At 50.5% G+C, this 57671-nt stretch carries 47 protein-coding genes, 3 tRNA genes and 2 pseudogenes (2 of these 52 cut by a window edge); 24 read left to right on the top strand and 28 right to left on the bottom strand.

Annotation, left to right across the window (positions count from 1 at the left end):
• The 6 genes in view from ACO0LC_RS04445 to cobA are tightly spaced (at most 17 nt apart) and all read left to right on the top strand, a layout consistent with a single transcriptional unit that may run on beyond the window.
• Window positions 1–1239: the 3' portion of a nitrite/sulfite reductase gene (locus tag ACO0LC_RS04445; RefSeq protein WP_423000985.1), read on the top strand. It extends 468 nt beyond the left edge of the window; 1239 of the gene's 1707 nt are visible here — the last part of the coding sequence; the start codon falls outside the window, past its left edge; the stop codon is at window positions 1237–1239.
• Window positions 1240–1256: 17 nt separating this feature from the next.
• Window positions 1257–1778 carry a DUF934 domain-containing protein gene (locus ACO0LC_RS04440; protein ID WP_423000983.1) on the top strand — a complete coding sequence of 174 codons (522 nt, stop codon included), beginning with the start codon at window positions 1257–1259 and terminating at the stop codon, window positions 1776–1778.
• Window positions 1775–2488 carry a phosphoadenylyl-sulfate reductase gene (locus tag ACO0LC_RS04435; RefSeq protein ID WP_423000981.1) on the top strand — a complete coding sequence of 238 codons (714 nt, stop codon included), beginning with the start codon at window positions 1775–1777 and terminating at the stop codon, window positions 2486–2488. The genes ACO0LC_RS04440 and ACO0LC_RS04435 overlap by 4 nt, the downstream gene beginning before the upstream one ends.
• A 12-nt stretch (window positions 2489–2500) precedes the next feature.
• Window positions 2501–3436, top strand: coding sequence for a sulfate adenylyltransferase subunit CysD (gene cysD, locus ACO0LC_RS04430; protein WP_162041759.1), 936 nt, complete (start codon window positions 2501–2503; stop codon window positions 3434–3436).
• Window positions 3436–4752 (top strand): sulfate adenylyltransferase subunit 1, encoded by a 1317-nt coding sequence (locus ACO0LC_RS04425; protein ID WP_423000979.1) that lies wholly within the window; start codon window positions 3436–3438, stop codon window positions 4750–4752. Before cysD ends, ACO0LC_RS04425 begins: the two co-directional genes overlap by 1 nt.
• 3 nt (window positions 4753–4755) lie before the next feature.
• Window positions 4756–5490, top strand: a complete 735-nt coding sequence (gene cobA, locus ACO0LC_RS04420; RefSeq protein WP_423000977.1) for a uroporphyrinogen-III C-methyltransferase — start codon at window positions 4756–4758, stop codon at window positions 5488–5490.
• Window positions 5491–5509: 19 nt separating this feature from the next.
• Here the strand turns inward: cobA and ACO0LC_RS04415 are convergent, their stop codons facing one another.
• The 4 genes from ACO0LC_RS04415 to lptF form a co-directional block, all read right to left on the bottom strand.
• Window positions 5510–6274 (bottom strand): substrate-binding periplasmic protein, encoded by a 765-nt coding sequence (locus tag ACO0LC_RS04415; RefSeq protein WP_423000975.1) that lies wholly within the window; start codon window positions 6272–6274, stop codon window positions 5510–5512.
• 77 nt (window positions 6275–6351) lie between these two features.
• A complete protein-coding gene (locus ACO0LC_RS04410) occupies window positions 6352–6723 on the bottom strand; it encodes a sirohydrochlorin chelatase (RefSeq protein ID WP_423000973.1) in 372 nt (123 codons plus the stop codon).
• Window positions 6723–7856 carry an LPS export ABC transporter permease LptG gene (gene lptG, locus ACO0LC_RS04405; RefSeq protein ID WP_423000971.1) on the bottom strand — a complete coding sequence of 378 codons (1134 nt, stop codon included), beginning with the start codon at window positions 7854–7856 and terminating at the stop codon, window positions 6723–6725. Before lptG ends, ACO0LC_RS04410 begins: the two co-directional genes overlap by 1 nt.
• A complete protein-coding gene (gene lptF, locus ACO0LC_RS04400) occupies window positions 7853–8986 on the bottom strand; it encodes an LPS export ABC transporter permease LptF (RefSeq protein WP_423000969.1) in 1134 nt (377 codons plus the stop codon). The genes lptG and lptF overlap by 4 nt, the downstream gene beginning before the upstream one ends.
• A gap of 50 nt (window positions 8987–9036) precedes the next feature.
• Here lptF and ACO0LC_RS04395 point away from each other — a divergent pair, with 50 nt between their 5' ends.
• Window positions 9037–10545 carry a leucyl aminopeptidase gene (locus ACO0LC_RS04395; RefSeq protein ID WP_423000967.1) on the top strand — a complete coding sequence of 503 codons (1509 nt, stop codon included), beginning with the start codon at window positions 9037–9039 and terminating at the stop codon, window positions 10543–10545.
• A 74-nt stretch (window positions 10546–10619) separates the two neighbouring features.
• Here the strand turns inward: ACO0LC_RS04395 and ACO0LC_RS04390 are convergent, their stop codons facing one another.
• Entirely contained in the window at window positions 10620–11480 is an 861-nt protein-coding gene (locus ACO0LC_RS04390) for a hypothetical protein (RefSeq protein WP_423000965.1), read from the bottom strand.
• Between the two features lie 261 nt (window positions 11481–11741).
• Between ACO0LC_RS04390 and xth the strand changes: the two genes are divergently transcribed.
• Window positions 11742–12512: an exodeoxyribonuclease III gene (xth, locus tag ACO0LC_RS04385; RefSeq protein WP_423000963.1), complete on the top strand. Its 771-nt coding sequence runs from the start codon at window positions 11742–11744 to the stop codon at window positions 12510–12512.
• On the opposite strand, the gene ACO0LC_RS04380 is transcribed toward xth, so the two are convergent.
• Window positions 12513–14396 (bottom strand): methyl-accepting chemotaxis protein, encoded by a 1884-nt coding sequence (locus ACO0LC_RS04380; RefSeq protein WP_423000961.1) that lies wholly within the window; start codon window positions 14394–14396, stop codon window positions 12513–12515.
• A gap of 353 nt (window positions 14397–14749) precedes the next feature.
• On the opposite strand from ACO0LC_RS04380, the gene ACO0LC_RS04375 reads away from it, so the two are divergent.
• Window positions 14750–15262: a GNAT family N-acetyltransferase gene (locus ACO0LC_RS04375; RefSeq protein ID WP_423000959.1), complete on the top strand. Its 513-nt coding sequence runs from the start codon at window positions 14750–14752 to the stop codon at window positions 15260–15262.
• 28 nt (window positions 15263–15290) lie between these two features.
• On the opposite strand, the gene ACO0LC_RS04370 is transcribed toward ACO0LC_RS04375, so the two are convergent.
• Together ACO0LC_RS04370 and ACO0LC_RS04365 are read right to left on the bottom strand one after the other, a co-directional pair.
• Window positions 15291–15761: a DUF1854 domain-containing protein gene (locus tag ACO0LC_RS04370; protein ID WP_423000957.1), complete on the bottom strand. Its 471-nt coding sequence runs from the start codon at window positions 15759–15761 to the stop codon at window positions 15291–15293.
• Window positions 15762–15766: 5 nt separating this feature from the next.
• Window positions 15767–18022 carry an ABC transporter ATP-binding protein gene (locus ACO0LC_RS04365; protein WP_423000955.1) on the bottom strand — a complete coding sequence of 752 codons (2256 nt, stop codon included), beginning with the start codon at window positions 18020–18022 and terminating at the stop codon, window positions 15767–15769.
• Between the two features lie 399 nt (window positions 18023–18421).
• On the opposite strand from ACO0LC_RS04365, the gene cphA (ACO0LC_RS04360) reads away from it, so the two are divergent.
• Window positions 18422–20599 carry a cyanophycin synthetase gene (gene cphA, locus ACO0LC_RS04360; RefSeq protein ID WP_423000953.1) on the top strand — a complete coding sequence of 726 codons (2178 nt, stop codon included), beginning with the start codon at window positions 18422–18424 and terminating at the stop codon, window positions 20597–20599.
• Window positions 20600–20775: 176 nt separating this feature from the next.
• Complete coding sequence (gene cphA / locus ACO0LC_RS04355; RefSeq protein WP_423000951.1) at window positions 20776–23346, top strand: cyanophycin synthetase; 2571 nt, start codon at window positions 20776–20778, stop codon at window positions 23344–23346.
• Window positions 23347–23430: 84 nt separating this feature from the next.
• On the opposite strand, the gene ACO0LC_RS04350 is transcribed toward cphA (ACO0LC_RS04355), so the two are convergent.
• The 5 genes from ACO0LC_RS04350 to ACO0LC_RS04330 form a co-directional block, all read right to left on the bottom strand.
• Window positions 23431–24207: an SDR family NAD(P)-dependent oxidoreductase gene (locus tag ACO0LC_RS04350; RefSeq protein ID WP_423000949.1), complete on the bottom strand. Its 777-nt coding sequence runs from the start codon at window positions 24205–24207 to the stop codon at window positions 23431–23433.
• Between the two features lie 63 nt (window positions 24208–24270).
• Window positions 24271–24828 (bottom strand): TetR/AcrR family transcriptional regulator, encoded by a 558-nt coding sequence (locus ACO0LC_RS04345; RefSeq protein ID WP_423000947.1) that lies wholly within the window; start codon window positions 24826–24828, stop codon window positions 24271–24273.
• Between the two features lie 207 nt (window positions 24829–25035).
• Window positions 25036–25704, bottom strand: coding sequence for a cupin domain-containing protein (locus ACO0LC_RS04340; RefSeq protein WP_423000945.1), 669 nt, complete (start codon window positions 25702–25704; stop codon window positions 25036–25038).
• Window positions 25705–25847: 143 nt separating this feature from the next.
• A complete protein-coding gene (locus tag ACO0LC_RS04335; protein WP_423000943.1) occupies window positions 25848–26192 on the bottom strand; it encodes a ribbon-helix-helix domain-containing protein in 345 nt (114 codons plus the stop codon).
• Window positions 26193–26276: 84 nt separating this feature from the next.
• Window positions 26277–26858: a DJ-1/PfpI family protein gene (locus tag ACO0LC_RS04330; protein WP_423000941.1), complete on the bottom strand. Its 582-nt coding sequence runs from the start codon at window positions 26856–26858 to the stop codon at window positions 26277–26279.
• 240 nt (window positions 26859–27098) lie between these two features.
• Here ACO0LC_RS04330 and ACO0LC_RS04325 point away from each other — a divergent pair, with 240 nt between their 5' ends.
• Window positions 27099–28412, top strand: a complete 1314-nt coding sequence (locus ACO0LC_RS04325) for a diguanylate cyclase (protein WP_423000939.1) — start codon at window positions 27099–27101, stop codon at window positions 28410–28412.
• 179 nt (window positions 28413–28591) lie between these two features.
• On the opposite strand, the gene ACO0LC_RS04320 is transcribed toward ACO0LC_RS04325, so the two are convergent.
• Together ACO0LC_RS04320 and uvrB are read right to left on the bottom strand one after the other, a co-directional pair.
• Window positions 28592–28828, bottom strand: coding sequence for a hypothetical protein (locus tag ACO0LC_RS04320; RefSeq protein ID WP_423000937.1), 237 nt, complete (start codon window positions 28826–28828; stop codon window positions 28592–28594).
• 189 nt (window positions 28829–29017) lie between these two features.
• Window positions 29018–31114, bottom strand: coding sequence for an excinuclease ABC subunit UvrB (uvrB, locus tag ACO0LC_RS04315; protein ID WP_423000935.1), 2097 nt, complete (start codon window positions 31112–31114; stop codon window positions 29018–29020).
• A gap of 98 nt (window positions 31115–31212) precedes the next feature.
• Between uvrB and ACO0LC_RS04310 the strand changes: the two genes are divergently transcribed.
• The 4 genes from ACO0LC_RS04310 (at window position 31213) to ACO0LC_RS04295 (ending at window position 32998) form a co-directional block, all read left to right on the top strand.
• Window positions 31213–32427 carry an aromatic amino acid transaminase gene (locus ACO0LC_RS04310; protein WP_423000933.1) on the top strand — a complete coding sequence of 405 codons (1215 nt, stop codon included), beginning with the start codon at window positions 31213–31215 and terminating at the stop codon, window positions 32425–32427.
• Between the two features lie 59 nt (window positions 32428–32486).
• A tRNA-Asn gene (locus ACO0LC_RS04305) sits at window positions 32487–32562 on the top strand.
• A 104-nt stretch (window positions 32563–32666) separates the two neighbouring features.
• A tRNA-Asn gene (locus ACO0LC_RS04300) sits at window positions 32667–32742 on the top strand.
• A gap of 180 nt (window positions 32743–32922) precedes the next feature.
• Window positions 32923–32998 (top strand) — tRNA-Asn (locus ACO0LC_RS04295).
• A 276-nt stretch (window positions 32999–33274) separates the two neighbouring features.
• Here the strand turns inward: ACO0LC_RS04295 and ACO0LC_RS04290 are convergent.
• The 5 genes from ACO0LC_RS04290 to ACO0LC_RS04270 form a co-directional block, all read right to left on the bottom strand.
• Complete coding sequence (locus tag ACO0LC_RS04290; RefSeq protein ID WP_423000931.1) at window positions 33275–33823, bottom strand: cytochrome b/b6 domain-containing protein; 549 nt, start codon at window positions 33821–33823, stop codon at window positions 33275–33277.
• Entirely contained in the window at window positions 33813–34094 is a 282-nt protein-coding gene (locus ACO0LC_RS04285; RefSeq protein WP_423000929.1) for a PepSY domain-containing protein, read from the bottom strand. The genes ACO0LC_RS04290 and ACO0LC_RS04285 overlap by 11 nt, the downstream gene beginning before the upstream one ends.
• Before the next feature lie 34 nt (window positions 34095–34128).
• Window positions 34129–34812 (bottom strand): Fe2+-dependent dioxygenase, encoded by a 684-nt coding sequence (locus ACO0LC_RS04280; RefSeq protein ID WP_423000927.1) that lies wholly within the window; start codon window positions 34810–34812, stop codon window positions 34129–34131.
• Window positions 34813–34840: 28 nt separating this feature from the next.
• The gene (locus ACO0LC_RS04275; protein ID WP_423000925.1) at window positions 34841–35944 is read right to left on the bottom strand and encodes an alpha-hydroxy acid oxidase; all 1104 of its coding nucleotides are present in this window, start codon (window positions 35942–35944) and stop codon (window positions 34841–34843) included.
• 92 nt (window positions 35945–36036) lie between these two features.
• Window positions 36037–38433, bottom strand: a complete 2397-nt coding sequence (locus ACO0LC_RS04270) for a TonB-dependent receptor (protein ID WP_423000923.1) — start codon at window positions 38431–38433, stop codon at window positions 36037–36039.
• A gap of 530 nt (window positions 38434–38963) precedes the next feature.
• On the opposite strand from ACO0LC_RS04270, the gene ACO0LC_RS04265 reads away from it, so the two are divergent.
• The 7 genes and pseudogenes from ACO0LC_RS04265 (at window position 38964) to ACO0LC_RS04235 (ending at window position 45239) form a co-directional block, all read left to right on the top strand.
• On the top strand, window positions 38964–39107 hold the full coding sequence (locus ACO0LC_RS04265; protein WP_423000921.1) for a hypothetical protein: 144 nt from the start codon (window positions 38964–38966) through the stop codon (window positions 39105–39107).
• A gap of 132 nt (window positions 39108–39239) precedes the next feature.
• A pseudogene (locus tag ACO0LC_RS04260) lies at window positions 39240–39961 on the top strand (ABC transporter ATP-binding protein).
• Window positions 39933–42395 carry an ABC transporter permease gene (locus tag ACO0LC_RS04255; protein WP_423000919.1) on the top strand — a complete coding sequence of 821 codons (2463 nt, stop codon included), beginning with the start codon at window positions 39933–39935 and terminating at the stop codon, window positions 42393–42395. The pseudogene ACO0LC_RS04260 and the gene ACO0LC_RS04255 overlap by 29 nt, the downstream one beginning before the upstream one ends.
• Window positions 42396–42446: 51 nt before the next feature.
• On the top strand, window positions 42447–43208 hold the full coding sequence (locus tag ACO0LC_RS04250) for a hypothetical protein (protein ID WP_423000917.1): 762 nt from the start codon (window positions 42447–42449) through the stop codon (window positions 43206–43208).
• Window positions 43209–43243: 35 nt separating this feature from the next.
• Window positions 43244–43911: pseudogene (locus tag ACO0LC_RS04245) on the top strand (winged helix-turn-helix domain-containing protein).
• Window positions 43883–44239, top strand: a complete 357-nt coding sequence (locus ACO0LC_RS04240; RefSeq protein WP_423000915.1) for a hypothetical protein — start codon at window positions 43883–43885, stop codon at window positions 44237–44239. Before ACO0LC_RS04245 ends, ACO0LC_RS04240 begins: the two are co-directional and overlap by 29 nt.
• Window positions 44232–45239, top strand: coding sequence for a sensor histidine kinase (locus ACO0LC_RS04235; RefSeq protein WP_423000913.1), 1008 nt, complete (start codon window positions 44232–44234; stop codon window positions 45237–45239). Before ACO0LC_RS04240 ends, ACO0LC_RS04235 begins: the two co-directional genes overlap by 8 nt.
• A gap of 112 nt (window positions 45240–45351) precedes the next feature.
• Here ACO0LC_RS04235 and ACO0LC_RS04230 read toward each other — a convergent pair whose 3' ends face one another.
• Genes ACO0LC_RS04230 through ACO0LC_RS04215 form a run of 4 tightly spaced genes read right to left on the bottom strand, consistent with a single transcriptional unit; the run spans window position 45352 to window position 51946 of the window.
• Complete coding sequence (locus ACO0LC_RS04230) at window positions 45352–48498, bottom strand: efflux RND transporter permease subunit (RefSeq protein WP_423000911.1); 3147 nt, start codon at window positions 48496–48498, stop codon at window positions 45352–45354.
• A gap of 9 nt (window positions 48499–48507) precedes the next feature.
• The gene (locus ACO0LC_RS04225; RefSeq protein WP_423000909.1) at window positions 48508–49731 is read right to left on the bottom strand and encodes an efflux RND transporter periplasmic adaptor subunit; all 1224 of its coding nucleotides are present in this window, start codon (window positions 49729–49731) and stop codon (window positions 48508–48510) included.
• Window positions 49732–49762: 31 nt separating this feature from the next.
• On the bottom strand, window positions 49763–51181 hold the full coding sequence (locus ACO0LC_RS04220) for an efflux transporter outer membrane subunit (protein ID WP_423000907.1): 1419 nt from the start codon (window positions 51179–51181) through the stop codon (window positions 49763–49765).
• 42 nt (window positions 51182–51223) lie between these two features.
• Window positions 51224–51946, bottom strand: coding sequence for a TetR/AcrR family transcriptional regulator (locus ACO0LC_RS04215; protein ID WP_423000905.1), 723 nt, complete (start codon window positions 51944–51946; stop codon window positions 51224–51226).
• 199 nt (window positions 51947–52145) lie between these two features.
• Between ACO0LC_RS04215 and ACO0LC_RS04210 the strand changes: the two genes are divergently transcribed.
• Window positions 52146–54134, top strand: a complete 1989-nt coding sequence (locus tag ACO0LC_RS04210; RefSeq protein WP_423000903.1) for a methyl-accepting chemotaxis protein — start codon at window positions 52146–52148, stop codon at window positions 54132–54134.
• Between the two features lie 82 nt (window positions 54135–54216).
• Here ACO0LC_RS04210 and ACO0LC_RS04205 read toward each other — a convergent pair whose 3' ends face one another.
• The 4 genes from ACO0LC_RS04205 to pheS all read right to left on the bottom strand — a co-directional run.
• On the bottom strand, window positions 54217–54591 hold the full coding sequence (locus tag ACO0LC_RS04205; protein ID WP_423000901.1) for a MerR family transcriptional regulator: 375 nt from the start codon (window positions 54589–54591) through the stop codon (window positions 54217–54219).
• Between the two features lie 8 nt (window positions 54592–54599).
• The gene (locus ACO0LC_RS04200; RefSeq protein ID WP_110253938.1) at window positions 54600–55013 is read right to left on the bottom strand and encodes an integration host factor subunit alpha; all 414 of its coding nucleotides are present in this window, start codon (window positions 55011–55013) and stop codon (window positions 54600–54602) included.
• A gap of 42 nt (window positions 55014–55055) precedes the next feature.
• The gene (gene pheT / locus ACO0LC_RS04195) at window positions 55056–57482 is read right to left on the bottom strand and encodes a phenylalanine--tRNA ligase subunit beta (RefSeq protein WP_423000899.1); all 2427 of its coding nucleotides are present in this window, start codon (window positions 57480–57482) and stop codon (window positions 55056–55058) included.
• A gap of 74 nt (window positions 57483–57556) precedes the next feature.
• Window positions 57557–57671, bottom strand: the final stretch of a protein-coding gene (gene pheS, locus ACO0LC_RS04190; protein WP_110253940.1) for a phenylalanine--tRNA ligase subunit alpha. Its footprint extends 902 nt past the window's final position; only the last 115 of its 1017 coding nucleotides appear in the window; its start codon lies off the right edge, out of view; it ends in the stop codon at window positions 57557–57559.

Raw genomic sequence — 57671 nt, 5'->3', positions numbered from 1 at the left:
CCAGAGTTTGCCTATCTGCCACGTAAATTCAAGATTGCCATCAATGGTGCCAAAGAAGATCGCGCCGCGATTGCCGTGCATGATATAGGCCTGACTGTCGTACACAATGAAGCTGGCGAAGTCGGCTTCAAGGTCATGGTTGGTGGTGGCATGGGCCGCACGCCTATTCTGGGTAGCGTGATACGTGATTTCCTGCCATGGAAACACGTCATGACTTATCTGGAAGCGATACTGCGCATCTACAATCAGTACGGTCGTCGCGACAATATCTATAAAGCCCGTATCAAGATTTTGGTGAAAGCCATAGGTGCTGAAGATTTTGCCCGTCAGGTAGAAGAAGAATGGCAAGACATCAAGGATGGTCCGGCCACCCTGACAGAAGAAGAATTGAAACGCGTGGCCAGCTATTTCACGACACCAGACTATGAAACCCTGTCTGCTCAAGATGCTGCCTACCAACAACATCTGCAAGACAATAAGTCCTTCGCCAACTGGGTCAAGCGCAATGTCAAACCACATAAAGTGGCTGGTTATGCTGCGGTGGTGCTGTCCCTGAAAAAACCTGGTGTACCACCGGGCGATGCCAGTTCCGAACAACTGGACTTTATTGCTGATCTGGCAGACCAATACAGCTTTGGTGAATTGCGTGTCACGCATGAGCAAAACCTGGTGCTGGCGGATGTTAAAGTCGCTGACTTGTTCACTGTATGGCAAGAAGCCAAGGCCCACGGCCTGGCGACGCCAAATATCGGTTTACTGACTGACATGATCTGCTGCCCTGGTGGTGATTTCTGCGCGCTGGCAAACGCCAAGTCCATCCCTATCGCGCTGGATATTACTGACCGCTTCAATGACCTTGATTACCTGCATGATATAGGCGACATAGAACTCAATATGTCTGGTTGTATCAATGCCTGCGGCCATCACCATGTCGGCAATATTGGCATTTTGGGTGTGGACAAAGATGGCAGCGAGTTTTATCAGGTATCCATCGGTGGTGCACAGGGCAATAGCGCCGCCATAGGCAAGATCATAGGCCCATCTTTTGCTGCAGGACAAATGCCTGAAGTGATAGACCGCATCATCCAGGTATATGTGCGTGACCGTCTCGAAAACGAGCGCTTCATCGATACAGCACAACGCCTGGGGATCACGCCATTCAAGGAATTTGTGTATGCAACACCGATACGTACCAATGAACATCATGGTGAAGACGCCGGTACTGCAGTCAGCTACTGAAATTAAGAAAGTGCATCATGCGAGAAATTATTAAAGACAAAGCCATCGTAGCCGACGACTGGACAGTACTGCGTCTGACCGAGAATGAGACACCAGATGCCATCAATGTACCGACAGGCAAGGTCATCATCCCTTTGAAAGTATGGTTGTTGCAACGCGAAAGCCTGTTAAACCGGACTGATATCGCCGTCTGGTTCAGCAGCGATGAACAGGCGAAAGAGTTGAAGGAAGATATCAGCCGCTTTAATCTGCTGGCGGTGGATTTTCCTAAATTTGCCGATGGCCGCGGTTATTCCATCGCCTATAACCTACGCTCACGCTTGAACTTCACTGGCGAACTGCGCGCCATCGGTGATGTCTTGCGCGACCAGTTGTTTTATATGCAGCGTGTGGGCTTCAATGCATTTGCCACACGAGAAGACAAAAATATCCATGATGCCATCAAGGGCCTGACTGATTTTTCTGAAAAATACCAGACTTCCTGGGATGAAAAAAATCCCCTGTTCCGTCGCGCCGAACGCACAGGAGCAGAGGCATGAGTGATTTTCAAGAGCGCCTTGCCGCAACACAGGCTATATTGGAAAGAATCGCTGATGAATTTGAGCCAGCTGTCTTTGCTTCCAGCCTGGCAGCAGAAGACATGGTATTGACTGACCTGATCTTGCGCAAGAAATTGAATATCACGATTTTCTCGCTGGAAACTGGTCGCCTGCATGCAGAAACCCTGGGCATGCTCGATAAAGTCAAGGAAACCTATGGCACAGAAATCAAGTTGTTCAAGCCTGATGCCGCCGCAGTAGAAAATTATGTCAGCCAGCATGGCCGCAATGCCTTTTACGACAGCGTGGAAATGCGCAAGGAATGCTGCCGCATACGCAAGGTAGAACCCCTGAAACGGGCCCTGGCAGGTAACAAAGCCTGGGTCACCGGCCAGCGCCGTGCGCAGTCTGCAACACGTACTGAGTTGGCGATACAGGAAGATGATGCAACACATGGCCTGCAAAAGTTTAATCCTTTGGCAGATTGGTCAGAAGATGATGTCTGGCACTATCTCAGGAGCAACAATGTGCCTTACAATCCTCTGCATGACAAAGGATATCCATCGATAGGCTGTGAACCCTGCACCCGTGCCATACAGCCGGGTGAAGATGTCAGGGCTGGTCGCTGGTGGTGGGAAAACCCGGATTCAAAAGAATGCGGCCTGCATGTAGTCGATGGCAAACTGATCCGAATTAAACAAGCTGTCTGAAGAAGAAAAATCATGAATACTGTCGTGGAAAACCATTTTATTGATGCTGCGAGCAATCGCCACCTGGATTGGCTGGAATCCGAAGCCATCCATATCATGCGTGAAGTCGCGGCCGAATGCAGCAACCCTGCCCTGCTGTTTTCCGGTGGCAAAGACTCCATCGTCTTGCTGCGCCTGGCAGAAAAGGCTTTCCGCCCGGGTAAATTCCCTTTCCCGCTGGTGCACATCGACACTGGCCATAATTTCCCTGAAGTCATCGCCTTTCGCGATAAGCGCGTGGCCCAGCTGGGTGAACGCCTGATCGTCGGTTCGGTAGAAGAATCGATACGCCGTGGTACGGTACGCCTGCGCAACCCGGCAACAGATTCACGCAATGCCGCACAAGCCGTCACCTTGCTTGAAACCATCGCCGAGCATAAGTTTGATGCCTGCATAGGTGGTGCCCGTCGCGATGAAGAAAAAGCCCGTGCCAAGGAGAGGATATTCTCTTTCCGTGATGAATTTGGTCAATGGAACCCGAAAGCACAACGCCCGGAATTATGGGATTTGTATAACACCCGCGTACACGCTGGTGAAAATATGCGCGTCTTCCCTATTTCCAACTGGACCGAGCTCGACGTATGGCAATACATTGCCCGCGAAAAGCTGGAATTGCCTCAGATTTATTTTGCGCATGAACGCCAGGTCATACCTCGCAATGGCTTGCTGGTACCACTGACAGACCTGACGCCACCACGTGATGGTGAAACGGTAGAAACCCAGGTCGTGCGCTTCCGTACTGTGGGTGATATCTCCTGCACCTGCCCGGTGTCTTCTGACGCCGCTACGGTCGAAGCCATCATCGCTGAGACAGCGATTACCCAGATTACAGAACGTGGCGCCACACGTATGGATGACCAGACATCAGAAGCATCGATGGAAAAACGTAAAAAAGAAGGATATTTCTAATGAACGCCGTAGAACAATTGACTGCCGCCGTTGGTAGAGAACGTGGCCTGTTGCGCTTCATCACGGCCGGTTCAGTGGATGATGGCAAAAGCACGCTGATCGGTCGCCTGCTGTTTGACAGCAAGGGTATTTTTGCTGACCAGCTTGATGCCATCTCACGCGCCAAGCACAAGCGCACTGTTGGTGACACGATAGACTTGTCCCTGCTGACAGATGGCCTGGAAGCAGAGCGCGAGCAAGGCATCACCATCGACGTCGCCTATCGCTATTTCGCCACACCAAAACGCAAGTTCATCATTGCCGACACTCCTGGCCATGAACAATACACACGCAATATGGTGACTGGTGCATCGACTGCCGATGCCGTCATCATTTTGATCGACGTCTCCAAGGTCAAGCTCAATGATGATGGCAGTGTCGATTTGCTGACGCAAACCAAGCGCCATTCCACAATTGCCCATCTGCTGCAGATTGAACATGTCATCGTCGCCGTCAACAAGATGGATCTGATCGACTATGACCAGACTGTGTATGAGCGCATCATCGGCGCCTATCAGGAATTTGCCGATCAACTGGGCTTGAAAGATATACGCCCTATCCCACTGTCTGCGCTGGCGGGTGACAATGTCGTCACTGCCAGCGAAAAACTGGCTTGGTACAAAGGCCCGACGCTGATAGAGTTGCTGGAGTCATTAAGCGTATATGACGCCTGCCATGACGAGCCTTTCCGCTTCCCGGTGCAACTGGTAGCGCGCCACAATGGCCATGAAGCAAATGACTTCCGTGGTTATATGGGGCGTATTGAAGCTGGCAAGGTCAGCAAGGGCGATAAACTGCTGGTGCAACCTGGTGGCCAGACAGCGACAGTCAAAGACATTTTGACGCTGGATACTTCACTGGATACTGCTGTCGTCGGTCAGTCAGTCACGATCTTGCTGGAAGAATATGTTGATATTTCACGCGGCGACATGCTGGTTGGTGCTGACCGCCCGGCGACACTCTTGAAAACCGTCAAGGCTGATTTGTGCTGGCTGTCAGAAGATGCGCTGGATATCCGTCGCAAGTACTGGCTCAAGCATACCACCAGGCAAGTCGCTGCCAGAGTCACTGGCATTGATACCCTGCTTGATATCAATACGCAAGAACGCCGCCCTGCTGACAGCCTGAAACTGAACGATATCGCCACCGTCACCTTGAACGTGGCCCAGGCGCTGGCAGTCGATGATTATCAGGACTTGCGCTCTACTGGTGCTTTCATCCTCATCGATGAAGTCACGCATCAGACAGTTGCTGCCGGCATGATACATCTGGCCTGAGTTATGTCACAGACTCAGGGCAAGGTTTATCTGATAGGTGCAGGCCCGGGTGCGGCGGACCTGATTACGGTACGTGGTGCCCGTCTGCTGGCACAGGCAGACGTGGTGTTATATGACGCCCTGGTCACGACAGAAATGCTGGGCCTTTGCCCACAGGCGGTCAAAATCTCGGTAGGCAAACGCAGCGGGCAACGTTCTGCTGCGCAAGAGCACATCAATCAGCAAATGCTGGAATGCGCGGCACAATATGCACTGGTGGTCCGTCTCAAGGGTGGAGACCCTATGCTGTTTGGCCGTGCTGATGAAGAACTGACTGCACTGGAATCGGCAGGCATAGACTATGAAATAGTACCTGGTATTACCACCGCGTTAGCCGCCGCCGCCAGTGTCAGGCAGCCACTGACCAAGCGTGGAGTAGCTCGCAGTGTTGCCTTGTTCACTTCAAGCACAGCTCCTGGCGAAAGCGCTGATACCCGCATACCTGAATGTGACACCCTGGTGCAGTATATGGGCGGCAGGGAAGCTACGCTGACGGCACAGCGCATGCTGGCCGCCAACTTCCCGGGCAATTTACCTGTAGTCATCATAGAAAATTGCAGTCGTCCCAATGAATGCAGTCAAACTTTGAGTCTGGATGAATTATCCAAAGGTCTGCCCCTCAGCACCGGACCAGTACTGGTTATGATGGGCGAAGCGATGCGTGCACGCACTGGCAAGCACACTGACAAATTATCATGAGCCTGCTGCACTGGTGGCGTTACGGGGGTAACCTTACCCCCAGCTTGCGGGCCATCAATTGCAAGACGCCACCATCCCGCAGTTGCTCGTACAACTCGTCATAGCGCAAGCGTAATTGCTCACAGCTTATACTCTTGCAATAAGCCAGATAACCATCTTGCATATCCATGAAGGGCTCTATCATCTGCATCTCATTGCTAATGCCCAGCGTCTTCATAGTCGCTTCTGTATTGCGCATATTGGTCGCCAGATAATCCACCCGCTTTGCCATCAACATATTCAAGCCATTGGTCAGGGTATTGGCGATCACTGGTTTGATGCCGGACCGCAGGCTTTCAAATTGTTGGCCGTATACCCAACCATTGATGACACCCAGGCGCGGGCCAGGCAAGCTGGAATAATTTCCATCCCAGCTTACATCTGAGCCCTTGCGTATATACAGCGCCATGACATCACGATAAAAAGCACGTTTGGCAAAACCGTATTTTGCTTCTCTCTCTGCAGTCTTGTAAGGGCCTATGAGTATGTGCGCCTGCTCATGCTCCACCATCCACTGCGCCCGTGCCCAAGGGTAGATTTCAAATTTGACTTCATCGCCATTTTGTTTGGCAAGCGCACGTATGATGTCCGCCCCCAGACCAGTGAATTCACCATTGGGGCTGCGCTCAAATACATTGGAGAATTCAGTACCAACTGCCAAGACCTGACCAGCATGAGCAAGCGTAGCCACGCATGTCGCCAGCATCAGCAAGACGAATGAAAATATCGTTTTCAATTGGGACATACTTTTTAGGTACTTTAAAACTGCAATATTGATGAGTGTAATCTCTAAATCACGCACCATCTGTACTCATATGAGTATTACAACAGTTTCAAACAATAATCACGTATCGCCTGCAAGACCGTCTCGTCTTCCCCCACGGCATTGGCTATCTTGAATTGCAAGCCAGGATGCCTTGTACGAATTTCTTCTGCCAGCACAGGCAAATCCCGTAAGACATGGCCGCCCTGCCCCAGGAACACTGGTGCCAGGCTGATACTGTCGCAACCATCGGCGACCAGTTGCGCTGCCAGTTCCGGCAAGGAAGGTGTCATGAATTCCAGAAAAGCCAGTGCGACGGTAACCTCGGGCAAGCTGGCTTGCGTCATTACCTGCAAGCGCTGAAAAGGCGCAGCCCAGCGTGGGTCACGGGCACCGTGGGCAAACAGGATCAAGGCAGATTTGTTTGCCATCAGTTTCTTTCTACATAGCGCAAGCCCAGCGAAGCAATAATCAGGAACAGGATACTAGGCACCAACGCCGTTACCAATGCCGGCCAGGTATTGAGCAAACCCAGGTGAGAAAACAAGGCATTGATCAGGTAAAAAGTCATCCCTAACATAATGCCGCTGAAAATCTTAAGGCTGACACCACCACTGCGTACATGCAGATAAGCGAAAGGCAAGGCCAATGCCATCATCACCAGCACGGCAAATGGGTAAGTGATTTTTTTCCAGAAGGCGATTTCATAGCGCTCGCCATCCTGTTTGTTGTCAGCTAAATGCTTGGTGAATGCTGCCAGGTCTGTTGCCGACATGCGGTCAGGATCGGCAAACAGGACCGACAAAATATCCGGTGTGACTTCTGATATTACTTCTCTGCTTGCCAGCTTTTGACTTTTGACAGCCGCAATATCTTCACTCGTCAAAGTCTTGGGGAAAGAAGTTTCTATGACATCCGACAGCCGCCAAGTGTTTTTAGCCACGTACTCGGCGTCTGTTGCAGTCATTTCTCTTGATAGATGAAAGTTCTTGTCAAATTCAAATATCTTGACGCCCTTCAAATGACGATTTGGCAAAATTTCTTTGACGTTCAAGAAACGCGAGCCTATGACATCGCCAGTCAAACCATTTTCACGTACCAGGTCCTTGGTCCACAAGCCAGTACGAAACTCTTGCGCCAGCGACTCGCCAATCGCGCTGAGCTTCATTTTCTCTGCCAGTTTGCTGGACACAGGGGAAATGATTTCGCCAAACAAAAAAGTAAAGACTACGAATACCATGCCTATCTTCAATAGTATTGTACCCGCCATCATGGTCGACATACTCGACGCCCGCATGATAGTGAATTCAGAATTGGAAGCAAATTGCGCCAATACGTAAATCGTCCCTATCAAGACCGCGATAGGCATGAATTCATAAATGTAACCAGGCCAGCCCAGCAACACATACAGCACGGCATGCTTGAGCTGATACCCCCCTTTGTTCACTGAGGACTGCAGTTCATTGACGAGGTCAAAGAAAGAGAACAGGGCCAGCAAAGCCAGCATGACGAACAAGACCGCGCGTAAGATTTCAACGCCAAAGTATTTTTGTAAAATTTTCATGCTGGACACTTTTCCTTGCCGCGGAAACCAGATTTGCAGCGCGACCACAAAATCAAGGGATGCCAGCGACTATTGACTTTCAAACGCCATAAAAACATGCTGAGGGTCATCAGGACGACAAACAGATGATGTGGCCACCATGCCATGCCAAAGCTGCTACGCCCCTGCACCACGAGCGCTTGCAAGATATTCGTAATCGATAAATAAACCACCACCAGGAGCAAGGCGACAATCAGATTGGCAGAGCGCCCTACACGCGGATTGACATAACCCAAAGGAATCGCCATCAGCAGCAGTACAGCACACATCACTGGCAGGGATATGCGCCATAACAACTCACCCAGTTTAGTATTGTCGAGACTTTCCAGCAAAGTCATCAAGGGCATGGATTTGGCGGATTTATCACCGGTTATGCTGGCATTCTGGCTGGAAACCAGCACACCATACTTCTCAAACTGCATCATCTGGAAATCGGGGGCTGTGGGCAAGCCGTCGTAACGCCGCCCCTTGCTCATGACCAGGAATTTATCGCCAGCCTTGTCAATTTCTATCATGCCTTCGCGGGCAACGACGATGCTGGAGCGCCCGTCTTTGTAGGTATTGATGAAAACATTTTGTACTTTACTGAGGTCGCCAGCCACCTCTTCCACAAAGAAAATGCGGTCAGATGAGGCAGATTCCTGGAACTTGCCCGGTGCGACCTTGGCAATATCCGAACGTTTTTCAAAACGCTCACGGAATTCCACATTCTGCTGATTGGCCCAGGGGGTGACGATAAAGCTCAACAAACCCGTCAAAATAATGAGAGGGCCACCGAAACGCAATACTGGCCCTATCCACTGTGTCAGACTCAGGCCAGAGGCAAACCAGACCACCATTTCAGAATCCTGGTAACTGCGGGTAACTACCAGCAAGACCGAAATAAAACCGGTCAGCAGCAGCAAGATATGCATATTCATCAAGGCAGTAAAGCCTATCAAGGCCACCACATCAGCAGACGCAACTTTGCCTCCTGCGGCATTTCCAAGGATCTTGATAAGCATCACCGAAATCGTGATGGTGAACAATGTAGTGAAGACTGCGCCTGCGGCACTGTTTAATTCACGTCGAAGCGCGCGCTGAAAAATCATGAGTAGGATTATAATGTCTGTTTTACGAGACTTACAAAGAGGAGTAATACGTGGACTTTAGCATAAAAACAATCGACGCAAAAAGTGCCTCGACTGCCCATAAAGCAATTAAGACAGGCTGTATCGTAGTTGGCGTCTATGAAAACAAGAAACTTTCCGCCGCTGCAGCAGGTCTGGACAAGTCCGGCGACATCGCTGCAGCCCTGAAATCTGGCGATATTACTGGTAAAACGGGCACATCCCTGCTGTTGCGCAAACTGGCTGATGTCGCTGCAGAGCGCGTATTGCTGGTAGGTTTGGGTGAAGAAGCCGCTGTAGTCAGCGAAAAAGCCTATAACCAGGCAGTACAGGCTGCTGCCCGTGTTTTGGCTGGCCTGGGTGCCAATGACGCCGTTGTCGCCTTGCCAGAAGTCAAAGACCGCGATCTGGGCTGGTCCATACGCAGCACCGTTGTAGCTTTCCGTGAAAGCATCTTCCGTGCTGATGGCTTGAAGAGCAAGAAAGACACATCAACCTCTGGCGTCAAAAAAGTCGCTATTGCTGTTGCCGCTGCAGATGCAACGGCTGCTAAAAATGCGTTGGCACAAAGCGTAGCTCTGGCCAATGGCATGGATTTGACCAAGGAACTGGGTAATCTGCCACCTAATTTCTGCACACCGACCCATTTGGCCAATACTGCCAAGAAAATCGCTACCGATTACAAAATGGTCGCAGAAGTACTGGACCGCAAACAGATACAAGCCCTCAAAATGGGTAGTTTCCTGTCTGTCACCAATGGCACAGTAGAACCACCAAAGTTCATCGTGCTCAAGCACAATGGCGGTAAAGTCAAAGACGCGCCTGTGGTTCTGGTCGGCAAAGGCATTACTTTTGACTCTGGTGGTATCTCGCTGAAGGCTGGCGCTGGTATGGATGAGATGAAATACGACATGGGTGGTGCAGCTTCTGTACTGGGTACCATGCGCGCCATCGGCGAAATGAAACTCAAGCTGAACGTCATCGCCGTTATCCCAACTTGCGAAAACATGCCTTCTGGCAGCGCCACTCGCCCTGGCGACATCGTCACTTCCATGTCTGGCCAAACCATCGAAATCCTGAATACGGATGCCGAAGGCCGCCTGATCCTGTGTGACGCCCTGACTTATGCAGAACGCTTCAAGCCTGCAGCCGTAGTAGACGTCGCAACACTGACCGGCGCTTGCGTGACTTCCCTGGGACATCATAACTCCGGCCTGTTCACCCGTCACGATGAAGCACATGACCAACTGGCAGCAGAATTGCTGGCAGCAGGCAAGCAAACAGGTGATACCGCATGGCGTATGCCTATAGAGGAAGCTTATAACGAGCAACTGAAATCCAATTTTGCTGATATGGCAAACATTGGCGGCCCAGCTGGTGGCAGTATCACGGCAGCTTGCTTCCTTGAGCGCTATACCAAGAAATATACCTGGGCCCATCTGGATATCGCTGGTACAGCCTGGAAATCTGGTGCAGCCAAAGGCTCCACTGGCCGTCCAGTACCTTTGCTGACGACTTTCCTGATCAATCGCGCAGGCTAAATCAAGCTTAAATAAGTAAACAGTAAGGCCGGAATCTGATTTCTTCAGATTCCGGCTTTATTTTTGTCTGGTCACTAAGGCTTGAACCAAAGTTCACTTCTGCCCAGTGGCATATTCGCCGGGTTCAGGAAGGGATTTTGCAACTCCAGCACGATTCTGTGTTTAAGCCCGGCTTTTTGTATTGAGCTTTGATGGTATTTCAGGAAGAGTTTTTCGAATTGACCATTGTGTATCAATATCTCCAGACCATTCGTCAGGTCTAATGCAAACTGAAGCTTGTTGGGGGCAACAAAGAAATAATAAGCCGCAGGATAATGCAGGGCAATATCCTGGCTGATGACGAGGTTTTTACCAGCATGTACCTCTTGTTCTTTCCAGATTTCCATGATGGACCTGGGAAAATAATCAAAACGCCCCGCTTCCAGCATGCTGAATAAGGCTTCATAGGAATTCGCCGTACTCACTTTGAGTCCATTGCTTTCCAGAATTTTGACATCTGGCCAATCCAGCTCTTGCCCGGCGGAGTAATTCTCCATATCGTGCAAGGTCCTGACGGTTTTGAACATTTGCCGGTTTTCACCAATCACGAATGGGATGCGCCAACCCAGTAAACCCTTGTCTATAGGGATTTTGATGGCAATCAGGCTTTTTTCTCTTTCATCAGTGGACATGCTCCACAAAAGATCGACTTCACCAGTGCCATTTTTCATTTCATGCACTGCCCTACCCTGCTGCATGGTAGCCTTGCTGGGTAACAGCTTATATTTATTAGGAGAAGCAGACAGGGCTTCAGTCAGCAATTCCTGGACATAATCAAAATGGCTGTCGGTCTTGGCTGCGGGTCGCGGATAACGTATGACCGTCGGCTCTGCATGCGCAAACTGGCTGCCAAAGGTGAACATGGCAATAATCAGAATAAAGAAATACTTGGGCATGGTGTGTCTGAAAAGAAAACCTGTCACTTTATTTTAATCTCTTTCCAGATAGGAATAAGTTGCAAACATACTTGAAAAGTCAATAATTGAAAAGCCTGTTCATCTCCATGAACCTGGATTGCTGCCTCGCCGAGACAGACTGATTTCCAAACTCGCAACATCGTATAATATGTGACGCATACACGCTCGCCCAGGTCAGCAGCACCATTTTTCAGATGCTTACAAAGCTTATCGTCATTTACCACCATCAAAAATATTCTCATGAAACTAGTTACCTGGAACGTCAACTCCCTGAAAGTCCGGCTCCCACAAGTCTTGCAGTGGCTGGAAACCAATCCTGTCGATGTCCTGTGCATACAGGAAACCAAGCTCACCGATGACAAGTTTCCACAAGCAGAGATAGAAGCGGCAGGCTACCATGTTGCCTTTACCGGACAAAAAACTTACAACGGTGTGGCGATTTTATCGAAACACGCGATGACGGATATTCAAAAGAATAATCCGCATTTTGAAGATGAACAGCAACGCCTGATTGCCGCGACCATCGCGGGCGTACGTATTATTTGCGCTTATGTGCCTAATGGCCAGGCACCAGACTCAGATAAATTCCAGTACAAATTGAAATGGTTTGCAGCACTGGAAAACTGGGTCAGGGAAGAAATGGCACGCCATGCCAAATTCGCCATCTTGGGTGACTACAATATCGCCCCGGAAGACAGGGATGTCCACGACCCTGCTGCCTGGGTGGGCATGAACCTGGTATCGCCAGAAGAAAGAGCCGCCCTGAAAAACCTGATCGCACTTGGGCTAAGCGACAGTTTCCGGCAGTTTGAACAGGCAGAAAAATCCTTTAGCTGGTGGGATTACCGTGCACTGGGCTTCCGTCTCAATAAGGGCGTGCGCATCGACCATATCCTGCTGTCAGCAGAATTGGCCAAACTATGCACTTCTTGCGTCATTGACCGCGTGCCTCGCAAGTGGGAGCAACCATCGGATCATGCTCCGGTGATTGCCACACTTGAGGGCATTTGATTATTCTTCGTCGTAACCCAGACTAGGAGCAGAAGCCTTATTCTTCGCCCAGCTTGATTTGGCCGGTGCTATGCGTGGGCCTGAGCCTGAGTCTTCCATGCGGAAGGCTGACATCGCAGTTTTCAGCAAATTCGCCTGTTCTTCCAACGAACCGGCAGCGGCAGCAGCTTCCTCTACCAAAGCTGCATTTTGCTGGGTTGCCTCATCCATGTGCGCCAATGCCACATTGACTTGCTGGATACCATCACTTTGCTCTACAGAGGCGGTGGTGATTTCATTGATAATCGCTGCCACTTGGTCTACCGCTGAGACGATGCGGGTCATAGCGGCCCCGGCCTTATCGACCAGTTCAGAACCTTCACTGACTTTGTTGACCGAGTCTTCAATCAGGTTCTTGATCTCTTGCGCAGCAGCAGCACTGCGCTGTGCCAGGGTACGTACTTCGCTGGCAACCACCGCAAAGCCGCGCCCCTGCTCACCTGCCCTGGCCGCTTCGACCGCTGCATTCAAGGCCAGGATATTGGTCTGGAAGGCAATACCTTCAATCACACTGATGATGTCGACAATCTTGCGTGAGCTGTCACTGATACCCTGCATGGTAGTAACCACCTTGCCTACCACTTCACCACCCTGAGTTGCCACATCAGATGCATTGACTGCCATCTTGTTGGCTTCGCGGGCATTGTCGGCATTATTGCGCACTGCCTCAGTCAATTCTTCCATGCTGGCCGCAGTCTCTTCCAATGAAGATGCCTGCTGCTCAGTACGGCCAGACAAATCCATATTGCCAGTAGCGATTTCCGTCGCCCCCACGGTAATCGAGTCAGTCGCCTTGCGCACATCCACCACCATGACGCGCAATTGTTCAAGAAAACGATTGAAAGCAGAAGCCGTCTGGGCGACTTCATCGTCACCCTCCACATCGATTTTACGGCTCAGGTCACCGCCACCGGCAGCAATATCGGACATGGCATCACGCACACGTTGCAAACCGGACAGCATGCGACCAACCAGCAAGGTCGTCAAAGGCATGATCACACCCAGTAAAATCAACAAGACAACCGCTGAAATGATGAGTAGTTGATCCAACGCCTCCAGGGCTTTTTTCTTGTCTATGACCAGAGCCAGGTAAATGTCTGAGCCAGTAATTTGCTGCAGGAGCATGAAGTGTGGTTTGCCACCAATTTCAGTCAAGATAGGATCTTTTTGCTTGGACAGGTTAGCCAGGTTATCCAGCGCCAGGTCAGGCGTGATTTCCTTGGCCATTTTCATGACCTTGGCCTGGTCTGCATGAGCCAGGACCTGGCCACTTTTATCCAGCAAGAAGGCATAGCCGCCGCCCGCCAGTTTGATAGTCAGAATTTGATCCACTATCTTGGTCAGGAACACGTCAGCACCAACCACACCACCCTCACCGCCTTTGACAGGCGCAGCAAAAGTAATCATCAATCCAGGGGGAGCAACACCCATATATGGCGAAGTGACGATGGATTTCTTGGCTTCCATGGCTGCTTTATACCAAGGGCGCACGGTGGGGTCGAAACCCGCTGGAGGAGGATCTGCCGGGATATTAGTGAATTGCTTGTCTGGTTGGCCCTGGTAGACACTAAGAAAGTTACCTCCAGCCCGCATCATAGTCAGGCTGGATTGCAAATCAGCGCCATTACCCAGGCCTTGTGCCAGACTCTCCATCATGGACAGATTGGTTTGTATCCAGTTACTCAATACGGCGTTATAACCGGCAGCAACACCCCGAATTTCATTATTCAGGTCATTTTCTATCTGGGATTTCATCCTCAGATAACTACCTACGGTCAATACGATGGTGCAAATAGCAACCAATAATCCAATAACAACGATGAGTCTGGCTTTGAGAGATTTCATAGCTTCCCCTGAGTACGAACATGGATAAGTAACAAGACTTGCCTAAGCCAATCAACAGTAAGCGCAAGACCGATGGTAATGTGGGCGGTACATATCAAAAGCTATCATCGTGAGCGAATACAAAGAAAAGCTTAATGCCATATAACAATATTACGCCGCAGACCATGGAATGTGAAAAAAAGTTTATTCAATTCACCACTTTGTATAACAAGTTAACAAGTCTGTCGGTTGGCAACATCAGTTTAGTTCAAAAACCTTGTCTTATTGTGCTGACAAGAATGCTTTGGACTAATAAAAACCGTTAGCATTTCTGGGGCAAGCAAATTAAACTGGATATTTCCCTGGAGACAAGAATGACTATCGTCATCACCACAGACAGACTGCAACTGCGCACCATCACTAGCGATGATGCTGCTTTTTACCTGGCACTAGTGAATGACCCTGCATTCATAGAAAACATCCGCGACAAGGGCATACGCACCCTGGAAGAGGCGCGCACTGACATTGTCAATGGCCCCGTGGCAAATCAGGAAAAGATAGGCTTCAGCCTGTATGTGGTAGAGCGCAAGGAAGACGGTCAGGCCATGGGTTTATGCGGACTGGTCAAGCGGGAAAGCTTGAAAAATATAGACCTGGGCTATGCGTTTTTACCGCAATTTCTGGGGCAAGGATATGCCAGGGAAGCAGCCAGGGCAACCCTGGCCTATGCCAACACGCATTTGTGCATCAGCAAACTGGCCGCTATTACATCCCCAAATAATCTCGCTTCCAATAAGTTATTGCAAGACTTGGGGTTTCAACTGGAAGCTGTCGTCGTGCTGGCAGGTGAAAGCAGAGATACTAATTTATATGGGTATGAATTTTAAATCGGTATCTACATCACTCATAAAAGATTTATAAGAAACGGTCGAGTATCCTGCGGCTATGCTTGTCTATCGCATACATATCACGTATCAGGAATTGTATGCCGTGATTATCGGTAATCAGTAACGATGCCTTACCTATGCGGCGTATATCTTCATCACCCTTGAGCACGAAATCAGTCTCGCCACGGTCTGTCGCCACCTTCCATGTACATGGCAAGGCAAAGCTGGTGACGCTGATGATGCTGCTGATTTCAGGCATGAATTCGCGCCCCTCCAGCTCCTCCATGACCAGTTCACGCACATCTGTCGCCAGATCATCGAGTTGATCTATCCATGCGACCTCGCGTCCGTCGGTCATGACCAGGGACATGCCCGCCAATGGTGACTGGATGGGGAATGCCCTCACCGGACTGACGCCTTCAAACACTTCTCCAGCCTCATTGCTGAGTATAAGTTTGCCGAAAGAATTGCGGCTCAGGGTAAATTTTGTTGTCGTCATCTTGTTTACTCCTCAACCAGTTCTGCATTACGGGCTTGAGCCTGGTACAGATTATAGTAAGCGCCTTCTTTGGCCATCAGTTCATCATGGCTGCCAACTTCAACAACCTGCCCTCTATCCAATACCACCAGACGATCAGCTTTGTGCAGGGTGGACAATCTATGCGCAATCGCAATCGTAGTACGGCCTTGCACCAGGTTATCCAGGGCTTTCTGGATTTCTTTCTCGGTTTGCGAGTCGACGGAAGACGTGGCTTCATCCATGATCAAAATACGTGGATCAATCAGCAAAGCACGGGCAATCGAAATACGCTGCCGTTCACCGCCAGACAAGCCTTGGCCACGCTCACCGACCATAGAGTCATAACCTTGCGGCAGGCGTAAAATAAACTCATGGGCATGGGCAGCACGCGCCGCCACGATGATTTCATCGCGCGTCGCGTCTGGCTTACCGTAAGCGATATTCTCTGCAATAGTGCCAAAAAACAGGAAAGGCTCTTGCAAGACCAGGCCGATATTGCGACGGTAATCAGATACGGCAAATGAGCGTATATCGACCCCGTCGAGCAAAATCGCGCCTTCTGAGACATCATAGAAGCGGCAGATCAGGTTTACCAGCGTACTCTTGCCTGAACCACTATGACCAACCAAACCTATCATTTCACCTTGTTTAATGCTGAGGTTGATGCCGCGGTTGACGGCGCGATTACCATATCGAAAACCCACTTCGCGCAACTCTATCTGCCCCTTGACGTCTTTAATCTTCACCGGATTTTGCGGATCAGGCACACTCGATACATGATCCAGAATGTCAAAAATACGCTTGGCAGCCGAGGCAGATTTCTGAGTCACGGACACGATGCGGCTCATGGAATCAATACGGCCATAGAAATTACTGATGAAAGCCACGGCAGCCACCAGAGAACCGACAGTAATATCACCCTTGGAAATCTGCCAGATACCAAAGCCCCAGACCACCAGAATACCGAGATCCGTCAGGAATGATACAGTAGGTGAAAACAGCGACCAGACCTTGTTGAGCTTGTCATTGACGGCAAGATTATGTTTATTGGCTTCACGGAAGCGCCCTGCCTCCCGCTTTTCCTGGGCAAAGGCCTTGACCACACGTATGCCGGGAATAGTATCAGCCAGGACATTGGTCACCTCACCCCATACCCTGTCTATCTTTTCAAAACCGGTACGCAATTTGTCACGCACCAGGTGGATCATCCAGGCAATGAATGGCAGTGGCAACAAGGTCACCAGGGCCAGCTTGGTATTGATTTGCAACAGAAAACCAGCTGTCATGATGAACATCAGCACGTCAGTCGCAAAATCCAGCAGATGCAGTGACAGGTAAACGCAAATGCGGTCACTTTCGCTACCTATGCGCGACATCAGGTCACCAGTGCGTTTGCCACCAAAATATTCGAGAGACAATTTCAACAGATGCTCATAGGTCGCAGTACGCAAATCCGCACCTATGCGTTCTGACACCAGGGCCAGGATATACGTCTTGCCCCAGCTCAACAGCCATGCAATCACCGCAGAACCAAGCAAACCACCGATGTAGAACACCACCAGTTTGGGATCGACATGGGCACCGTTTTGATAGGGAATCAGCACTTCATCCGTCAACGGCTTGGTCAGGTAGCGCGGGATCATGTGCGCAGCCGTACCCAGCAACATCAGCGTGAAACCGAGGAGCAATTGCAGGCGATAAGGGTGGGCAAATCGCCACAAGCGTAACAGTGTCCAGGTTGACGGCGGCGTATAGATGACCTTGGTGCAGACTGGGCATTCCTCCTGGTCCGGCTCAAGCACAGCTTTACAGCTGGGGCAGATATTTTGTTCTGCGCGGACCACTGGCTTACCAGTAATGTGGCTTTGTAATTGTTCCTTGAATTGGTCCAGCAAGCGTATCGCGTGCAAATTCTGACCCAGGGTAAAGCGCCAGCTCGCCTGCAAGCCCTGCTCATCCACAAGTTCCAGATGGCCAACACCGGCATGGTCATGATGACTTAATTGCAAACCCTGACGAAAACGCCACTCTTTCCAGTCAGCCTCACCTGGTGATTTGGCCAGCAAGCGCTGATCTGTCACCACCAGCAAGCCCTTGCGGAAGCGAAGTTTGTTGTCGAGGTCAACCTCCAGGGCAGTTAAAACGTTCTCGCCCTTGGCGATCTGACTGTTGAGGTCAGGTTGCCAGGATGCTGGAAGTGAGGTAACAGGCTGTTCGGGGCTGAATTGTGTTGTGGTCATCGTGAAACGAACTCCGGCTCAAGAGCTGGTCCTGAATCAAATCAGGACATTAATTTTAGTAAAACAGATCACTTGCTTTCCGTTTCCGGCATAAGCCATGTCACGGAAGCAGCAATTTACGGTATTCTATCGGAAGAAAAATAATCAGATAAATCTGATCAAGAGGATGAACTGCTTTTGCGCTGGCGCGCAAGTATATCAGCAAGCGTGCCTTTCACAGCCGCTTTCAAAATGATATGCAAAGTAATATTATGGCTATGGCAAGATTTTCAATGCACCAGAAAATCTCTCCTGGCCTGGCCAGCCCAAGATGTTGCGCATTCAGGGAAAACGAAGAAACGCTCTAAAAAAATGACAAGACCTGGTCTGCATAAACCCGGCTTATAAAAGTTTACATACATGACAACAAACAAGAAAGACATCCGCATTCTCAGCGCAACGCACTTGCGTGGCCCGAATATCTGGACTTACCGCCCTGTCATTGAAGCAGTGCTGGATATTGGTGTGCTGGAAGAATTTCCATCGAATAAAATCCCTGGCTTGTATGAGCGCCTGACGGCCTGGTTGCCTGGAATCATAGAGCATCGCTGTGGTGTCGGTGAGCGCGGTGGATTTCTGGAGCGCCTGCGTGAAGGCACCTGGTCTGGTCATATCCTTGAACATGTCGTCCTTGAATTGCAAAACCTGGCAGGTATGCGTACCGGTTTTGGCCAGACTCGTTCTACCAATGTAGTCGGCGTTTACAAAATGGCTTTCCGCACCCGTGAAGAACAGGTCGGCCGCGCTGCCCTGCAAATTGGCCGCGACTTGCTGATGGCAGCGATTGAAGACCAGGCTTTTGATCTGCAAACCAAGGTCACAGAATTGCGTGAACTGGTGGATGACCGTTGCCTGGGCCCAAGTACTGCCAGCATTGTTGATGCCGCCACTGAACGTCGCATCCCGTCCATACGTTTGACAGATGGCAATCTGGTGCAACTGGGCCATGGTGCTGCCCAACGCCGCATCTGGACAGCAGAAACCGACCGCACCAGCGCCATTGCTGAAAGCATAGCCAGCGATAAAGACCTTACAAAAACCCTGTTGCAATCTTGCGGCGTGCCTGTTCCTGAAGGTTCCCTGGTGCGCAGTGCTGAGGAAGCCTGGGAAGAAGCACAGGACATCGGCCTGCCCGTCGTTATCAAACCTTATGATGGCAACCATGGCCGCGGCGTTTCACTGAACCTGATGAGCAAGGAAGACGTCATCGCTGCCTATGAACTGGCTTCACGCAAGGGTGACAGCAAGAGCGTCATCGTTGAGCGCTTCGTCACTGGTGATGAGCACCGCGTGCTGGTGGTTGGCAACCAGGTAGTCGCCGTTGGTAAAGGCGAATCACTGTGGGTGACTGGCAATGGCAAATCGAATGTCACTGAACTGGTCGACGACCAGATCAATACTGATCCGCGCCGTGGCACGACAGAAGATTGTCCGTTAAATGCGCTGGACCCGGGCGCAGGGGCAGAAATCATCCTCGAATTAAAACGCCAAGGCATGGATGCCAATTCCATCCCGCTGGCGGGGCAGAAAGTATTGATACAGCCAAACGGCAACGTCGCTCTTGACGTCACCGATAAAATCCATCCTGATATTGCTTATGCCGCGACACTGGCTGCACGTATCGTCGGCCTGGATATCGCTGGTGTTGACCTGGTGGCAGAAGATATTTCTCTCCCTATGGCTGGACAGGGGGCGGCGATTATTGAAGTCAATGCCAGCCCTGGTTTGCTGGCCCACATCAAACCGGCCAATGGTGAAGGCCGCCCTGTCGGCAAAGCCATCATCAATCATTTGTTTGCCCCGGATGAAAGTGGCCGTATCAGCATCGTTGGTGTTGCTGGCACCAAAGGTTGCAGTCTGATTGCGCGCCTGATTGGTGCCCTGATCAATATTAGCGGTAAAGAAACCGGCGTCGCTTGCGCACAAGGTTTGTTCCTGAATAAGCGCATTGTCACTGATGGCGATTGCGCCAACTGGGAAGCTGGCCAAAGATTGTTGATCAACCGCTCAGTGGAAGCAGCCGTCTTTGAAACCAATGCCAAGGCCTTGCTCAGTGATGGCCTGGCCTATGACAAATGCGCAGTTGGCGTGGTTACCGATATGGAAGGCTATGCCGACCTGGCAGCCTACTACATCGACAGCCCGGACCAAATGCGCAAAGTCTTGCGTACTCAGGTGGATGTGATTTTGCCAGACGGTGTGGCGGTATTGAATGCTGCTGATCCTGCTGTGGTAGATCTGGCAGAACTCTGTGATGGCAAAGTGATTTTTTATGCCAAGGACCCGGCGCTGGAAGCCATAGTCAATCACCGTGCCCTGGGTGAACGCGTAGTGTTTTTGCGTGATGACAATATCGTGTTGGCAGATGGAGAAACTGAAACTGCTCTGTTGCCCTTGAGTGCTTTGAAGCCTGCAAAAGTCGCTCAGGCAGAAAGCGTACTGGCGGCAGTTGCAGCAGCTTGGGCATTGAATATAACACCAGAATTGATAGGTGCTGGTCTCAGGACTTTTGACTCTAGCAAGAAAGCACCTTACTGAGCGTATTGACACTTGTGCGGATACCCGATCCGGCATCCGCAAATACAAGATATATTGTTTACGTGTTTTCTTAGAATTTACTATTTATCTGATGGTGTGATTGCTGATGCTTGAATCGTCAGGATGAAAAAACAGCACACCATCGTTTGACGCCTTTTTCAACAGGACTAAGTTTTATGGAAGTATCACGCATCCGTGCCCTGCGCGGTCCCAATCTCTGGAGCCATCATACGGCCGTAGAAGCGATTGTTGCCTGCACAAATGAAGAGATGTCAATTGCCGGTATGAACGGATTTGAAGACCGTTTGCGCGCCCTGTTCCCGCAACTCAGCATCTTGCAACCCACCGGTCATGATGATGCCATCCCCATGGCCCATGTGTTTGAATTGCTGACTCTGGGTCTACAGGCAGAAGCCGGTTGCCCGGTCACTTTCAGCCGCACCACGCAAACCCTGGAAGCAGGTATTTTTCAAGTCGTGGTCGAATATTCAGAAGAAGCTGTAGGCCGCCTGGCCGTAGAACTGGCAGAACAACTCATCAATGCCGCATTGAAAGACCATGCCTTTGACCTGGCTGCTGCGCTTGAGCAATTGCGTGACCTCGATGAAGACGTTCGTCTGGGGCCATCTACTGGCTCCATTGTCAATGCCGCCGTTGCCCGCAATATCCCTTATCGCCGCCTGACGGATGGCAGCCTGGTAGCCTTTGGCTGGGGTAGCCGCCAGCGCAAGATACAGGCAGCAGAAATGGATGGCACCAGCGCCATTGCGGAAGCCATTGCGCAAGATAAAGAACTGACCAAGAAGCTCTTACATGCCGCTGGCGTGCCTGTGCCTTTGGGCCGTTCAGTATCTGACCCGGATGATGCCTGGGCCGCCGCTCTTGAAATCGGCATGCCGGTGGTGGTCAAACCCAAGGATGGCAATCAGGGCAAAGGTGTGACCGTCAACGTCACAACTCGTGAACAACTGGATGCAGGCTTCCATGCCGCCAGTGAATTCCGCGACGACATCTTGGTAGAGCGCTTCTTGCCTGGTAATGATTTCCGTCTGCTGGTAGTCGGCAACAAGCTGGTCGCTGCTGCCCGCCGTGATCCGCCGCAAGTGGTGGGTGATGGCAAACAAAGCGTGCGTGAGCTGGTTGAACAAGTCAATAAAGACCCGCGCCGTGGCAGTGGTCACTCCACTTCTCTGACCAAAATACGTTTTGATGATATCGCCCTGGCCAGCCTGGCCAAGCAGGGTTTTGTGGCTGACTCCATCCCACCCAAGGGCCAGCGCGTGGTCTTGCGCAATAACGCCAATCTCTCTACTGGTGGCGCAGCAACCGATGTAACGGATGATGTGCATCCAGAAGTTGCCGCGCGCGCAGTAGCTGCCGCACAAATGGTGGGCCTCGATATCTGTGGCGTTGATCTGGTCTGCGATAGTGTCTTGAAACCGATAGAACAGCAAAATGGCGGCATCGTCGAAGTCAATGCTGCCCCTGGTTTGCGCATGCATCTCTCCCCTTCTTTTGGCAAGGGTCGCCAGGTTGGTGAAGCAATTATCGCTTCCATGTTTGATGAACATGACGATGGCCGCATCCCTATCATCGCTGTCACTGGCACGAATGGTAAAACCACGACAGTACGCCTGATCGCGCATCTGCTGACAGCCAGTGGCTTGCGTACAGGGATGACGAATACGGATGGTGTCTATATTGCTGGCCGCCAGATTGATAGCGGCGACTGCAGTGGCCCACGCAGTGCCCGCAATGTCTTGTCGCACCCTGATGTTGACGCAGCCGTGTTTGAAACGGCGCGTGGCGGTGTTTTGCGTGAAGGTCTGGCCTATGACCGCTGCCAGGTGGCCGTCGTCACCAATATCGGTTCCGGCGATCACCTTGGCTTGAATTACATCACCACGGTAGAAGACCTGGCTGTACTGAAACGTGTCATCGTACAAAACGTGGCTGATAACGGCTATGCCGTGCTGAATGCGGCTGACCCTATCGTCGCTGCCATGGCCAGCAATTGCCCATCTGCAGTCATCTTCTTCGCCGCTGATCACCAGCATCCTGTCATGGCCACCCACAGGGCTCAGGGTAAGCGTGTGGTCTATATCGAAAATGGCCACCTGATTGCTGCAGAAGGCAAGACCCGCCATAGCGTGCCGCTGGCTGATATCCCTATCACCCGTAATGGCAGCATAGGTTTCCAGGTCGAGAACGTCATGGCATCCGTAGCCGCAGCCTGGGCAATTAATACTGCCTGGGAAAGCATACGCGCAGGCTTGAAGTCTTTTGCCAATGAAGCTGACAATGCGCCTGGCCGCTTCAATGTCTTCAACTTCCGCGGTGCGACTTTGATTGCTGATTACGGCCACAACCCGGATGCGATACTGGCACTGGTGCGCGCAGTAGAAACCATGCCTGCCAAACGTCGTTCCGTCGTCATCAGCGGTGCTGGTGACCGACGTGACCAGGACATACGCCAGCAGACTGAAATCCTTGGTGAATCTTTTGATGACGTGGTGCTGTACCAGGACCAATGCCAGCGTGGCCGTGCCGATGGTGAAGTTGTGGCACTCTTGCGTGAAGGCTTGAAACAGGCAAGCAAAACTACGCGCATCGATGAAATCAATGGTGAATTCATTGCCATTGACCTGGCCATGGACAGACTGGAAGCAGGCGACCTTTGCCTGATCCTGATTGACCAGGTAGAAGAAGCACTGGCGCATATCGCCAAGCGTGTTGCAGCGGACTAAACTCACTTAGCTGAGCTTAGCCAAACAAAATGCCGGATCAGTTCAATTACAAGACTGACCCGGCATTTTTTATTTCCGATTTTTTCAGGTATTACGCCCCGCCATCACACCACCGTCCACATCCCAGATTGCGCCGGTGACCCAGGATGCTTTATCTGACAGCAGGAAAGTAATCGCTTCCGACACATCCTGTGGTGTACCTATGCGACCTATAGGATGAAAACCATTGAAACCCTGCAAAGCAGCAGGAATATCTGCCTTGGGAATAAAGCTCTCATAGACCGGGGTTTCCACTACGGCTGGCGATACTGCATTCACACGAATATGATGCGATGCGAGTTCCATGGCCAGATGCTGGGTCATGGAATGTATACCCGCCTTGGCCATGGAGTAAGCCGACGATGGTGTCGCAGCAATCGCCTGCCTGGCCCACATCGAACCTATATTCACGATAGACCCAGGCTTACCACTGGCAATCATATTGGCAGCAATCTTTTGCGTAATGAAGAACAGAGCCTTGTTCAAAGCCTGATACTGGTCATAGTCGCTTTCACTGTGCTCAAGAAAAGCCTTGGGAGTAAATACACCTGCGGCATTGACCAAAAGATTGATGTCCTTGTGCGCTTCATCGATCTTTTTCAAAAGCTGCTGCACTTCTGCAGGCTTGGATAAATTTGCAGTCAGCACAGCGACCTGCCCCAAAGCAGACAACTGCGCCTGCGCCTCCTCTGCCTTGTTCTTGCGATTGCCAACTATCACTACCTCACCACCGCGAGCCAGGACCAGGCGCGCAGTCTCCAGGCCCATGCCACTAGTGCCGCCTATGACCAGCAGTTTTTTACCTTCAAAATCAGCGTTCATTGTGTACCCTTTCATTTAACTACCTATCAGTTGGTAGATTACATTTACAAAAAAATGCCGGCCTCAGGCCGACACAGTGGAAAGAAAAGTGTCCGCGATTCCCGCTGGTCCGTGCACGGTACGCATACCACGTCCGAGTACCATAGCCCCCTCCAGCGCACTCAAATAAGCTTGTGCCAGTGACTCTGCAGCACAATTCTGTTTAATCATCCCCGCACTTTGGGCATCGCTGATGATCTGCGCCAGCCAATCCAGATTCACTTTAAAGAAACGCGCAACTTCATCGGCGGCAGATTCTGGCAAAGAATCGGATTCAGCACCCAACATGCCGCAGACACAAAGACGCCTGTCGCGGTTAAAGGTTTGCTCAAACACTGCCGCATAAGCAGCCAGCCTTTCCATAGGACTGGCATGCTTCCCTTCTATACCCAGCAATTCACCGCGAAATCTATGCGTATAACGTTGCACCAGCACTGTCACCAATTCTTCTTTCTTGGCGAAATGATGGTGAATACTGGGCTTTTTGATGCCAACCAGTTTGGCCACGTCATCATAAGAAAAACCGTTGTAACCCTGCTGCTGTATCAAAGCCTGGGCAGTGTCAAGGATACGTTCCGCCATAGGCGATATTTCTGAAAAATGCTTCATGCAAGACCTAGTGAACTGTAACAGTGAAAATCGGAGTGCTTGCCATGCGCGCGACGATCATAGCTGCGTTACAAATGCTCGCGATAGCCCCGCTATCTCTCCGCTCATTTGTTCAAACCTTGCCTTGCTCTGATTCGTCGGGCACATGTCCTTCACTCTCGATTCCACTGTTACAGTCCACTAGTAAGAATGAAGAGCAGGCAAATGCCCCGTCTTGACCAAGATGGTACAGCCTTCTGTACTGAAAGGACAATGTTTGCTCAAATGCGGGCTGCGTATCCAGGTACCCGCCGGGTAGCGCCCAAACTCATCTTCAAACACACCTTCAAGTACATAAATTTCTTCACCGCCATAGTGATGATGGGGATTAAAGTAAGTCCCGGCGGCCCATTTGACCAAAGCGGTATGCTGAGTAGCAAACTCTGACAAAGGCAACACCGATAAACCTGCAACCATACCAGGAAACCAAGCAGCCTTTTGCGTATCAATAACGACACGCTCACTGTCGTCCAGCTCAAGGTGACGCAATTTCACGAACAACAAACAACCTGTCTCTGAACCTGGCGCGTGTGCCGAGCCTGGTGGATTCTTGATATAGGTGCCAGGACCAAAATCCCCGGTTTCATCGGTAAAGATGCCTTCAAGCACAAAGATTTCTTCGCCCAGGGTATGCACATGATGCGCAAATTTACTTCTTGGCGCATAACGGACCAATGAAGTCGCACGGGCCTGCTCCTCCCCATCACGTTCCAATAACTGCCGCTGGATGCCAGCAGCCGGGGAATCTGCCCACGGCAAACTATTGCTATCGATAACAGCACGCCGGGAAAAATCTGCATTGAGTTTCATGTTACGCCTTCTTTACCTACTAGTTGATAGGCATCATATAAATTAGCGCCTGATGTGTCAAGCAGCTTTTGCAAGGTATTTTTATTCGAAAGCAAAAAGATCAAAAAACTGGGTCACTGCCTGGGAAGATGCGGTAATAAAAATTAAATCAAAAAACCAGACGCTTCCGTTTTTGCCTTGTGCAGACCAGCAAGTGGCAAATGCTTATCATGGGCAATATCACCGTCGAGCATCAGTGAGGTATAGCGCAAACAGCAAACCCGCAGGAAAGAAGAGAAATTATCGATATGCCCGCGATAGGCAATCAACTCATCATGGAGCTTGGTGATGAGTTGATTGGTATTCATGCCGTCACGTGCAGCGATCTCTTCAAGCACACTCCAGAATATCTTTTCCAGCCTGATCGATGTCACGACACCATGCAGACGCAGGGAGCGTGCCTTGGTTTCATACAAGCCCGGATCGGCTTTCACAAAAATCTCACACATTTTTGCTCCCGCATCTCGTCAAGAAAATGATTTGATGACGATTATACGGTACTTGCCTGATTTGCAAGCAAAGCCCCCATGTGACTACAACTTGATTTCTGTCCCCAGCAATTGCAGGAATTGCCCTATCCAGGCAGGATGCGCTGGCCATGCTGGTGCGGTGACAAAATTCTTATCAGTAACGGCATCGGTCACCGCGATATTTGCATAATGCCCGCCTGCTGCCTCGACTTCAGGCTGGCACGCCGGGTAAGCTGAACATTTGATGCCCTCCAGTACTTTGGCTGCAGCCAGAATCTGTGCGCCGTGACAAACGGCTGCGATCGGTTTGTTCGTTTGTGCAAAATGCTGCACTATAGCAATCACTTGTGGATTCAGGCGCAAATATTCAGGCGCACGCCCGCCTGGTATCAGCAAGGCATCATAATCTTGCGCCTTGATGCCGGCAAAATCATGCGTGATGCTAAAGCGGTGGCCCGGCTTTTCTGTATACGTCTGCTGACCTTCAAAGTCATGAATGGCAGTGGAGACATAGTCACCTGGCTTTTTGTCCGGGCAAACTGCATGTACTGCATGCCCGACTGCCAGCAGGCTTTGGAAAGGCACCATGGCCTCATAATCCTCTACAAAATCACCCACCAGCATAAGAATTTTTTTGGCTGCCATGATGTCTCTCGAATCTGAGTTTAAAGGAGACCCATTGTTGAACAAATTGAACAATTGCAGGTAATGACTGGTTACTACATCTGCATCAGCTTGATAGCGATAGTAATTCGCCACATTTTTTTAAATATGACCAATATTTTGCTTCCCATTAATCAAGCAGTCACAGGAACTCGTATAAAATCAAAGCATGCACAGCAATTTGATAACATAGTGCAAACCCGCCGGGTTCCTGGAGACAAAATGGCAGAAGCAGGACAGTTATACAAAAATCGGGTATTACTGCTTACGCAGACGTTTTTCATCATCGATAACAAGAAAGAGTTATTGATAGGTGCGCATAAGTACGACTTTGACATCCTGTTCTTTGACCAGATGAGCGGTTTTGTGAAGGCAGTACAGTCTTCCGAAGGCAATGATTTATTCGTCATCGATCTCGATGTCTTGTATAACATGCAAGATGATATGCAACACACCCGCCGCCAGACCATGTTTCTCAGCGACTTGCTGCAACGCCTGCCAGACGATCAAAGTTATATTTATCTGCAAACCGTACGTCAGGGCGAGCGTTTCTTATTGCAGCAAAAATTGGTTGATAGCAACTGCATGGCTTATGCAGAAAAACCCATCACCAATGAAGTGCTGGTCGACAAACTGTTCAATATCTTTGCCCGCCAAAAACGCGGCGAAACGAATACCATCGTTCACTGTGGTGAACTGTCCTCCCTGGATGCAGCCCTGCTGGCAGAAAACCACATAGAACTACTACACAATCCAGATGCCCGCTCCTTGCATGTGCGCGTCAAGGAAGCCCAGCCAGATATCGTCCTCATCGATGAGGCCCAGTACCTGCAAACCGAAGCCCTGGTTCGTGTGCTGAAAAAGAATATAGAATTTGACCCCAGTCGCGAAATTATCTTGCTGCAAAGCCGCCCTGACCCTGATATGGCCAGACGCGCCCTCGATAGCGGCTTTGATGAAATACTGACACCCAGCGATGCCGACGTGCTGACACGTCAATTGCTCAATCGCATCAATAAAATCCGTACCAGCAAAGACTTGATCAGCCGCGACAGAGCCACTGGCTTGCTCAATAAAGTGGGTCTGCAAAAGAAAGCCCAGGAGTGGATACGCCGTGCCAATACTGAAGACAAACCCCTGGCATATGGCATCATTGATATCGACAAATTCAAGAATATCAACGACACCTGGGGCCATTATTTTGGCGACATCGTCATCAAGCGCCTGTCCCTGGTCTTGTCGGCACAACTCGGTGAAAGCGACTTGCTAAGTCGCTTTGGCGGTGAAGAATTCGTCGTCGTATTCTGGGATTGCACACCAGAGCAAGGTAAGCAAAAACTCGACGCCATGCGCGAAGCCTTTGGCAAAATTGTCTTTGAAGTCAAGCCAGGCGAAAATAAAAACTTCAGCTTCAGCGGCGGCATCGCCGACTTCCCCACCTGGAACACCGAAAATGCTATGTTCCTGCAGGCAGATGCGATGCTATATCAAGCCAAGCAAGGTGGGCGGAATCAGGTTTGTGTTGGTGGGAAATAATACAACTTAAGCCCTCAAAGTTATTACCAGAATCGTAGGTTGGATTAACCTCGTAGGTTGGGCTACGCTTCATCAGCCCAACACTTGGCGTCTAAATGACGTATACGTTTGCAGAGGCCCCGTGTCACGTTAGTAAACAGTAGCCTGGCGCGGCACGACCCAACCTACAAACTGACCAATTAATCTTCATCATACTCAATGAAATCCCATGGGATTTTTTGTTTGAAAATTTGTATGCTTTCTTCCATAAGTTCGAGTGATATATTTTCCTTGAAAGTGGTAATGGTCCGCGTCCTCTCCGTATCATCTCGGAAAATTTCAATTACGAGCTCGTCGTCACGATAAATCTCAACACCAATACCGTCTCTTAAATGAACATCGCTAGCGACCTCCACTCTATCTTTTGAAAGTTTCATCAACACTCCATCATGCAGCCTCATAAGTTGAGGCCGGGCCTCGCCAGGCTATGCTTCACCAACCCAGCACTGTACCCCAACAAACGCATACCTTATTTAACCGCCGAGTGTTGGGCTGATGAAACGTAGCCCAACCTACAAGCCATTCCAGCTCATACGAAAACTGGTTCTTTCCAAAGAGAAGTCGCCTCAAAGTACAGGAACAGAATCATGCCCACCCGCCCCAAACAATTGCTCCTTGACATGCGCTAACTGATCCCTGACCTGGGCGGCTTTTTCAAACTCCAGATTCTTGGCATGATCCAGCATGAGCTTTTCCAGGCGCTTGATTTCGCGGCTAATCTGCTTCTCGCTCATGACTTCATAGCGTGCCTGCTCTTGCGCTACTGCCAGTTCTTCTTTCGCTTCCTGCGGATTATAGACGCCATCGATGATGTCCTTGATCTGCTTGCGTATGCCTACTGGCGTAATATTATTGGCCAGGTTAAAGGCGAGCTGTTTATTGCGACGGCGCTCGGTTTCTCCCATGGCGCGGCGCATGGAATCTGTCACTTTATCCGCATACAAGATGGCCTTGCCGTGCAAATTACGCGCGGCACGGCCTATGGTCTGGATAAGGCTGCGTTCAGAACGCAGGAAACCTTCTTTGTCTGCATCGAGAATAGCCACCAGTGACACTTCAGGGATATCCAGACCTTCGCGCAGCAGGTTGATGCCGACCAATACATCAAAAGTACCCAGGCGCAGATCGCGGATAATTTCCACCCGCTCTACCGTGTCGATATCGCTATGAAGGTAACGCACCTTGATGCCGTTTTCGTTGAGGAATTCGGTTAACTGTTCTGACATACGCTTTGTCAGTGTCGTGACCAATACCCGCTCGTGCTTTTTCACACGCTCGATAATCTGGTTCATCAAATCATCAACCTGCGTCAGCGCCGGGCGCACTTCAATTTCCGGGTCAACCAGGCCAGTAGGCCTGACCAGTTGCTCTACCGTCTGGTCAGAATGCTGGTCTTCATAATCACCTGGCGTGGCCGAGACAAACACGGTCTGGCGCAATTTGCTTTCAAACTCAGCGAACTTCAGCGGACGATTATCCAGTGCTGATGGCAGGCGGAAGCCATAATCCACCAAATTGGTTTTCCGCGCCCTGTCGCCGTTATACATGCCATTCAACTGCCCTGTCAGCACATGCGATTCATCCAGGAACATCAGGGCATCTGCAGGCAGATAATCGACCAGGGTCGGTGGCGGTTCACCGGCTTTGGCACCACTCAGGTGGCGCGAGTAATTTTCAATACCCTTGGTGAAGCCAATTTCCGCCATCATTTCCAGATCAAAGCGGGTACGTTGTTCTATACGCTGCTCTTCTATGAGTTTGTTTTCGCGACGGAAGAAATCCAGACGCTCACGCAATTCTTCCTTGATAGTATCGATGGCACGCAAGACGGTTTCGCGCGGTGTCACATAATGCGAACTAGGATAAACCGTAAAGCGCGGTATCTTTTGTTTGATGCGCCCTGTCAGCGGGTCAAACAATTGCAGGTTTTCGATTTCATCATCGAACATTTCGACGCGCACAGCCATCTCGGCATGCTCTGCCGGGAATATATCAATGGTGTCGCCACGCACACGGAAAGTACCGCGTCCAAAATCAACTTCGTTGCGCTTGTACTGCATCTGTATGAGACGGGCAATGACATCGCGCTGGCTGACCTTGTCCTTGGCTCGCAAGGTCAAAATCATCTTATGGTATTCGCTAGGGTTACCGATACCATAGATGGCTGACACAGTTGCCACAATGATGACATCCCGTCTTTCCATCAGCGATTTGGTACAGGACAAACGCATCTGTTCTATATGTTCATTGATGGCAGAATCTTTCTCAATGAACAAGTCGCGCTGCGGCACATACGCTTCTGGTTGATAGTAATCGTAATAACTGACAAAATACTCCACCGCATTGCGTGGAAAGAATTCCCTGAACTCACTGTACAACTGTGCTGCCAGGGTTTTATTAGGTGCAAAAATGATGGCCGGCCTACCTGTCCTGGCGATCACGTTTGCCATCGTGTAAGTCTTACCCGACCCCGTCACTCCCAGCAGTGTCTGAAAAAATAAACCGTCACTGATACCCTCGACCAATTGTGCAATTGCCGCTGGCTGATCACCCGCTGGCTTGAACATTTGATACAACTGATAAGGTGAATCAGGGAAACTGATAAATTTCGATTCGTCCAGCTGTTCTGACAAAGCTGTTGAATTAACTGGTGCTACGGCCATGATGCGATTACCTTTGCTAAAATAGGTGGCTGTACTATGCAATCTGCCTCATTCCAACCTTTATTGTCGGCAACGACAAATATTTCAATATTATCACGATGACTGCTCCCGCTTCTTCCCCCCTGTTTTCCGCCATAGAAATGGCCCCCCGCGACCCTATCCTGGGTATCACCGAAGCCTTTAATGCCGACCAGAATCCTGCCAAGGTCAATCTGGGTGTAGGCGTTTATTATGATGACAATGGCAAGGTGCCATTGCTGGAATGCGTCAAAAAAGCAGAAGCTATTTTGATGGAAAAATTTTCCCCACGCACCTACCTGCCTATCGAAGGCTTGGCTGCTTATGATAAAGCAGTGCAAGAACTGGTGTTTGGTGCCGATAGCGATGTCGTCAAGGAAAAACGTGCGATTACTGCCCAGGCCATCGGCGGCACAGGTGCACTGAAGCTGGGTGCAGATTTCTTGCAACGCTTTACACCAAATTCTGAAGTCTGGATCAGCGACCCCAGCTGGGAAAACCACCGCGCCCTGTTTGAATCGGCTGGCTTCAAAGTCAACTCATACCCTTACTATGATGCAGCAACACGCGGCGTTAATTTCGCTGGCATGCTGGATGCATTGAAATCCATGCCTGAAGGCTCCATCGTCTTGCTGCACGCCTGCTGCCACAATCCTACCGGTGCTGACCTGACAGATGAGCAATGGACAGAAGTAATTGCCGTGGTTGCCCAACGCAATCTGATCCCCTTCCTGGATATGGCTTACCAGGGTTTTGGTGATGGTATCGAGGCCGATGGCAAGGTAGTACGTCGCTTTGCTGAAGCTGGCGGCGCCCTGTTTGTTTCCAATTCTTTCTCCAAATCCTTCTCCCTGTATGGCGAACGCGTCGGTGCATTGAGTATTGCCGCCTCCAGTGCAGAAGAAGCAGCGCGCATCATGTCACAACTGAAACGCGTTATCCGCACCAATTACTCCAACCCGCCTACCCATGGTGGCCAGGTAGTGGCAACCGTGCTGGCAACGCCAGAACTGCGCCAATTGTGGGAAGAAGAACTGGCAGGCATGCGCGTACGCATACGCGAAATGCGCACTGCTTTTGTCAGCAAACTCAAAGAAAAAGCCCCAGGCCATGACTTTGATTTTGTGATCCAGCAGCGCGGCATGTTTTCATATTCCGGCCTGACGAAAGAGCAAGTTGGCAAATTGCGTGATAACAATTCCATCTACGCTGTTGATACAGGTCGCATCTGCGTTGCCGCCCTCAATAACAAGAATATTAACAACGTTATTGAGGCAATTACCCAGGTTTTGTAATTCGATAAGGCCTGCGTATTGACAAAGTAGGGTCGAGAGAATATAATTTTTGTCTCTGTTCCCTGATAGCTCAGTTGGTAGAGCGACGGACTGTTAATCCGCAGGTCCCTGGTTCGAGTCCAGGTCGGGGAGCCACAGAATTCGAAGTAAGTAGTGAACTTAGCAAAAAATCACTGCGGACGAGTAGATAAGTATAAGTAGTAGTTTAAAAGTTTAATGAAGACCATCATATCTTCTATTCCCTGATAGCTCAGTTGGTAGAGCGACGGACTGTTAATCCGCAGGTCCCTGGTTCGAGTCCAGGTCGGGGAGCCAAAATTCGAGAAAGCAGAGTTACCTGCTAAAGCTGGTAACTCTTTTTTTTCCGCAAGATTAGACTGGCAATGAATGAATAAAGCAGTTTGCAGTAAAGAATCGAAGTGAGTAGTGAACTTGAAAAAAATCACTGCCGAAAGATAGTTTTAAAAGTTTAATGAAGATCATCATATCTTCTATTCCCTGATAGCTCAGTTGGTAGAGCGACGGACTGTTAATCCGCAGGTCCCTGGTTCGAGTCCAGGTCGGGGAGCCAAATTTAGAAAAGAGTTACTTGCCAAGGCCAGTAACTCTTTTTTTTCCGCCCTGCCTCCTACAAGACAGGGCAAACAGGTCAGACAAAGTTTCTATAGCCAGACTTTTTATGTACGCGGCGTAAAATCAAGCTAGAGATTCAAATAAAAAAATACCGGTTGACGTACTATCCCGGGCAAAGAAAATCGTACAAGTATTTCCCCCTTCGCTTTATCTCCATGTAGCAAATCCCAGATCACATTTCAAAAATGTTCTCGCAGCTTTTAAGCACTGTGCACTAATCGATATCATCCGGCCCTGGCACTGGTTTTTTGCCCGAAATCATAGCCCTGGCAAGATTCTCTCTATGCTGCCAGCTGGTGAACATCACCCCTAGCAAATGCAAGCCTATCAAGCCCAGCATGGCCCAGGCAATGGTGACATGTACACGTACTGGCCATGCATAGCCCCATAACATATCCGTACCCATGGCCCAGCCTGTCAGCACCAGCAAACCCACGCAAGATAACAGTGCAACAGCCATCCAGCCACCCAGGGGGTTGTGACCTATATATCTTGGTGCTTTGGAAGTAATGACGAGACGCAAGTAAGCCAGCGTGGCAGATGGCGATTTAAGAAATTGCGCAAAACTTGCATAGCGATTGCCGATGCCGCTCCAAACCAAACGGAGAAGCATCAGTGCGCCCGCGCCATAACCTATGTATTCATGGACCTCGCCTGTTATGCCACTGGTGATCCAGGCGGCGGCGATGGCACAAACCTGCGCCCAGTGAATCAGGCGCACGGGCAAGTCCCATACAGGCACGTCAGTTTGCTTATTCTTCAACGCGCTCAAACGTCACAGGATTGAAGAATGCCTCTACGCGCTTGCCTTTAGGGTCTTTGGCATACACTTCATAGCAGCTGCTGGTTTTTTCCATGCGACGGATTTGCCAACCCTCCTTGACCAGCTTTGCTTCCAATTCTGTATGTGGACGCCATTTTTCTTTGGGTTCATTGGTGCATTTAACGTCACCATGGGCCCAGGCGCCACCAGATGCCATGGCAAAGACCACGGGGACGAGTGCTGCGAAAATGGATTTCTTGATTAATTTCATTGATGCCTCCTGACGAGTTAAAGTAATAATTAAATTAAGTGATTGCCCAGCGACGCAACAAATTATGATAAATGCCGGTGAGCCTGAGCAGTGCAGAATTTTGTGCATCAACCAAGGGGGTTAATTGCTGGATAGCCTGATCAAGGTCGTACAACATGCTGCGTTCAGCATCGTCACCGACCATGCTTTCTATCCAAAAAAAAGAGGCTACCCTGGAGCCTGAGGTCACCGGTGTGACTCTATGCAGGCTTGATGAAGGATAGAGCACCATATCACCCGCTTCAAGTTTCACAGTCTGCGCACCAAAGTCGATTTCGATTTCCAGCTCCCCTCCTTCATATTCCTCGGGCTCAGCCAGGAACAGGGTTGCGGACATGTCACTGCGCAAATTTTGACGGGTGCCGGGCATCATCATGACTGCGCTGTCTACATGCAGGCCATAACCGCCACCGTCCTGATAGCGATTAAATTTTGGGGGGTATATTTTTTGAGGCAAAGCAGCAGAGATAAACATAGGGTGCTCACCTAACTTGCGCAGGATGTGATTGCCCAGTTGAATCGCCAGTTCAGACTCGTCATCTATCTGCAAGTTATTCTTGACGCGCAAAGCGAGTGTACCGGCAGTCTTGGCGCCATCTTGCCAGTCGGCCTGGTCCAGATAGGCACGAAATTGACTTACCTCTTCTTTGCTCAAAACTCCTTCAATCACATTTAGCATATCTAAGCCTTTCAAGCTTGTTTGTATCTCAAAGAGCAGGCAGCAGAGCATTGCTATCAATATCTGCCAGGCCTGCACAGCCAGCCTGGGCCATGCATATCTCCAATTCTTCACGTAACAGCTTGATCATATGGGCAACACCCAAGGCGCCTGCTACACTGAGCGCATACATCTGCAAGCGCCCCACCAAGACGGCGTCAGCACCCAATGCCAAAGCCTTGAACACATCCGAGCCTGAGCGTATGCCACCATCCAGCAATAAAGGGAAATCCTCACCTACCGCAGCACGAATGGCGGGTAGCACAGTCAAACTGGCAGGTGCGCCGTCCAGGCTGCGACCGCCATGATTGGAAACAACAATACCCGCAACACCGGCCGCTTTTAGCGCCAGTGCGTCATCGGGATGCAAGATACCTTTTACCCATACAGGCAAGGATGTTTCTGCCATCAGCCAGGTTAAATCAGACCAGCCTGGCGCTGCACGCATTGCGCCCTGGAAGATACGACTATCATCAGGTGCAAGCTCAACCGTTTGCCCCGCATAGTTCTCTGGCAGGTTGACAGCAACGCAATCTGCAGGCATCTGGAATCCAGCTTGCAGGGCGCGCGCACTGGCAACTTGTATCGATGCATCGAGGGTGACGACAATGGCGCTGAAACCTGCTGCCTCTGCCCGCGCAAGCAGGCTGCGAGTATCATCGCGCCTGTTTTGGAAATACAGTTGAAACCATTTGTCATGGCCCGCAGCTTGCGCTACATCTTCCAAAAGACAAGATGACAAAGTGCTGCATATCATGCAGCTATCCATGGCACGCGCTGCCCGTGCAGTATCGATTTCACCGACAGGATGCGCCAGCTTTTGAAAGGCCACTGGTGCCAATAGTATGGGGTGAGGAAAAGTTTGCTTGCCTAGCCTCAGACGCGTATGGCCACCAGTAACATCACGCAATACACGCGGATACACTGACCATTGCGAGAAAGCTGCCAAGTTGGCAGCGACAGTCAGGTCACGCCCACTGCCGCCTGCCACATAAGCATAACTGGCCTCTGCCATGCTACGCTGCGCCGCAAGTTCATAGTCCTGGGCACAGCGTATATCCGGGGGAATGGCAGAGGTAGTTGGGGTTTTCATCAATGAAAATAATCAATAAAGAACCCGTATTTTAGCTGAATCGACAGGGTTCACTCGTGAAGATGAATGAACCCTTGTTCGCCGTCAAATGATTACATTTCGTAGTTCAGTGTCACACGTACTGCACGTGCATCACCTTTATACAGGAAGGCGCCAGAACGATAAACTGCCGTGAAGTAGTCTTTGTTCGTGACGTTTTGCACATTGACACGCAAATCAAAGCGGCGTGAGAAACGGTATGCAGCAAAAACATCAAATGCCGAGAACGAAGGCACTGGTTGTGAGCACAGGCCAGCTGCAGTGTAACCTGCCGCTGTATCAGGCTGCCCGCCGCAACGATCACTTTCATGACGTGCCGCTCCACCAAACGAGAATGCATTGGTCAACTGGTACTTGGCTTGTACCGAGAACGTTTGCTTGGCAAAGTTACTCAACGGGTTACCGACGTTGGCAGGAGTTGTAGAAGCCAGTACTTTGGAATCCATGAATGCTGCACCAACTTGCACGGACAAGTCTTCTGTCAAATTACCACTGAGACCCAGCTCCAGGCCTTGTACACGATTTTTACCTGAATTGAATGTACCAACTGTGTCGTAGTTAGCACCTTCCATCACATCAGATTTTTTAGTCTGGAACAATGCCGCAGTTGCCAGCAATTTATCGTCCATCAGATTCCACTTCAAGCCCAACTCATAGTTGATAGAAGTTTCAGGCTTGGCACCGGCGATCTGGTTTTGATACAAGACTGCGCCACCGTAACCACTGCTGGTACCAGCATCGGCCTCACCACCATTGATGTCTTGCGCACTTGCCACAGAACCGTAGACGATGAGCTTAGGTGTGATCTTGTAGCTCAAGCCAAAATGGCCATTCAGCAAAGTATCTTTATAACCGTAGTCACCAGTGATCACACCTGTAGTGTTGTTGCGACGAGTCAGGTCCAGATCAAAGGAGTCTGCACGCACACCAGCAAAAACGGTAAATTTATCTGTCAGATCGACAGTATCCATTGCTGTCAGCGCCAGCGCCTTGATATGCCAGTCCTGGTTCCAGCTCAGGCGTGTGGAATTACGACCAGCCAGCTTGTTCAGGTTAGCGACCTGCACTCCGGCGCTATCAGTAAAGCAGTAACCATTGTTGGCTCCTATGCCTGCTGTGGTCTTGCAATTAAATGCGCCAGTGTTGGTGATGGCGTAAGTACCTGACACAACTTTATGGTCAGCATATTCTGCACCAAAGATGAATTCATGTTTCATGCCACCCAGTTGTTTGTCCCAGCGCAGATTACTCTGGTGAGCAAAGTAATCAATATCCTGCCAGCCTGTGTGGCCGCCATCAAGTACACCCGTTGTGTAAGCCAGGCCTGTTGCACCGTTATAGCGGGTTGCAGAAGATGCACCTGTAGTCACATAGCCATTGCTGGACTTGCCATAGCGTGTCAGGCTGGTGAGTTTGAGGTCAGAAGCAAGAGCCCAGTTCACACGGGCAGTTAAAGTATCAACGTCAGACTTGAGGAAGTCATTTTCCTGGCCATACACTGGTACATTGGTCGCCGGTACACGGTTAGGTACTGTACCTACCAGGTAGTAACCCAGATCTGGCGAAGTATCTTTGGTACGCAGACCATAGTAATCCAGGGTTACAGACAAATCCTTGCTGGCTTCATACAAACCGGACAATGCAATACCCTGACGTGAACGCTTGGCTGGCGAGCGATCAGGCACGCCTTCATCGCCATACAATAAATTGGTACGCAAAGCAAAATGGTCGCCGAAACCTTTATTGATATCAGCAGTAATACGTTTTTGTGAGTCGCTACCTACGCCGACGGAAACGCGCTCGAAATCATGGTCCAGAGTCGCTTGCTTGGTGATGGCATTGATCGCACCACCAGCAGTACCACGGCCAGCGAAACTGGAATTAGGACCTTTGGAAATTTCCAGTTGTTCGATGACGAAACTTTCGCGTGTAGACATACCAGGATCGCGCAAGCCGTCAACGAAAACATCACTACGTGCTTCCTGACCACGGATGATGTAACGGTCGCCGAAAGCATTACCATTTTCGCCAGTACCCAGTGTAATACCAGGTTGTGCACCCAGGACTTGTTTCAAGTCTGTCAGGCCAGAATCATCCAGTGCAGAACGTGTCAGGACAGAGATAGTCTGTGGCGTTTCTGCCAGTGGACGGGTATGGCGGGAATCAGCAGACGATTTAGCCTTGTAAGGCGCACCGACTTCTGCATTTGGATTGGACTCACGACGCTTGCCGAGGATTTCAACTTCAGGCAATTTTTGGCCGTCTTTTTGCGTCTTGGTGGCAGGTGGCGTTGTTGTACTTGCTGGCGTTGTATCTTGTGCAAATGCTGCAATGGGCATGAACATAGCGCTGGAAATACCCAATGCCAGAGTAGTTTTTCTCATGGAAACAGATATCTGATCGTCGGTATTGCGCAGGCTTTTTGGTTTTTTTACTGGGGAGTGTTGCATGTAGACCCTTGATTGCACATGGCAAAATATTATAAATAAGATATTAATTGTGTAGCACTGTATAGCTGATTACAAATCAATACGAATGATATATATGTTGACAATGAGAATCAATATCATTCACATTTACAAATGTTAAATACTTATTCTTTATGGTAGAAATCCCTCAGAAATTTGGCGTAGATTCAATTTCACCGGCCTTGATTGCCTCTGGCGAAACCGGAAGTAAACTACTATTACCTGAATGAAATGTTATTAATAGGTTACGCAAAATTATCCCAGCAAGGCTATCGCCAAGGAAACCTCCCTCGTAAGGGAGGTTCGTTCCGTCGGCATACAATGTATAGCCTGAAACCCCGACTACACCGTAGCGACGAAGACAGTACTTTAGTACCTAATTTGCTAAATGCAGGCGCTGCAACGCAGCTGGGGCGGTTTTGCGTAAGTCCTAATTAAAAGAAACGGCAAATCGCGTTTTGCAGCCCTGCCACCAGTGTCCGATACCTTTATGCAGAACCTGCGAAAACAACATGCTGGTTACCGATCCACAATTGAGTAAGCGCCTTTACACCCAGGCCAAGACAGCGCATTTTGATCAGCAACTGGCAAGCATATCGATACAGGTAACTTGCAATAGCTATGCGAGCAAAATAGAAACCTCGCTCAGCAATTAAGCTACCCCGCTCACCTCCGCCACTCCATCTAAGCGTCTGCGACTTTACAAATCTTTACCTGCACTACACAGTCCGTTTAAGCGCATCACCTAAAGTCATGTCATCTGGTAAATGACTGATAAAGGTGAATAAATGAGCAGCAAAGAAATTGCCCTTGAAGCAAGGGGGATCAGCAAGCAGTTTGATACGCCGGAGGGCAAGCTTGAGATTCTTCGCCCCCTCAGTTTTTCGCTGCATGCAGGAAAATCACTGGCTATCACCGGCCCCTCTGGTGCAGGTAAATCCACCTTGCTCGGTATCCTGGCTGGTCTTGATATCGCCAGTGCCGGTGAAGTCATACTGCATGGACATCAACTAGGGAAACTGGATGAAGAAGGTCGTGGCCGTATCAGGGCTGATTATGTAGGCTTTGTTTTTCAATCTTTCCGCTTTTGCCTGGCTTGACAGCCCTGGAAAATATCATGCTGCCTTTGGAACTGAAAGGCAACAGGTCAGCGAAAGACCTGGCCAAAAATTTCATTAACAGGGTAGAACTGGAGCAACGTCAGCAGCACTACCCCCGGCAATTATCTGGCGGTGAGCAGCAACGTATTGCCATTGCCCGTGCATTTGCCTGCCAGCCACGCCTGCTGTTCGCCGATGAACCCACCGGCAATCTGGACAGCCTGAATGCAGAAAAAATCACCCGACTTCTGTTTGACTTAAACCGCGAATCGGGTGTCAGCCTGGTCCTGGTCACCCACGAAAAACATCTGGCAGCACTATGCCAGCAACAATTGACACTGGCTACCGCAACAGCCAGCCACACTATTCAGGACATCACTCATGCTGGCCATCAAACTATTGCTGCGTAACTGGCGCAGCGGCGAACTCGGGCTCATGACGGCATCGATATTATTGGCGGTCTGTATAGTCGGCGCGGTTTCAGTTTTTTCTCAACGACTGGAACGCAGCATACTTAATCAAAGCAGTGATGCGCTGGGTGCTGATGGCATTGTCACCAGTACGCAAGCAAATCCGTCAACCTGGGACGAAGAAGCACAAGCCTTCCATATACGTACCAGCAAGGCAGCAGAATTTGAAGCCATGCTGATAGCTGGCGAAGAAATGACATTGGCATCAGTCAAGGCAGTCGATCTTAACTACCCATTAAGAGGCAAACTCGAAGTCTTACCGCAAAATAAAACCCAGATCAATAACAAGCTTGAGAAAATCCCGGCGGCAGGAACAGCCTGGATAGATGCACGCCTGCTATCTGCATTAAAAATTGGGATTGGTGCACGCATACGCCTTGGTGAACTTGAATTGACCGTCACTGAAGTGCTCAGCAATGAACCTGGCTTATTCAGTTTCAAACCAAGAATACTGATTCGTCAGGCTGATCTGCCCAAAACTTCACTATTACAACCAGGTAGCCGGATAGCCTATAAATGGCTGATGGCATCTGACAATCATCAAAAACTGCAAGCTTTCATCACATCGCTAAAAAAACAACTGACTCCTGAGCAAGTCCTGGTAACACCAGAAAATATGACCAATAACCGAGGGGACGCCTTGAAATCCATCAGGCATTTTCTCATGCTGGGCTGTATCTTTGCAGTCTTGCTTTGCGGTCTGGCAATAGCCATCGGCAGCAAGCAATTTGCCCATAAACAGCTAGGACAAATTGCCTTGCTAAAAAGTTTTGGCTGCAGCACAAGGATCATACGCAAAATGCTGCTCTGGCAATTGCTGGCAATAGCAATGCTGGCCACCTTGCTTGGCCTATTTTGTGGCAGTCTTATGCAAACCGCTGTAGCAAGCTTTTTACTGCAGACCTATCAATTCAAGCTGCTGGCAGCACAACTACCTGACTATACACTCAGCCTCTTGTGTGGCGTGCTATGTCTATGCTGCTTTACTCTACCGGCAGTCTGGCATTTACCTGCACTGCCATCAGTGCAGGTCTTGCGCGCTCAGGTACAACTGCCAGCCATTTCCATATTGAAGCGGCTATTACCTGCTTCTCTGGCTATCTTTCTGCTGATACTCATGCTGAGCAAAGATGTCTTGGTCAGCCTGATCGTCATTGCCAGTCTGAGTGTGCTATTGCTGCTACTCATGGGCATAGCCAAATGCCTGCTGTCCGGCTTGCGCATCCCGATGGAGAAGATGGGTGGTTCATGGCGTTTGGCACTGAGCAGATTACAGGGCCAACAATGGCAAGGCATTTTGCAGATGGCTGTATTTGCTATTGTGATACTGGCGCTGTCCAGCCTGGTCGCCCTGCGCCAAAGCCTGACAGAGCAATGGCAGGCACAATTCCCTCCACAAGCGCCAAATCATTTTCTGGCCAATATCAGCGCCTCCGAATTGCCTGAGCTGAGCAGGGCACTGGTCGCACATGGGATCAAACCTAGCAGATTTGACCCCATGGTTTTGGGCAGAATTACACATATCAATGGACTGGCGCTAGCCAATACTGACAAGACCTCGTCAAAAATATTTGAAAGGGAAATGGAAATCAGCTGGAGCCCTGATCTGCCCGTTGGAAATTTGATTACTGAAGGCCAATGGTGGCCGCAGGCAGCCAAGGACAAATCTGTTCCTGGAGTGTCGGTGGACATGGGGTTTGCAGCAAAGGCCGGGCTGCATCTTGCTGACAAGCTGGAATTTTTTATCGGTGGCTGGTCACAGCCAGCCATCATCACCAGCATCAGGGAGATAAAAGACAGTGCCCGCTCTTCCAGCTTTAGCTTCTTGTTTGAAGCTGGCAGCCTGCAGAATATCGTGCCAACTTACGTAACGGAGTTTTATGTAAATCCGGCAGAAAAAAACTGGCTATATACCCTGTCCATGGCACATCCCGGCATATTAATCATAGAAGCTGACCGCATGCTGGCTTTGATGGAGAGCATGGTAAGGCATGCCAGCCAGGCCATGCTGGGACTATTGCTACTCTCTTTGCTGGCAGGTTTCCTGGTCATGCTGGCAACAGTACTCAGTAGCATGCAAGAGCGGAAGCAAGAATCTGCTGTCTTGCGTACACTCGGCTGCTCGGCTCCCAGGCTGCTGGGTAGTATATGGCTGGAATTTTTTATTATGGGCCTGATTGCAGGAAGTATAGCCATAGCAGGAACCCAGGCATTGCAGTTCGCCCTGCACAAAACCATCTTCAAAACCGCCCTACAAACGAAGCTGCTGCCCTTGCTGTTGACACCTGTTGCCAGCGCCCTCTTGCTCAGCTTGATCGGTGCATGGGCTTGCCGTCAGACGATCAAGACACCACCCGCCGTGGTATTGAGGTAAACAAGCTGTCATCAAGTCTGCAAATCAACACCCTTTCAAATGAAGTGAATCATGATAAACAAAAACTATCTTCTCTTGATTATTGCCAGCTCAGTCTGTTGTCTGGCATCTCATGCCCGGGCCGATGGTCTGGCAGATTTAAAACAAGCTTTAAACCGTTTACAGGCACAGACGCCCATCAAAGTTCAAATGGAAGTCAAATCCTGGCGCAAACAGGGAGAAGGCAAGGATGGCGAGGAAAAATCAGGCCAAGCCCTGCTCCAGCTCGATGAAGGCAACCACGGCCTGCACCTCATCTATGGCAAAGAAATCTTAGGCAGGCTAGAGCAAGAAGCTGCGATAAAGAACAAGGACAAGAAAAACCGGCCATCTACTGCATTAGCCCTGAATGAATTGACTACTTCAGACCTGCGGCAAATGATATCTGCTGCCCCTATGATATTGCGTTATCTGGATGATGCTGTCTACAAAGGTGAAAAAACAGATCACTACAAAGGCAAGGCTGCACGCATGCTCAGTTTTGAATTTACGATAGACAAGCTGAGCGAGCGCGAACGAAAATACTTCAAGAATCTCGAAAGCAGGCTGGATATATGGATAGGCGCCGACAGCATTCCTATTGCGAGCAATTTTCATCAATACGGAACAGGGCGGGCCTTTGTCGTCGTGAATTTTGAACAAAGAACAGATGAAGAGACTGAGTATGTGGTTAATGGTGACAGGCTGCTCATGGTTAAAAAAGAGAGTAAATTCATTTCCAGTGGTGCAGGAGAAAAATTCGAGAGTAAACTGTTGAAAATCCTGCAAATCTAAGCTGGATATTGACTATGCTACGTCCGCAACTCCTGATGATAGAAGATGACCAGCGACTGGCCGAGATGGTCGTCGCCTACCTGCAGCAAAATGGCTTTGAAGTCAGGCATGTACAAACCGCGCAAGAAGGGATGCAGGAATTGCAGCATCCGCAATCAGGACATGCCTATGCCCTGCTCTTGCTCGACCTGATGTTACCAGATGCATTTGGGCTGGATGTCTGCAGGCAGATCCGCGCCCTGCCTGGCAATATTGCCTGCATCCCCATCGTCATGCTGACCGCAAAAGGTGACAGCATGGACAAAGTGCTGGGACTGGAAATCGGTGCCGATGACTATATTGCCAAGCCTTTCGAGCCACGTGAATTGCTGGCAAGGCTGACGATGAGCAAACCTTGTTGCGCTTTGGCCGCCTGTACATCAATTTGCATACCCGTACTCTCAGTGTAGATGACAGGGATTGCCATATCACCTCCTATCAATTCGATTTATTAAGCATCCTGGCCAAATCTGCCGGGCGCGTGCTGTCACGCGAGCAATTGATGGATGCAGTGAAAGGGGAAACCCCGGATGCATTCGATCGTTCCATCGACGTCCACATAGGCCGTTTGCGGGCAGCCATTGAAGACGATCCCAAACAACCCAAGCGCATCATTGCCATACGCGGAGCTGGCTATGTTTTTGCCAAACTTCAGGATATCTGAGTTTTTCAGCTCCTATCTGGGCAAATGGCGGTCCCGCTGGTGGCATCGCTTTTACTTGCGCGTTTACCTGGCCATCATCGCCAGCTTGCTGGTGACTGTGTTATTGATAGGCATCATCTTGCATATGATAGCCAATAGCTCGAGTAATTTTAAAAATAATATGGATAATTTTTCGCAAATCGCCAGCGATATCCTTCCTCCTTCAGGAGCACCCGCAGCAGACATGGAAATTGCCCTGAACCGCTGGCAACAATGGATGGCGAGCAATCTCAGCGTCTACGATGGGGATGGGAAAAAAAATAGCTTCTGCTGGTGGCCCTATGCCTGACGTGTTTCCATCTGAAATGAAAAATGGCTGGAACATCACATCCCCGACTTATTTTGCCACCCCACTGGCCGATGGACGCAAATTATTGGCGCGTTCACAATCAGGTGTCTCAGTCTCCTTGTGGCAAATAGTGACACCACTGATGATCGCTTTTGCCGTAGCCCTCGGTTCTTATCCTGTAGTGAGACGCCTGACCATGCGACTGGAGAGACTCAATGACAGCGTTTCTGCCTTGGGCAAAGGTCAGTTATCAACCCGAGTGGCAGTCGAAGGCAGCGATGAAGTGGCCAGGCTGGCCACCAGCTTCAATCAGTCTGCGGCGCGCATAGAGACCCTGGTCAACGCGCAAAAATCATTGCTGGCAAATGCCTCACATGAATTGCGTTCCCCACTGACACGCATACGCATGGGAATAGAGATGCTGCAAAGCCAAGCCCAGCCAGGTTTGCAGGCAGAATTGAAACGCAGTATCAATGAACTGGATCAGTTAATTGATGAAATTCTATTGAGCAGTCGCCTGGAAGCCAGATATGAAGAAACTTTTACCTCTGAAGCCGTCGATATGCTCAGTTTACTCAGCGAAGAAAGTGCACGTGTCAATGCCGACATTTCATGCAGGGATATCACTTCAGATTCAGCTGTGGTCATGGGAGATGCCAGATTATTGCGCCGCCTGTTGCGCAACTTGCTGGAAAATGCGCGTCGACATGGGGTAATCAATGGCAATGAGGAAATTTCCAGCCTGATTTATCGCAGTGAAAATATGCTTGTCATAGAAATCAATGACCGTGGTACAGGAATACCAGCAGAACAAAGGGAAAGGATTTTTGAGCCCTTTTACAGATTACCAGGAGCAAAGGAAAGTGATGGTGGTGTTGGTCTGGGTCTAAGCCTGGTCAAGCAGATCGCGCAAAAGCATGCCGCAGAAATTACTTGCCTGGAACGTGAAGGTGGCGGGAGCTGCTTCAGATTCAGCATGCAACAGACAGGGCATTATTAGCTTGGCCGCGAAAGTGTAGCATCATGAAAAAACCCCGCAGCCTATCCATGCTACGGGGTTTTCATTTTTGCTTTATCTTTCAAGTACAAAAAAGCACCTGAAAAGAACTACCTCAATGCGCATCAGTCGCAAGCTTGCTAGCGGATTTACCAGACAATTTACGTCTGATTTTACCCAACAAGTGCTCAAAATCATCGACATAGGTAAACACTGCCGGCACCACCAACAAGCTCAGCAAGGTTGAAGTAATCAAACCACCTATCACCGCAATCGCCATCGGTGAACGGAAGCTGGGGTCAGCCCCCCAACCCAGCGCCAAGGGCATCATGCCTGCGCCCATGGCGATGGTGGTCATGATGATGGGGCGGCTGCGTTTGTGACAGGCGTCAACCAGGGCATCAAAACGGCTCATGCCTGCTTCCCTTGCCAACACCGCATAGTCCACCAGCAAGATGGAGTTCTTGGTCACAATACCCATGAGCATGATCAGGCCTATCATCGATGGCATGGACAAGGCGCGGCCAGTCACCAGCAAGGCCACGAAAGCCCCACCTATACTCAAAGGCAAAGCTGCCAGGATAGTCACTGGTTGCAAGAAGTCCTTGAACAACAGCACCAGCACACCATAGATGCACAGTACACCGATCAGCATGGCGATACCAAAGCTGGCGAACAGGGCTTGCATCTCTTGTGCGTCACCAAGTTCGGCAATGCTGACAGATGGCGGCAGGTTTTTCATGCTGGGCAAGGCGCGTGCTTCTTCATTGACTTCACCGAGTTGACGACTACCCAGTTCGACATCCAGGGTCACATTGCGTTTGCGATTCAAACGGTCTATTTGTGCCGGGCCGGATTCCATGGTGACGCTAGCAACGCTACCCAACATCACAGGACCATTCTTGCCTGGCACAGTCAGGCGCTCTATCTCAGCCAGATCAGCCCTGAAGCTGTCTGGCAATTTGACACGGATGGGCACCTGGCGTTGCGACAGATTCAGCTTAGGCAGAGCCTGGTCATAATCACCCGCCGTCGCCACGCGTACTGTTTCCCCTATGGCGGACGCAGTCACACCAAGCTCGGCTGCTCTGGCCGTGTCCGGGCGCACAATGATTTCAGGGCGCACCAGCGAAGCGCTGGAACTGACATTGCCCACGCCTTTAAGCGTTCGCAATTCCCTTTCCACTTTTTGCGCAGCTTCGAGCAGAGCCAGCGGGTCTTCACTTTGCAAAACCAGTTGCATTTTGACACCGGTATCTGGCGGGCCTACGTTGAACCTGGCACCCGAGATATCTGCAACCTCAGTGCGTATCTTGGCATCGATATCGGCAATTGAGTCCTTGCGCTTGTTTCTGTGTACTGCTGTAACTGTCAAAACGGCACGTCTTGCTTCTGCTGCCGCACCCGGGGCAAATGCATCACCACTGGAACCACCGCCTATGGAACTGAAGACATTGATAATCTCTTTATTCTTCATGATGGCGACCCTGGCCTGCTCTGCCACAGCACGGGTTTCTGCCAGTGTGCTGCCGGGTGGCAGTTCTATATTGACCTGGGTTTGGGCACGATCAGCCGATGGCACGAAACCGGTAGGCAGCAAACCGACCAAAGCTATAGAGCAAATGAAGAATACCGTGGCGGCGATCATGGTGACCAGGCGATGACGCAAGCACCATTGCATGGTTTTCATATAACGTGTCATGAGCCAGCCATCTGCCTGACCGTGTTCGCCCGTTTTACCTGGCTTGGGTGACTTCATGATATAAGCCGCCATCATAGGCGTCAGCAAGCGCGCCACTACCAGCGAAGCCAAAATCGCAATCACTGCTGTCCAGCCAAACTGCTTGAAGAACAGACCGGGCACGCCGCCCATAAAGGCAGTCGGCAAGAACACCGCAACCAGGGCGAAGGTGGTGGCAATCACCGCCATACCAATTTCATCTGCCGCTTCCATGGCGGCCTGCATCGGTGTTTTACCCATGTGTAAATGGCGGGCGATGTTTTCGATTTCTACAATCGCATCATCGACCAGTACACCCACCACCAGTGCAAGCGACAGCAAGGTCACCGTGTTGAGGGTGTAGCCAAAATACTTGAGACCAAGGAAGGTGGGTATCACTGACAAAGGCAAGGCAGCTGCTGCCACCAGGGTTGCGCGCCAGTCGCGTAAAAACCAGAATACCACCAGGATGGCCAGCAAGGCACCTTCATATAACAAGTCCATGGAGCCATCGAAGTTTTCTTCTACTGGCTGGGCATTATCTATGGCCTGGTGAAATTTCATGTTTGGATGAGCCGCCTGCAATTCATCGACTGCGGCATGTGAACCCTTGGCCACATCGACTTCACTGGCACCCTTGGTACGGAATACTTCAAAGCCAACCACCTGCTTGCCATCCAGCGTTGCCACGGAACGTGGCTCACTGACGGTATCAAGTACACGCGCCACCTGGTCAAGGCGTATATGCCTGCCATCTGGCAAAGGGATATCCAGCACAGCCAGTTCAGCCGCCGTCTTGACGGTCGCGATGGTGCGCACAGATTGCTCAGCACCACTGACGTCACCACGACCACCCGGGGCCTCTTGCTGCACCAGCTTCAGACGGCGTGAGACATCAACTGCGGCAACATTGAGCGCCGCCATTTTGTCAGTATCAAGTTCAACCCGCACTTCACGGCTGACACCGCCCATGCGCCTGACTGCACCGACACCGGGCACAGCACGCAAACGCTTGGCCACGGTATTGTCAACAAACCAGCTCAACTCTTGCGCATCCGGTTTGCTGCTTTCACCAGCGACGACTTTGCTGTCTTTGCCATCTTCTGCAGCTTCGACTGTGTAGGTCATGATGACGCGGCCCGCAGTAGATGCCTTGGTCACAGTAGGGTCACGCATTTCACTGGGCAAATCGGCACGCACTGTTGCTACCGCATCGCGCACTTCATTGACGGCATCTGAAATGACTTTTTCCAGGACAAATTCAACCGTAACTTCTACATCGCCATCCAGCACTTTGGTGTAGACGTTTTTTACGCCTTGCAGTGAAGCGACGGCATCTTCTATCTTACGCGCGACTTCAGTTTCCAGCTGCGCCGGTGCTGCGCCAGACAAGGGGGCGCTGACAGTGACGATGGGTAATTCTATATCCGGGAAATCCTGGACTATGGTCGAGCGAAACGACAATATCCCCGCCAGCGTCAGCAAGATAAACAGCATGATCGCCGGTATGGGATTTTTAATGGAGAGGGAAGAAAAATTCACATGAACCCCTTAGTTTTTTGCAGCGGCTGGCTTGGCAGCAGCCACGACCTTGACTGTGTCACCATCATTGAGGAAGCCTGCGCCACTGGAAACTACCGTGCTGTCAGCATTCAAGCCTGACACCACTTCCACTAGATCACCCTGCGCATTGGAAACACGACGCCCGGTCAGCAATTTGATTTGCGTGACATGACCATCAGGATTGACACGGAAGGCGTAACTAAACCCGTCCCTGACAACCACGGCTTGCTGCGGTATGGTCAGAGCCTGGGAACTACCCATGACAAACTCACCCTTGGCATACATGCCCGGCTTGAATGCCATTGAGGCTGTGGCGGGCTGTGGTTTGGCGGCAGCGGCGGCGGCGGCGGCAACGCCTGCATCAGGAATCAGATCAACATAGACCAGGCCCATTCTGGTTTGCGCATCAACAGTTGGCGATACCACCCTGACTTTGCCCTTCCATTGCGCACCACCTGGGGCAGTCACTACGGCCTCAGTACCTTGCACTATTTTTGCCATTTCACTGGCTGTCACTTCAGCACGCCATTCCAGGCGGCCCTGACGTATCATGCGGAATAATTCTGCACCGTTACCAACAACAGAACCCAGGGTAGCTGCGCGCGCAGTAATAATGCCGCTGTCGGGGGCGACCACGCGGGTGTGACGCATACGCAATTGCTGGGCTTCTACACTGGCCTTGGCAGATTCCACCCTGGCCCTGGCAGTTTGCTCAGCCGTCAGGTATTGACCTACTTGCTGGGCACTCAGTGCGCCACTGGTTTGCAAGGCACGGGTACGTTCGGCATTGGCAGCAGCATCGGCCAGATTGGCCTGCGCCTCAGCCAGACTGGCTTGCGCCAGCGCCAAATCGGCTTTTACGGTTTCGCTGGCGAAACTGGCAAGCAATTGACCGCGCTGAACCACATCACCTATATTGGCATGCAATTCCTGTATGCGCAGGCCACTAGCTTCTGAACCTATCAAAGCTTCTTGCCAGGCAGCGACACTGCCATTGGCGGACAATTTAATGACCAGGTTGCCGCTAGTCGCCTTGGTGGTGGTCACCGTCAGGGCAGGTTTGACTTTTGCCGCCGGTGCGGAGGCACTTGCGGCTTTCGCAGGCTCATCGGCGGCATTGGAAGTAGCTGACAGCCATAAGCCACCTGCTCCAATTGCAATCATGCCAGCCAGGCTCAGGGATAAAGGTTTGCGTGGAATGAGTTTCATCATGTCGGATACGCTTTCTATTGATTTTTTAAATTCAGGAATTTTTTTGGGGCTGGACAGCTGCTTGTGCACTCATGTCCCAACCACCGCCTAGCGCCCGGTACAAGGCGATCCAGGCACGATTTCTTTCCAGCTGCAGGGCGATCAGGGCAGACTGTGAAGCAAAGGCCGTGCGCCTGGCCTCTTCCAGCTCCAGCATGCTGGCCATACCCTTGTTATAGCGTGATGCGGTAGCCTGCAAGGCTTGTTCATATCCCCGCGCTGAAATTTCAGAATCAAGGCGACGGGCATCCGTGCTATTGAGGTTAAGCAATGCTTCTTCAACTTCACGCACTGCCTGCCTGACCTTGCCGTGATAACTACTACTAGCAGTCTGGTAACGCGCCTTGGCCGCTTCGATATTGGCACTGGTCTGGCCGCCATTGAAGATGGGCAGGGTCAATGCCAGTGGGCCGACTGACCAGGTATCCATACGAGTATCACTACCGCCACTACTGTAACGCATGGTGCCGATAGAGCCGCTGAGACTGAGTCGCGGATAGCGTTGCGCTTCAGCAGCACCTAGCTGTGAACTGGCTGCAGCCACATCTTTTTCAGCAGCATACACGTCCGGGCGTTGCGTCAATAGTTGTGCGGGCAAGCTGCTGACTGCCAATGGCAGCAGGTTTTTGAAATCAGCTTGCGCACTTTGCAGTATTTGCCTCAACTCAGGCTCAGGCTTGGCCGTCAGTGCGACCAGGGCTTTGACATCCAGATCACACGATGTTGCCTGTTGTATGGCACGGCTGTTTCCCTCAGCAGCACTGGCACGTGCCAGTGCTGAATTGGCGCTGGATGACATACCCGCCTGCGCGCTAAGCTCAGTCAGCCTGGCCGTTTCAGCACGTGATTTGGCATCTTGCCAGCTCAGGTCCGCGATTTGCTGGCAGCTCAGGGCTGAAAAATATAATTGCGCAACTTCAGCCGCTACCGATATCCTGGCATCATGCCAGAGCGCCTGACTACCTTCCAACTGCGCCTGGGCCGCTTGATTATTGGCACGATTAGCACCAAACAAATCCAGTTCCCATGAAGTTTGCAAACCGGCCTGCGCCGTTGTCGCTACTGGCATGCCAGGCTGGTTTTTTGCACGCGTGGCATTGGCAACGGCGTCAACTGACGGCAATAATGCTGCACCACTGGCAACCCGCGCAGCCCTGGCTGTTTCCATACGTGACCAGGCCTGCGAAAGCGTAGGGCTGACTTTTTGTGCAGCCTCTATCAACTCCAGCAAACCAGCATCACCATGTGTTTGCCACCAGTTCCGCAATTCCGTATTTTTCTCAGTGGCGGGCAAGATAGTTTGCCATTGCGCAGGTAAGCTGGCAGAGCTTGATGCAAGGGGATGAGTAGTGCCGCATGCAGCAAGCAGTACTGCAATGGCCGGAATAAGGATAAAACGTCGTATAGTCATGTCGTCGTCGAAGATGTGGTTAATCAGAATTCACTATGTTCACTATATGTTCACCATTTGGCGGCGACGCTTTTCGTCTTCACACATGGCAATGGCATAATCCACCAGCCGTGAAGCATAGGTATCAATTGCCTTGACTTTGGCGATCAAAGCGGGCCGGATCGCTTGTATGACATCACCGCTGATCAGCAAGGAAATCGCCAGTCCAGAGATGGATATCGCCAGTCTGTGTACATCATCGTCGGCCTTGCTGATACCCAGATATCTGCACAAGAACCTGACCATGGCAAGATGAGAAGGTTTGATGGCAGTATCAATTTCCTCCATCCACAAACCGGTAGGTTCAAGCATTTCGCGGAAATGCAATTTCATGCAAGTTTCCATTAACTCACCCTGCTTCATCGAATCAGTAAAAGTGCATATCAGGGCTGACAGCGTAGAACGCAGATCTGCATCTTCTCGCTCGAATATGGCTGGATCTACATTGGGATTGGTGCGTGGATCATTAAATACGGCGCGGTACAAACCAGCCTTATCAGCAAAGTAATAACTGATGGCAGAAATATTCACATTGGCGGCCCTGGCGATTTCTCTCGTGGAAGTTTTTGCGTAACCTCGTTCAGCAAATAATTTTAGTGCTGCGTCAAGCAAACGCGTGCGCGCCTCAAGGCCATCAACACGCAACATTTTCCCGTCAGCAGTAGCAATCTGGCTTTTTGGCTGGTCTAGTCGCTTTGCGACTTTTTTCTGGCTGGATGTTTTCATGCCAGGCATACTAACACATAAATCAAACGTTTGATTTAACTAAGCTCCGCAAACTAACGAACATTGCCAATTTAAAGTTCAAACAAGGCATGGGAAAACCTTGTCGTCGGTAAGGATGTTACCTACTGTCACCGCATAGTCATATTCCCGGTTTAGGCTTCGCACAGCATGCTTTCACAAACTCATTTGGTATATCAAAGTGACCCTACTTACTTCCCCCGCCATCCATCTTTTACGCAATGTGAAGATTGCGCAAAAGCTTAGTTTTGTTGCTCTGGCATTTGCGATTCCCTTGCTCATCGTACTCGCACTACTATTCCAGAATCTGCGCCAGGACGTCTTGCAAATTCAGGAAAAACAAACTGCCATCAAGTCAATTGCTGCAAAATATGAATTGCGCCTGCTGGTACAAAGGCAGCGAGCCTTGCAGCACATGCGCATCATGGGCAATAAACAACTGGACGCCAGCATTAATGAAAATCAGGGCAAGATAGAAAACCTGCTCAAGCAAGCGGAGCAACACAGCGCCATTAAACAGTTGTGGTCTGCCCTGACTTCAAAGCAGGCAACACTTAAGGCAACTGGCAGCTTCGCCGAACATAGCAGCTTGTTGGCTGCGATAGAGCTTGAGATCACAGAAATTGCCAATAGTTCCAAACTGGCACTGGATAGTGATTTAAAAACTCATCAACTGGTCAGCATCTACCTCATCACCCTGCCACAAATAGAAGAAAAATTATCCATCATCGCTGGACGTGGCGCTGCTTATATTGACTCAGGCTTATTTGAAGCAGGTGAAGATGTGATGCTCAATTCCCTGCACATGCTGGCTAAATTAAATTTGTCCGAGCTGGCAACAAACACGCAAAACCTGGGCACGCTGAGCAAGGATTATGCATCGGTAAACAGCAATGTGAAGGCCAGCATCACGGAGGCAAAAAAATTCCTGGAGCGCTCGCAGGATGAAGTCCTGGCCTCGGTTAACCAAAATACCGGTCAGGCATTCTTGCAGGCAGGAGCAGACAATTTACAAGCACTGCAAGCCACCAAAACAGTTGTCGCCAATCTCATCGCCGATAATCTCGCCCTTGAAATTGCCAAAGCTACCCAGCATGCCTGGCAAATGTCAGCAGGCATTATTGTGCTCTTACTGATGGCCAGTTATTTCTTGATGGCGATTTACCAGGCCCTGACCTCAGATTTAAAGATATTAGCAAAGGCCGTGGCAGAGACGGCTTCAGGTAATTTGCAAAACCGTGTCAGTAGCCGTGGCAAGGATGAACTGGGACAACTAATTAATGCAGTAGGCAGGATGAATAAGGAATTAAGCACCCTGGTTACCAATATACGTCTGAGCGCACAGACAGTGGACGTCATTGCCAGGGAAATCCATGATGAAAACACCGATCTGGCCAGCCGCACCGAGAACCAGGCAGCATCACTGCAACAAACTGCCAGTGCGATGGATGAGCTGACCGCCACCATGACTGAAAATGCAGGCAATCTGGCGCAGGCAAACAGCCTCATGCATAGCTCTGCTGAGCGCGTGCAACAAGGGCTGGAAGTCATGGAGAGCAGCATCTTGTCCATGCAGAGCGTCACCGCCGGCGCCAGGAAGATTTCTGAGATCATAGGCGTCATGGATGGCATCGCCTTCCAGACCAATATCCTGGCATTGAATGCCGCAGTAGAAGCCGCCAGGGCTGGTCAGGAAGGCCGTGGCTTTGCCGTAGTGGCGGCGGAGGTACGTAACCTGGCGCAACGCAGCGCCAATGCCGCCAAAGAGATTAAAGGCTTGATCGCCTCTTCCGGCCAGGCAGTAGAGGCGGGAAGCAAGATGATCAATACGGCAGGCCAGACGATGCGCAATATTGCCGACAATGTGGAAGTAGTCACTGAACTCATCAAGCAAATTGCCAAGGCCAGCCAGGAGCAAAGTGTGGGCATCTCTGAAGTCAATCAGGCGATCGCTGATATTGATGAAATTACCCAGGACAATACCCGCCTGGTAGAAATGGCGAGTGAATCCACTGCCAAACTGGAAGAACAGGCGGCCTCTCTGGGGGCAGCAGTCAGCGTCTTCAAGACACTGACAATTACTACTGAAGCACAGCACTTGCATCTGGCCAGCAGCTCAAATGACAGCTATATGCCGGCAGTAACCAAGAAGCAAAAATTAGTGGCTTAAGATCGCGAACGACCAGTTGCGTCCAGCATAAAAAAAGCCACCGGACATATGCGCCAGTGGCTTTTTTGCAATACAGCTTTCTTCAGGCTTTTAACAAAGTCAGTATCGAGAGCAACTCATCCCTGATCTGATGCAGATTCACAGGCTCGTCTGCAGGTTCTTGCACCGCTGTTTCAGCATGTCCACCGTTGACGTTGAGTTTGTTTCTCGCACCGTTGATGGTAAAGCCCTGCTCATATAATAATTCGCGGATACGGCGTATCAGCAGTACTTCATGATGCTGATAATAACGACGGTTGCCGCGACGCTTGACAGGCTTCAGTTGCGTAAATTCCTGCTCCCAATAACGCAGAACATGCGGTTTGACGCCACACAATTCACCAACTTCGCCTATCGTAAAATACCGCTTGGCCGGAATAGGCGGCAGCACAAAAGACTCAATCTTGATTTCAGTCATGGAAAATATCAGGCAGCATGAGCAAGAGGTTGATTACCGACATCGTCGACCATGCCTTTGAGTTTCTGGCTGGCATGGAAAGTGACGACCCTACGTGCAGTAATAGGAATTTCTTCACCGGTTTTAGGATTGCGACCAGGACGTTGCGGTTTGTCACGCAACTGGAAATTGCCAAAGCCGGACAACTTGACGGCTTCGCCTCTTTCCAGTGCATCACGGATTTCATCAAAAAAAGTTTCTACCATGTCCTTGGCTTCACGCTTGTTCAAACCTACATGTTCAAACAAGAGCTCGGCCAATTCTGCCTTGGTTAAGGTAGGCAATTCCTTTTCCGCCTGTGACCGCGCCCGGGCTTCCTGCATTGCGCGATTCAAATCAGCATCCAGCACCGACTGGAACTCGGCGGAAATCACATCATTCATTTCGAAACTCTTCTCAATTAATACTAACAAATACAGACAAGATCAACGCAGTTTGGCAGCAAATTGCTGACTTGCGGCTTGTACCAAGGCTTGCATCGCGGCCTCCACTTTATCGTCTTGCAGGGTACTTTGAGTATCTTGCAAGCTAAAGCGGAAAGCAAGACTTTTCTCATCTGCTTCCAGACCTTTTCCACGATATTCATCAAATAAAACAAAGCCTTGCACGATTTTACAGGCTTCGTTTTGCTGTGTTTCACGCTTGAAAACATCCAGCAGATTTTGCACTACAACTATCTGTTTGACAACTAGTGCCAGATCGCGAGTGACTACCTGGAACTTGGATATTTCCTGATATGAGGGCACTTGCACTTGTTGCAAGGCTGTCACGTCAACTTCAAATACCACTGGTGCCAGAGGCAGGTCATATTTTTGCTGTAAACGCGGATGCAATTCACCAATAAAGCCTATGACTTTACCATCAAACTCTATATTGGCGCTGCGACCAGGATGCAGGGCGACATGCTCATTTTTTACGAAGCGCAGGGAACCTGGTGCAAACAAGGCTTCGAGATCAGCCTTGATGTCAAAGAAATCAACATTGCGGGTATCCTGCCCCCACTGCTCTTCTGCTACCGGGCCATACGCCAATGCAGCCAGGCGTTTAGGCTGATGATAACCAGCCACTTCCAGCGGGCCATCCTGCACACTGGTGTCTTGCAAATACACTGAGCCGATTTCAAAAATACGTACGCGGTTCAGTTTGCGGTTCAGGTTGTAGCGTGTATTCGCGATCAGGCTGCCTATCAGATTGGTGCGCATGACACTCATCTGGCTGGCAATAGGATTGAGCAATTTGACTGGCGCATCATTGCCAGCAAAATCTTTTTCCCAGGCTTCTTCGACGAAGCTGTAATTCACGACTTCCTGATAATCCTGATCAGCCACAAGACGACGCACGGCAAACAGCGAACGCTGGTTTTCTGGTGCGATGAGCATGGCATTGGCAGCCACTGGCGGCAATGCTGGAATATTTTCAAAGCCATATACGCGTGCGACTTCTTCGATCAAATCTTCTTCGATTTCTATATCGAAGCGATAAGACGGCGGCGTCACGAGGAACTCACCTGGCTGCTGAGTGAATTGCAAACCCAGGCGTGTGAAAATATCAGCAATCCTGGCATCATCCAGCGCAACACCGATGACTTTTACAGCACGTGCAGTACGCAATTTAACTGGTAAACGTTGTGGCAGATTGACGATCTGGTCGTCCACCGGGCCCAGCTTGACTTGTTCGCTACCGCCGCAAATTTCCACGATCAGGGCACTGATGCGCTCAATGTGTTCAACGATGGAAGCAAAGTCCACACCGCGCTCAAAGCGATGCGCTGCGTCAGTAGAGAAATTGAAACGACGGGCACGGCCCTGTATCGCCTGTGGCCACCAGAAGGCGGCTTCCAGATAAATGTTTTGCGTGTCCAGCGTCACGGAGGTGGAATCACCACCCATGATACCGGCCAGGGATTCAATCTCTTTATCATCGGAAATAACACCAACCCAGTCATCCACTTCAACCGTATTGCCATTCAAGAGCTTCAGTGATTCACCGGCCTTGCCCCAGCGCACTTCCAGGCCACCGTGGATTTTGTCCAGGTCAAACACATGGGAAGGACGACCCAGTTCCAGCATGACATAGTTGGAAATATCCACCAGTGCAGAGATAGGACGCTGACCGCTGCGTTCCAGCCTTTGCTTCATCCATTCTGGTGTTGCAGCACGGGCGTTGACGCCACGGATCACACGACCGGCAAAACGACCGCACAGGTCAGGCGCGCTGACTTTGACTGGCAGGGTTTCTTGCAAAGTCACTGGCAACACGACAGCTTCCGGCAATTGCATGGCTGTGCCAGTCAGAGCAGATACTTCACGCGCCACGCCGAGCAGCGACAGACAATCTGCCTTGTTCGGTGTCAGCTTGATGGTGAATTTCAGGTCATTGAGTTGATAGTAATCGCGGAAGTTCTGGCCGACAGGCGCATCCGATGGCAAGTCCATCAGGCCGCCGTGCTCTTCCGACAATTTCAATTCACGGGCTGAGCACAGCATGCCGTAGGATTCTACGCCGCGCAGCTTGCCTATCTTGATTTCAAATGGTTTGCCATCTGCGCCAGGAGGCAGGATGGCACCCACCATGGCGCAAGGCACTTTCATGCCTACACGTACATTCGGCGCGCCACAGACGATGTTGAGCAAGCTGCCTGTGCCTACATCAACCTGACACACATTGAGCTTGTCAGCATCTGGATGCTTGGCGATTTCGCGGATTTCCGCGACGACGACATTATTAAATGGGGGAGCAACTGGCTCCACTTCTTCGACTTCCAATCCCGACATGGTGAGCATATGGGACAACTCATCCGAAGTCATCTTCGGATCGACCATGGTACGTAGCCAGTTTTCAGAAAATTGCATAATTCAGCCGTCTAATGTTGGATACAGGGCGCGATGCGCCACTCAAAAATTCAGGAATGCGCTGTGTAATTCTTTTAGTTGAATTGCTTCAGGAAGCGCAAATCGCCTTCGTAGAACAGGCGCAAATCATTGACGCCATAACGCAGCATGGTCAGGCGCTCGAGACCGGAACCAAAGGCGAAGCCTATG

The sequence above is a fragment of the Undibacterium sp. JH2W genome (assembly GCF_049340425.1).
GTDB lineage: Bacteria > Pseudomonadota > Gammaproteobacteria > Burkholderiales > Burkholderiaceae_D > Undibacterium.
The sequence above is the reverse complement of the archived record's forward strand: the minus strand, read 5'-3'. Positions and strand labels throughout refer to the sequence as shown.

What these genes read in the sequence shown, in the direction of transcription:
- ACO0LC_RS04440 (WP_423000983.1), top strand. Translation starts at nt 1,257, where the DNA reads ATGCGAGAAATTATTAAAGACAAAGCCATCGTAGCCGACGACTGGACA.
- ACO0LC_RS04435 (WP_423000981.1), top strand. Translation starts at nt 1,775, where the DNA reads ATGAGTGATTTTCAAGAGCGCCTTGCCGCAACACAGGCTATATTGGAA.
- cysD (WP_162041759.1), top strand. Translation starts at nt 2,501, where the DNA reads ATGAATACTGTCGTGGAAAACCATTTTATTGATGCTGCGAGCAATCGC.
- ACO0LC_RS04425 (WP_423000979.1), top strand. Translation starts at nt 3,436, where the DNA reads ATGAACGCCGTAGAACAATTGACTGCCGCCGTTGGTAGAGAACGTGGC.
- cobA (WP_423000977.1), top strand. Translation starts at nt 4,756, where the DNA reads ATGTCACAGACTCAGGGCAAGGTTTATCTGATAGGTGCAGGCCCGGGT.
- ACO0LC_RS04415 (WP_423000975.1), bottom strand. Translation starts at nt 6,274, where the DNA reads ATGTCCCAATTGAAAACGATATTTTCATTCGTCTTGCTGATGCTGGCG.
- ACO0LC_RS04410 (WP_423000973.1), bottom strand. Translation starts at nt 6,723, where the DNA reads ATGGCAAACAAATCTGCCTTGATCCTGTTTGCCCACGGTGCCCGTGAC.
- lptG (WP_423000971.1), bottom strand. Translation starts at nt 7,856, where the DNA reads ATGAAAATTTTACAAAAATACTTTGGCGTTGAAATCTTACGCGCGGTC.
- lptF (WP_423000969.1), bottom strand. Translation starts at nt 8,986, where the DNA reads ATGATTTTTCAGCGCGCGCTTCGACGTGAATTAAACAGTGCCGCAGGC.
- ACO0LC_RS04390 (WP_423000965.1), bottom strand. Translation starts at nt 11,480, where the DNA reads ATGCCCAAGTATTTCTTTATTCTGATTATTGCCATGTTCACCTTTGGC.
- xth (WP_423000963.1), top strand. Translation starts at nt 11,742, where the DNA reads ATGAAACTAGTTACCTGGAACGTCAACTCCCTGAAAGTCCGGCTCCCA.
- ACO0LC_RS04380 (WP_423000961.1), bottom strand. Translation starts at nt 14,396, where the DNA reads ATGAAATCTCTCAAAGCCAGACTCATCGTTGTTATTGGATTATTGGTT.
- ACO0LC_RS04375 (WP_423000959.1), top strand. Translation starts at nt 14,750, where the DNA reads ATGACTATCGTCATCACCACAGACAGACTGCAACTGCGCACCATCACT.
- ACO0LC_RS04370 (WP_423000957.1), bottom strand. Translation starts at nt 15,761, where the DNA reads ATGACGACAACAAAATTTACCCTGAGCCGCAATTCTTTCGGCAAACTT.
- ACO0LC_RS04365 (WP_423000955.1), bottom strand. Translation starts at nt 18,022, where the DNA reads ATGACCACAACACAATTCAGCCCCGAACAGCCTGTTACCTCACTTCCA.
- cphA (WP_423000953.1), top strand. Translation starts at nt 18,422, where the DNA reads ATGACAACAAACAAGAAAGACATCCGCATTCTCAGCGCAACGCACTTG.
- cphA (WP_423000951.1), top strand. Translation starts at nt 20,776, where the DNA reads ATGGAAGTATCACGCATCCGTGCCCTGCGCGGTCCCAATCTCTGGAGC.
- ACO0LC_RS04350 (WP_423000949.1), bottom strand. Translation starts at nt 24,207, where the DNA reads ATGAACGCTGATTTTGAAGGTAAAAAACTGCTGGTCATAGGCGGCACT.
- ACO0LC_RS04345 (WP_423000947.1), bottom strand. Translation starts at nt 24,828, where the DNA reads ATGGCGGAACGTATCCTTGACACTGCCCAGGCTTTGATACAGCAGCAG.
- ACO0LC_RS04340 (WP_423000945.1), bottom strand. Translation starts at nt 25,704, where the DNA reads ATGAAACTCAATGCAGATTTTTCCCGGCGTGCTGTTATCGATAGCAAT.
- ACO0LC_RS04335 (WP_423000943.1), bottom strand. Translation starts at nt 26,192, where the DNA reads ATGTGTGAGATTTTTGTGAAAGCCGATCCGGGCTTGTATGAAACCAAG.
- ACO0LC_RS04330 (WP_423000941.1), bottom strand. Translation starts at nt 26,858, where the DNA reads ATGGCAGCCAAAAAAATTCTTATGCTGGTGGGTGATTTTGTAGAGGAT.
- ACO0LC_RS04325 (WP_423000939.1), top strand. Translation starts at nt 27,099, where the DNA reads ATGGCAGAAGCAGGACAGTTATACAAAAATCGGGTATTACTGCTTACG.
- ACO0LC_RS04320 (WP_423000937.1), bottom strand. Translation starts at nt 28,828, where the DNA reads ATGAAACTTTCAAAAGATAGAGTGGAGGTCGCTAGCGATGTTCATTTA.
- uvrB (WP_423000935.1), bottom strand. Translation starts at nt 31,114, where the DNA reads ATGGCCGTAGCACCAGTTAATTCAACAGCTTTGTCAGAACAGCTGGAC.
- ACO0LC_RS04310 (WP_423000933.1), top strand. Translation starts at nt 31,213, where the DNA reads ATGACTGCTCCCGCTTCTTCCCCCCTGTTTTCCGCCATAGAAATGGCC.
- ACO0LC_RS04285 (WP_423000929.1), bottom strand. Translation starts at nt 34,094, where the DNA reads ATGAAATTAATCAAGAAATCCATTTTCGCAGCACTCGTCCCCGTGGTC.
- ACO0LC_RS04280 (WP_423000927.1), bottom strand. Translation starts at nt 34,812, where the DNA reads ATGCTAAATGTGATTGAAGGAGTTTTGAGCAAAGAAGAGGTAAGTCAA.
- ACO0LC_RS04275 (WP_423000925.1), bottom strand. Translation starts at nt 35,944, where the DNA reads ATGAAAACCCCAACTACCTCTGCCATTCCCCCGGATATACGCTGTGCC.
- ACO0LC_RS04270 (WP_423000923.1), bottom strand. Translation starts at nt 38,433, where the DNA reads ATGCAACACTCCCCAGTAAAAAAACCAAAAAGCCTGCGCAATACCGAC.
- ACO0LC_RS04265 (WP_423000921.1), top strand. Translation starts at nt 38,964, where the DNA reads ATGCTGGTTACCGATCCACAATTGAGTAAGCGCCTTTACACCCAGGCC.
- ACO0LC_RS04255 (WP_423000919.1), top strand. Translation starts at nt 39,933, where the DNA reads ATGCTGGCCATCAAACTATTGCTGCGTAACTGGCGCAGCGGCGAACTC.
- ACO0LC_RS04250 (WP_423000917.1), top strand. Translation starts at nt 42,447, where the DNA reads ATGATAAACAAAAACTATCTTCTCTTGATTATTGCCAGCTCAGTCTGT.
- ACO0LC_RS04240 (WP_423000915.1), top strand. Translation starts at nt 43,883, where the DNA reads ATGTTTTTGCCAAACTTCAGGATATCTGAGTTTTTCAGCTCCTATCTG.
- ACO0LC_RS04235 (WP_423000913.1), top strand. Translation starts at nt 44,232, where the DNA reads ATGCCTGACGTGTTTCCATCTGAAATGAAAAATGGCTGGAACATCACA.
- ACO0LC_RS04225 (WP_423000909.1), bottom strand. Translation starts at nt 49,731, where the DNA reads ATGATGAAACTCATTCCACGCAAACCTTTATCCCTGAGCCTGGCTGGC.
- ACO0LC_RS04220 (WP_423000907.1), bottom strand. Translation starts at nt 51,181, where the DNA reads ATGACTATACGACGTTTTATCCTTATTCCGGCCATTGCAGTACTGCTT.
- ACO0LC_RS04215 (WP_423000905.1), bottom strand. Translation starts at nt 51,946, where the DNA reads ATGAAAACATCCAGCCAGAAAAAAGTCGCAAAGCGACTAGACCAGCCA.
- ACO0LC_RS04205 (WP_423000901.1), bottom strand. Translation starts at nt 54,591, where the DNA reads ATGACTGAAATCAAGATTGAGTCTTTTGTGCTGCCGCCTATTCCGGCC.
- ACO0LC_RS04200 (WP_110253938.1), bottom strand. Translation starts at nt 55,013, where the DNA reads ATGAATGATGTGATTTCCGCCGAGTTCCAGTCGGTGCTGGATGCTGAT.
- pheT (WP_423000899.1), bottom strand. Translation starts at nt 57,482, where the DNA reads ATGCAATTTTCTGAAAACTGGCTACGTACCATGGTCGATCCGAAGATG.